General features: G+C 72.4%; 40 protein-coding genes. 31 read left to right on the top strand and 9 right to left on the bottom strand.

The annotated features are described in order from the left end of the window. Window positions 1–634: 634 nt before the first annotated feature. Both AB0K36_RS27995 and AB0K36_RS27990 read right to left on the bottom strand, forming a co-directional pair. The gene (locus tag AB0K36_RS27995; RefSeq protein WP_364599653.1) at window positions 635–1,684 is read right to left on the bottom strand and encodes a lactonase family protein; all 1,050 of its coding nucleotides are present in this window, start codon (window positions 1,682–1,684) and stop codon (window positions 635–637) included. A 130-nt stretch (window positions 1,685–1,814) separates the two neighbouring features. Beyond that, entirely contained in the window at window positions 1,815–3,323 is a 1,509-nt protein-coding gene (locus AB0K36_RS27990) for an FUSC family protein (RefSeq protein WP_364599651.1), read from the bottom strand. Between the two features lie 436 nt (window positions 3,324–3,759). Between AB0K36_RS27990 and AB0K36_RS27985 the strand changes: the two genes are divergently transcribed. From AB0K36_RS27985 to AB0K36_RS27965, 5 genes are all read left to right on the top strand, one after another. Next, window positions 3,760–4,422: a dienelactone hydrolase family protein gene (locus tag AB0K36_RS27985; protein ID WP_364599649.1), complete on the top strand. Its 663-nt coding sequence runs from the start codon at window positions 3,760–3,762 to the stop codon at window positions 4,420–4,422. Window positions 4,423–4,487: 65 nt separating this feature from the next. Beyond that, entirely contained in the window at window positions 4,488–5,912 is a 1,425-nt protein-coding gene (locus tag AB0K36_RS27980; RefSeq protein WP_364599648.1) for an FAD-dependent oxidoreductase, read from the top strand. Between the two features lie 146 nt (window positions 5,913–6,058). Continuing rightward, window positions 6,059–8,779 (top strand): SpoIIE family protein phosphatase, encoded by a 2,721-nt coding sequence (locus tag AB0K36_RS27975; RefSeq protein WP_364599646.1) that lies wholly within the window; start codon window positions 6,059–6,061, stop codon window positions 8,777–8,779. Window positions 8,780–8,872: 93 nt separating this feature from the next. After that, window positions 8,873–9,355 (top strand): Lrp/AsnC family transcriptional regulator, encoded by a 483-nt coding sequence (locus tag AB0K36_RS27970; protein ID WP_037775347.1) that lies wholly within the window; start codon window positions 8,873–8,875, stop codon window positions 9,353–9,355. Window positions 9,356–9,380: 25 nt separating this feature from the next. Continuing rightward, window positions 9,381–10,067, top strand: coding sequence for an HAD family hydrolase (locus AB0K36_RS27965; RefSeq protein WP_364599644.1), 687 nt, complete (start codon window positions 9,381–9,383; stop codon window positions 10,065–10,067). 45 nt (window positions 10,068–10,112) lie between these two features. Here AB0K36_RS27965 and AB0K36_RS27960 read toward each other — a convergent pair whose 3' ends face one another. Both AB0K36_RS27960 and AB0K36_RS27955 read right to left on the bottom strand, forming a co-directional pair. Beyond that, the gene (locus AB0K36_RS27960; RefSeq protein ID WP_364599642.1) at window positions 10,113–11,321 is read right to left on the bottom strand and encodes a PucR-like N-terminal domain-containing protein; all 1,209 of its coding nucleotides are present in this window, start codon (window positions 11,319–11,321) and stop codon (window positions 10,113–10,115) included. Beyond that, on the bottom strand, window positions 11,318–11,470 hold the full coding sequence (locus tag AB0K36_RS27955; protein WP_364599640.1) for a hypothetical protein: 153 nt from the start codon (window positions 11,468–11,470) through the stop codon (window positions 11,318–11,320). The genes AB0K36_RS27960 and AB0K36_RS27955 overlap by 4 nt, the downstream gene beginning before the upstream one ends. A 184-nt stretch (window positions 11,471–11,654) precedes the next feature. Between AB0K36_RS27955 and pgfA the strand changes: the two genes are divergently transcribed. The 17 genes from pgfA to AB0K36_RS27870 all read left to right on the top strand — a co-directional run bounded on the left by pgfA (window position 11,655) and on the right by AB0K36_RS27870 (window position 31,436). Beyond that, entirely contained in the window at window positions 11,655–12,638 is a 984-nt protein-coding gene (gene pgfA / locus AB0K36_RS27950; protein ID WP_364599638.1) for a cell envelope lipid trafficking protein PgfA, read from the top strand. Window positions 12,639–12,801: 163 nt separating this feature from the next. Continuing rightward, the gene (locus AB0K36_RS27945) at window positions 12,802–14,007 is read left to right on the top strand and encodes a glycosyltransferase family 4 protein (protein WP_364599637.1); all 1,206 of its coding nucleotides are present in this window, start codon (window positions 12,802–12,804) and stop codon (window positions 14,005–14,007) included. Beyond that, the gene (locus AB0K36_RS27940) at window positions 14,004–14,723 is read left to right on the top strand and encodes a class I SAM-dependent methyltransferase (RefSeq protein ID WP_364599635.1); all 720 of its coding nucleotides are present in this window, start codon (window positions 14,004–14,006) and stop codon (window positions 14,721–14,723) included. The genes AB0K36_RS27945 and AB0K36_RS27940 overlap by 4 nt, the downstream gene beginning before the upstream one ends. A 146-nt stretch (window positions 14,724–14,869) precedes the next feature. Next, window positions 14,870–18,991 carry an alpha-(1->3)-arabinofuranosyltransferase domain-containing protein gene (locus tag AB0K36_RS27935; RefSeq protein WP_435877947.1) on the top strand — a complete coding sequence of 1,374 codons (4,122 nt, stop codon included), beginning with the start codon at window positions 14,870–14,872 and terminating at the stop codon, window positions 18,989–18,991. Next, the gene (locus AB0K36_RS27930; protein WP_364599633.1) at window positions 18,991–20,292 is read left to right on the top strand and encodes a condensation protein; all 1,302 of its coding nucleotides are present in this window, start codon (window positions 18,991–18,993) and stop codon (window positions 20,290–20,292) included. The genes AB0K36_RS27935 and AB0K36_RS27930 overlap by 1 nt, the downstream gene beginning before the upstream one ends. Next, window positions 20,289–21,008, top strand: coding sequence for a class I SAM-dependent methyltransferase (locus AB0K36_RS27925; RefSeq protein WP_364599631.1), 720 nt, complete (start codon window positions 20,289–20,291; stop codon window positions 21,006–21,008). The genes AB0K36_RS27930 and AB0K36_RS27925 overlap by 4 nt, the downstream gene beginning before the upstream one ends. Window positions 21,009–21,013: 5 nt before the next feature. Next, entirely contained in the window at window positions 21,014–21,922 is a 909-nt protein-coding gene (locus AB0K36_RS27920; RefSeq protein WP_364599629.1) for a DMT family transporter, read from the top strand. Window positions 21,923–22,013: 91 nt separating this feature from the next. Continuing rightward, the gene (locus tag AB0K36_RS27915; protein ID WP_189469862.1) at window positions 22,014–22,223 is read left to right on the top strand and encodes a Trm112 family protein; all 210 of its coding nucleotides are present in this window, start codon (window positions 22,014–22,016) and stop codon (window positions 22,221–22,223) included. After that, window positions 22,220–23,014, top strand: a complete 795-nt coding sequence (locus AB0K36_RS27910; protein WP_364599627.1) for an FkbM family methyltransferase — start codon at window positions 22,220–22,222, stop codon at window positions 23,012–23,014. The genes AB0K36_RS27915 and AB0K36_RS27910 overlap by 4 nt, the downstream gene beginning before the upstream one ends. A 52-nt stretch (window positions 23,015–23,066) precedes the next feature. After that, window positions 23,067–23,876, top strand: a complete 810-nt coding sequence (locus tag AB0K36_RS27905; protein ID WP_364599625.1) for an alpha/beta fold hydrolase — start codon at window positions 23,067–23,069, stop codon at window positions 23,874–23,876. Continuing rightward, window positions 23,873–25,153 (top strand): PP2C family protein-serine/threonine phosphatase, encoded by a 1,281-nt coding sequence (locus AB0K36_RS27900; protein WP_364599623.1) that lies wholly within the window; start codon window positions 23,873–23,875, stop codon window positions 25,151–25,153. Before AB0K36_RS27905 ends, AB0K36_RS27900 begins: the two co-directional genes overlap by 4 nt. 243 nt (window positions 25,154–25,396) lie before the next feature. Continuing rightward, window positions 25,397–25,891, top strand: coding sequence for a DUF2617 family protein (locus AB0K36_RS27895; protein WP_364599621.1), 495 nt, complete (start codon window positions 25,397–25,399; stop codon window positions 25,889–25,891). After that, window positions 25,888–26,289: a DUF4247 domain-containing protein gene (locus AB0K36_RS27890; protein ID WP_189469873.1), complete on the top strand. Its 402-nt coding sequence runs from the start codon at window positions 25,888–25,890 to the stop codon at window positions 26,287–26,289. Before AB0K36_RS27895 ends, AB0K36_RS27890 begins: the two co-directional genes overlap by 4 nt. A 76-nt stretch (window positions 26,290–26,365) precedes the next feature. Next, a complete protein-coding gene (locus AB0K36_RS27885) occupies window positions 26,366–26,803 on the top strand; it encodes a DUF350 domain-containing protein (RefSeq protein WP_005320439.1) in 438 nt (145 codons plus the stop codon). Window positions 26,804–26,811: 8 nt separating this feature from the next. Continuing rightward, window positions 26,812–28,491, top strand: a complete 1,680-nt coding sequence (locus tag AB0K36_RS27880; RefSeq protein ID WP_364599619.1) for a polyamine aminopropyltransferase — start codon at window positions 26,812–26,814, stop codon at window positions 28,489–28,491. A gap of 316 nt (window positions 28,492–28,807) precedes the next feature. After that, window positions 28,808–29,722 (top strand): AurF N-oxygenase family protein, encoded by a 915-nt coding sequence (locus AB0K36_RS27875; RefSeq protein ID WP_364599617.1) that lies wholly within the window; start codon window positions 28,808–28,810, stop codon window positions 29,720–29,722. Between the two features lie 64 nt (window positions 29,723–29,786). Further along, window positions 29,787–31,436 (top strand): FAD-dependent oxidoreductase, encoded by a 1,650-nt coding sequence (locus tag AB0K36_RS27870; protein ID WP_364599615.1) that lies wholly within the window; start codon window positions 29,787–29,789, stop codon window positions 31,434–31,436. A gap of 241 nt (window positions 31,437–31,677) precedes the next feature. Here the strand turns inward: AB0K36_RS27870 and AB0K36_RS27865 are convergent, their stop codons facing one another. After that, entirely contained in the window at window positions 31,678–32,100 is a 423-nt protein-coding gene (locus AB0K36_RS27865; RefSeq protein ID WP_364599613.1) for a YjbQ family protein, read from the bottom strand. A gap of 74 nt (window positions 32,101–32,174) precedes the next feature. On the opposite strand from AB0K36_RS27865, the gene AB0K36_RS27860 reads away from it, so the two are divergent. Then, window positions 32,175–33,257, top strand: a complete 1,083-nt coding sequence (locus AB0K36_RS27860; RefSeq protein ID WP_364599611.1) for an NAD(P)-binding domain-containing protein — start codon at window positions 32,175–32,177, stop codon at window positions 33,255–33,257. Between the two features lie 88 nt (window positions 33,258–33,345). On the opposite strand, the gene mltG is transcribed toward AB0K36_RS27860, so the two are convergent. Both mltG and AB0K36_RS27850 read right to left on the bottom strand, forming a co-directional pair. After that, entirely contained in the window at window positions 33,346–34,215 is an 870-nt protein-coding gene (mltG, locus tag AB0K36_RS27855) for an endolytic transglycosylase MltG (protein ID WP_364599609.1), read from the bottom strand. Window positions 34,216–34,662: 447 nt separating this feature from the next. Further along, window positions 34,663–36,471, bottom strand: a complete 1,809-nt coding sequence (locus AB0K36_RS27850; RefSeq protein ID WP_364599607.1) for an ABC transporter ATP-binding protein — start codon at window positions 36,469–36,471, stop codon at window positions 34,663–34,665. Window positions 36,472–36,559: 88 nt separating this feature from the next. On the opposite strand from AB0K36_RS27850, the gene AB0K36_RS27845 reads away from it, so the two are divergent. From AB0K36_RS27845 to AB0K36_RS27835, 3 genes are all read left to right on the top strand, one after another. Next, the gene (locus AB0K36_RS27845) at window positions 36,560–37,006 is read left to right on the top strand and encodes a MarR family winged helix-turn-helix transcriptional regulator (RefSeq protein ID WP_189469902.1); all 447 of its coding nucleotides are present in this window, start codon (window positions 36,560–36,562) and stop codon (window positions 37,004–37,006) included. Window positions 37,007–37,115: 109 nt separating this feature from the next. Then, window positions 37,116–38,939, top strand: a complete 1,824-nt coding sequence (locus AB0K36_RS27840; RefSeq protein WP_364599605.1) for an ABC transporter transmembrane domain-containing protein — start codon at window positions 37,116–37,118, stop codon at window positions 38,937–38,939. Then, complete coding sequence (locus AB0K36_RS27835; RefSeq protein ID WP_364599603.1) at window positions 38,936–40,717, top strand: ABC transporter ATP-binding protein; 1,782 nt, start codon at window positions 38,936–38,938, stop codon at window positions 40,715–40,717. The genes AB0K36_RS27840 and AB0K36_RS27835 overlap by 4 nt, the downstream gene beginning before the upstream one ends. Window positions 40,718–40,769: 52 nt before the next feature. Here AB0K36_RS27835 and AB0K36_RS27830 read toward each other — a convergent pair whose 3' ends face one another. Then, on the bottom strand, window positions 40,770–41,561 hold the full coding sequence (locus tag AB0K36_RS27830; RefSeq protein WP_364599602.1) for a metal-dependent hydrolase: 792 nt from the start codon (window positions 41,559–41,561) through the stop codon (window positions 40,770–40,772). Between the two features lie 71 nt (window positions 41,562–41,632). Here AB0K36_RS27830 and AB0K36_RS27825 point away from each other — a divergent pair, with 71 nt between their 5' ends. From AB0K36_RS27825 to AB0K36_RS27810, 4 genes are all read left to right on the top strand, one after another. Then, window positions 41,633–44,206 carry a DEAD/DEAH box helicase gene (locus AB0K36_RS27825; RefSeq protein ID WP_364599600.1) on the top strand — a complete coding sequence of 858 codons (2,574 nt, stop codon included), beginning with the start codon at window positions 41,633–41,635 and terminating at the stop codon, window positions 44,204–44,206. Between the two features lie 15 nt (window positions 44,207–44,221). Next, window positions 44,222–45,088 (top strand): acyl-CoA thioesterase, encoded by an 867-nt coding sequence (locus AB0K36_RS27820; protein ID WP_189469912.1) that lies wholly within the window; start codon window positions 44,222–44,224, stop codon window positions 45,086–45,088. A gap of 163 nt (window positions 45,089–45,251) precedes the next feature. After that, window positions 45,252–45,737 (top strand): glutathione peroxidase, encoded by a 486-nt coding sequence (locus tag AB0K36_RS27815; RefSeq protein WP_364599598.1) that lies wholly within the window; start codon window positions 45,252–45,254, stop codon window positions 45,735–45,737. Window positions 45,738–45,785: 48 nt separating this feature from the next. Further along, a complete protein-coding gene (locus AB0K36_RS27810; RefSeq protein ID WP_364599596.1) occupies window positions 45,786–46,052 on the top strand; it encodes a hypothetical protein in 267 nt (88 codons plus the stop codon). Window positions 46,053–46,135: 83 nt separating this feature from the next. Here AB0K36_RS27810 and AB0K36_RS27805 read toward each other — a convergent pair whose 3' ends face one another. Beyond that, window positions 46,136–47,371 (bottom strand): acyl-CoA dehydrogenase family protein, encoded by a 1,236-nt coding sequence (locus AB0K36_RS27805; protein WP_189469918.1) that lies wholly within the window; start codon window positions 47,369–47,371, stop codon window positions 46,136–46,138. A 165-nt stretch (window positions 47,372–47,536) separates the two neighbouring features. Between AB0K36_RS27805 and AB0K36_RS27800 the strand changes: the two genes are divergently transcribed. Further along, window positions 47,537–48,172 (top strand): TetR/AcrR family transcriptional regulator, encoded by a 636-nt coding sequence (locus tag AB0K36_RS27800; RefSeq protein ID WP_189469919.1) that lies wholly within the window; start codon window positions 47,537–47,539, stop codon window positions 48,170–48,172. Window positions 48,173–48,255: the final 83 nt, after the last annotated feature.

The raw sequence follows: 48,255 nt of genomic DNA, 5'->3' as shown, positions 1-48,255 counted from the left end.
CGACGACCCCCGCGTCGCCGAATGCGTCGTCGTCGGCTGGCCCGACGCCGTGCACGGCGCCGTCGTATGGGCCGGCATCGTCCTGGGCGACATGAGTCGCCCGGCACGGGCCCTGTGCGCTGCGACGGGCGAAGCGCGCCGAGGCGTGACCGGTGCGCATGCCACGGGCCCGCACACGGCGGAGTCCGGTTGCGCGGGGCGCCCATCGGCAGGCCGGTGGTACGCCCGCGCTCGAGCCACCGGCATCGGCATCGGCGTGCCGTGCCGCGCGGCTCGGCGCGCCCTTGCCGCGCGGCCTACCAGCAACCCGGTGACGCCCCGTGCAACAGCAACCGGCGTCTGCGTGCCGCGCAGCCCACCGGCAAGCCGGTGACGCCGCCGGCCTCCCGCCCCCTGACATCCGCGTACCCCCGTGCCGCGCACCACCGGCAAGCTTGTGACGTCCTCCTCCGCCCCACCGGGATCCGCGTACCCGCGCCGCACGGCCGGCCGGCAGGCCGGCGGCACGCCCTCCGACCGCCGGTACAGGAGACCCTGGCGCACGCCACGTACGCCGCAGCCGGGCGCTTGCCGGGCCGTCGGCGTCGGCGGCCATGGCGTAGCCTCCGGCGCCGCCCGCGTGCGTCCGGAAGCGTCAGGCGAAGACCACGCAGGACGCCGCCGGAACGGCGAGCGACCCGTTGCGGTGGGGGATGCCGGTCGCCGGGTCGACGGTGAACCAGGTCACGTCGCCCGAGCGCTCGTTCGCCGCGTAGAGCCGGCGGCCCGTCGGGTCGAGTGCCAGGTCCCGTGGCCAGTGCCCGCCGCACGGCACGTTGGTGACGAGCGTCGCCCGCTCCCCCGTCGGGTCGAGAGCGAGCACGGCGACGCTGTCGTGCCCGCGGACCGCGGCCCACAGGTGCCGGCCGTCGTGCGAGACGACGGGCACGGAGGGGTAGGCGGGGCCGGTCGTGCCGTCCGGGACCACCGCTGTCTCGCCGACCGGTTCCAGCAGGCCGGCGGCCGGGTCCCAGCGGCAGAGGGTGACGGTCGGCTCGAGTTCACCGAGTACGTAGGCGTGCCGCCCGTCCGGGTGAAAGGCGAGGTGGCGCGGCCCGGTGCCCGGCCGCAGCGGCGTCTCGCGGTGGGGCGTCAGGGCGCCCGCTGCGGTGTCGAGCGCGCAGATCCGCACGGAATCGGTCCCGAGGTCGACGCTGAGCACCCAGCGCCCGGTCGGGTCCGGCAGCACCTGGTGGGCGTGCGGCTCGCGCTGGCGCTCGGGTACGGGGCCGTGTCCCTCGTGCCGCATGACGCCGCCGAGGGGTCCGGGCGCGCCGTCGGTGCCCACGGGCAGGACGCTGACACTGCCGGAGCCGTAGTTGGCGGTCATCAGGTGCCCCTGCGAGACCGCGATGTGCGTCGGGGCCGCGCCGCCCACCGGCACCTGTCGGCCGATGGGCCGCGGTGCCCCTCCGGTGGCGGCGAAGGCCGCCACCGCCCCGTCCGCCGTCTCGGAGACCGTGTAGAGGACGGTGCCGGCCGGTGTCGTCACGGCGGCGAGGTAGGAGGGGTCGGCGACGGCGTCGCTCGCCCCTGTCCCGGTGAGCGCTCCGGTGTCCGGATCCACGGCCGCGGCGACGATGCCGCGTCCGCCCGCCGAGGTGTACGAGCCGATGAATGCCTGCCCCGCGCTGCTGTCCGCCACTGTGCCGCCCCTCTTCGGCCCGTCGGCCGTCCGTCACGGATCACTGCTGCCGCCAAGAAGGTAGCAGGTTGGTCCAGACCAATCGGGTGATCGGCGTGACGGCCGTGCCGCCGCCCCGCAGGGGACGGATTCAGGCCGCTACGAGCGGCGCGCGCGGCGACGTACGTACGGGAGCGGCCAGCTCCGCGAGCGCGCGCTCCAGGCCGTGCAGATGCGCGAGTGCGCCTTCGGCCTCCAGGTGGTGCCCGGACAGGGGAGCGACCGCCACGGCCGCCGGGGCGGCAGGCGGCGCCACCAGTGCGTGGACCGCCGCCTCCACGCGCGCGCAGGCCGCCGCGAGGCGGGCGTCGTGCGACGCCATGGGGTCCGCCGCGACCGCCGCCAGCCCCCGCACCTCGCGGGCGCAGTCGTCGAGGAGCGCCAGCACCCGGCGGGCGCGCGCCTTGCGGGCGCGAAGCGGCGAAAGGGGATGCGTCAGGGGCGAGAGCGACAGCCGGACCCTGGCGAGCAGCCCTTCCAGCTCGGTGACGTGCGGGGCCGGGTCGGCGTCCACCGCCCCGGCCAGACGTGCGGCGGCCTCCGCGGTGCAGCGGTGCACACTGCGCACGGCCTGCTCGATCCAGGCGTGGGTGGTGGCGTGCGTGGTGACGGGAAGGACGAGCAGCACGGCGAGCATCGCGCCCGCCGCGCCCACGGCCGTCTCCGCGAGGCGGAGCAGCAGCAGGGCCGGCTCGAGGAAGCCGAGGAGCCCGTACAGGAGGCTGACCAGGACCGTCACGGCGAACATCATCCAGCTGTACGAGACGGCGGCGGTGTAGAAGATGCCGAAGACGCACGCCGCGGTCAGCACCGCCGTGGGGACGGTCGCCCCGTGCAGCGGTACGGCGACGAGAGCACCGGCGCCGATCCCGAGGAACGTCCCGAGGACCCGGCGGAAGCCGCGGACCAGGGTCTCCCCGCGCGAGGAGGTGTTGACGAACACCCACCAGGAAGCGCCGACGGCCCAGTACCAGCGCTCGCCGGAGACGAGCTGGCCGACGACGAGCGCGAAGGCACCGCCCGCCACCGCCTGGACGGCCTGCCGTGTGGTGATCCGGGCAAGACCCGAGCCGCCGGGCAGCGCCGGGACGACCGGCACCGGCAGCCGCCGTTCGTAGCACCAGAGCCCGAAGCGGACGGCCGAAGAGGCGAGCACGGCCAGGATCACGGCGGCGTACACCTCGGGCAGCTGCCGGGGCGCGGTGTGCAGGAACTGGGCCACGAAGAACGTCATGAAGGCGAAGGTGCCGAGCGCGTGACCGCGCGGCCCCCACCGCCGGGCGTACACCCCGGCGCCGGCCACGGCGAGGAACGCCAGGTCGCGGGGCACGGCGTGATCGTGGAGGCCGGCGGCGAGAGCCAGTACGGGAAGGCCGACGGCGGGCAGCAGCGCGGTGGTGACGGCCTGGCCGCGGACCGTGCGGTCGGTGACGGTGAACAGGGCGAGGAGCGCGGAGAGCCCGCCGGTGACGACCGCGGGCAGAGCGAGACCGGCGAGAGCGCAGACCGCGACCGCCAGGCTGATGCCGAGCACGGCCCGGACGGCGCTGCGCAGGCGCAGCCGTCCAGGATCCGCGGCGACGAACATCCTCTTCAGCACTGCTTACCGTCCCCTTTTCGTTCGGGCATGAAAAAGGCGCCGCGGATTCCCGCAGCGCCATCGACACACCTATGACACCATCCTCCGGCCCGCTGGCTCAACCCGTCCCGATTCGACTGGGCCATTGGCTCAATCAAGCGCACCTTCGTGGGCCGCCGGGCCGGCCATTGGTCCACGGTCACGGCCCCGGTCGACCGGATCGGGGGCGCAGTGCGCGCACCGCCCGTCCGCAACACTCGCGCGGCCCGCCCCCTCCGTGGCTCGTGCCCCGCCCCTCCGCGGCTTCCCGCCGCCGGCCGCTCACCCGCGGTGGGTCTGGTCTGCGCCGTCCATGGGTACCCGCCGACATCCGGACGGCGGCGGCGGCACGGGCCGAGGCGGCACCGGCAGAAGAGCGGTCGGCGTTCCGGGCGAGAGGCACAGGAGGTGCGGTCCCATGGCAACGGCAACGGAGACGGTCGCCATCGACGCCGGTGACGTCACCCTGACGGGTGATCTGGTGCTGCCGGAGGCGGCTCCCGGCATCGTGTGCTTCGCCCACGGGAGCGGTAGCTCGCGTCACAGTCCGCGCAACCGGCAGGTGGCGGAGACGCTGCAGCGGGCCGGTCTCGGCACGCTGCTCATGGACCTTCTCAGCGAGGAGGAGGAACGTGTGGACCGGGTGACCGCCGAGCTGCGCTTCGACATCCCGCTGCTCGGGCGGCGGGTCACGGCGGCCGTCGACCGGCTCGCCGAACGACCGGACACCGGGTCACTGCCGGTGGGTCTCTTCGGTGCGAGCACGGGTGCCGCCGCCGCACTCGTCGCGGCAGCGGCCAGAGCGGACCGGGTGAGTGCCGTGGTGTCCCGGGGCGGCCGTCCGGATCTGGCAGGCACGGCGCTCGGCCGGGTGCGGGCTCCGGTACTGCTGATCGTGGGCGGGGAGGACCGCGAGGTGCTCGAGCTGAACGAACAGGCCGCCGAGCAGCTGACCGCCGAATACCGGGTCCATGTGATCCCCGGAGCGACCCATCTCTTCGAGGAACCGGGGACGTTGGAGGCGGCGGCGGACGCCGCCCGGGACTGGTTCCTGCGTATGGGCGGCGCCGGAGGGCGGTGAGCCGGGCGCGTCCACCGGGATACTGGTCGTGCTCGATCGACTCGCTGACCACGAGAGGCATACGCATGGTGGACGACGCGCAGGGGAACGGCAGTTGGGGGCGGCGAGGGGCGGGCGGGCGGCACGCTGTCGTCGTCGGCGGGAGCCTCGCCGGGCTGCTGGCCGCGCATGTGCTCGCGGATCACGCCGACACGGTGACGCTCGTCGAGCGGGACCGCCTGCCCGAGGACGCCGCACCGCGCCCCGGTGTTCCGCAGGGACGGCACCCCCATGTGCTCCTGGAGGGCGGTCAGCTCGCGCTGGAGGACCTGCTGCCCGGTTTCATGGCCGAGTTGACGGCGTCGGGTGCACCGCGGATCGGTATGCCGTCGGACATGGTCCAGTGGCAGGGCGGCCGTTGGTTCAGCCGTACGGAGGCCACGACGCACCTCTACACCGGCTCACGTGGCCAGGTGGAGCATCTGGTGCGCGGTCGTGTCCTGGCCCGGCCCACGATCAGGGTCCTCGCCTCGACCGAAGCGGTCGGTCTGCTCGGTGACGCCGCACGCGTACGGGGCGTCCTGGTGCGCGAGCGCGGCGCGGGGTCCGGCCGGGAGCCGCGGCCGCTCGAGGCGCACCTGGTGGTGGACGCGTCGGGACGGGCGTCGCGCGCACCCCAGTGGCTGTCGGCGATCGGGGCGGATCCGGCGCAGGAGGAGACCATCGACACGGGCCTCGCCTACGCCTCCCGCGTCTATCACAACAGGAGCGACAATCTCGGCTCCCGGTCGCTCGGCTACTACGTCCTGCCCGGTCCGGCGCAGGTGCACGGGGGTGGGGTGCTGCCGCTGGAGGACGGCCGCTATCTGGTGACCCTCTCGGGACTGCGGGGTGACGAACCCCCTACGGACGAGGAGGGGTTCACCGCGTACGCGGCCCGCCTCCCGCATCCCTTCATCCACGACTGGTTGCGCGAGGCGGAGCCCGAGGCGCCGGCGTTCGGCTTCCGCGGCACGTCGAACGTGCGCCGCCGCTACGACCGGCCGGGCCGCCGCCCCGCCGGTTTCCTCGCCACGGGCGACGCGCTGTGCACGTTCAACCCCATCTACGGGCAGGGCATGGCAGTGGCCGCGATGAGCGCGGTGGCGCTGCGGGACGCGCTGGCAGATCCCCGCCGTACGCCGACGACGCGCCGGGTCCAGCGTGCGCTGCTGGAGGCTTCACGGCAGGCCTGGGACATCTCGGCGGGGGCGGACAAGAAGATGCCGGGGGCGGTGGGCAGCGCCGTCACCGCCAGGGCGGCCGACCGGGCGGCCGGCTGGTACCTGTCCCGCGTCCAGCACCGCTACCCGGGGGACCCGGTCGTCGGACAGGCGTTCCGCTCCGTGCTGACGCTGACCACTCCGCTCAGCGCCCTGTTCGCGCCGAAGGTGCTCCGGGCGGTGCTCCTCGGCCCGCCGCCCCCCACACCCGCCGAGCCCCCGATGACACGGGAGGCCGCGCTGCGCTGAGCGACGCGCCGCCGACGCCCGGAAAGCGCATCAAGTGTTAGAAAAGAGACATGACCGGGCCGACCGCTCGGTCCGGAGTGCGGTAAGTGGCCTCTCGCCGGTGCGTCAGCCCGGCGTCGGCGCCCATCTCCGGGAAGTGGAGCGCTATGAACGGGCACAGGCCCGACACATCGAGGCGCCCGCTGTGGGGACCGCGGGAGTCCCTGCTGGGCGCGCGCAGCGTCGCCGGGCAGGTACTCCTCCTGCAGATCGCGGTCGCTGTGCTGCTGATCATCGCCGCGCTGGCCGCGCTGGTGCTCCAGGCACGCAACAACGGCGAGCAGGCCGCGGAGAACCGCTCACTGGCGGCGGCCGCGGCCTTCGCCCACGCTCCCGGCACGGCGGCCGCGCTCAGGTCACCGGACCCCACTGCCGCGCTCCAGCCGCTCATCGACGGTGCGAGCCGGGGGGCGGGCGTCGACTTCATCACCGTGATGTCGAAGACCGGGTTCCGGTTCGCCGACACCGACGCCCGCCTGATCGGCGCGCGGAACCTGGGCGTCGAGCGGGCCGCCGCCGGTGAGGCCTTCACCGAGATCTACGAAGGCGCTCCCAGCGACGCGGCACGGGCGGTCGTCCCCGTCGTCGACTCCCAGGGCGACGTCATCGGCCTGGTCGGGGCCGGCGTCCAGATCGAGAACGTGGGCAACGCGGTGGACCGGCAGCTTCCGATGCTGCTGTTCTCCGCGGCCGGGGCGCTGGCGCTGGCCACGGGCAGCGCCCTGCTGGTGAGCCGCCGGCTGCGCCGCCAGACGCACGGCATCGGTCCCGCCGAGATGACCCGGATGTACGAGCACCACGACGCCGTCCTGCACGCCGTGCGCGAAGGCGTCCTGATCGTCGGGGGCGACGGGCGGCTGATGCTGGCCAACGACGAGGCCCGCAGGCTCCTCGAACTGCCGCCGGACGCGGACGGCAGCCTCGTCACCGGTCTGGGCCTCGACACCGGCATCGCCGCTCTGCTGGCCTCCGACCGCACGGTGACCGACGAGGTGCACGCGGCCGGGGACCGGCTGCTCGCGGTGAGCACCCGTCCCACGGCTCCGTTCGGCGGGCACTCCGGCAATGTGGCGACCCTGCGGGACACCACGGAGCTGCGGGCCCTTTCCGGCACGGCCGAGACCGCCCGGCAGCGCCTGAAGATCCTTTACGACGCCGGCGGCCGGATCGGCACGACGCTGGACGTGGTGCGGACCGCGGAGGAGCTGTCCCGGGTGGCGGTCCCGCGGTTCGCGGACTTCGTCACGGTCGAGCTGCTGAACCCGGTGCTGCACGGTGACGAGCCGTCGGGCGCTCCCACGGAGATGCGCCGCGCCGCGCTGACCGGAATCCGCACGGACCACCCGTTCCAGCCGGTGGGTGACGTGATCCGCTTCCTCTCCCCGGCCACGCCGATGGCCGCGGCCCTGTCGGGCGGGCACGCGGTGCTCGAGGCCGATCTGACCGTCGCGGACGGCTGGCGCGCCCAGGACCCGGAAGGAGCGGACAACGCCCTCGCGTACGGCGTCCACTCGCTGATCACGGCTCCGCTGCAGGCCCGTGGCGTGGTGCTGGGCATGGTCAACTTCTGGCGTTCGGAGCGCGCGGAGCGCTTCGGCGAGGAGGATCTGTCCTTCGCCGAGGAACTGGCGACGCGGGCCGCCGTCGCCATCGACAACGCGCGCCGCTTCACGCGCGAGCACACGATGGCCGAGACCCTCCAGCGCAGTCTGCTGCCCCATGGCCTCCCCAGTCAGACCGCCGTCGACATCGCCTACCGGTATCTGCCGGCGCAGGCAAGGGTCGGCGGCGACTGGTTCGACGTCATCCCGCTGCCGGGGGCGCGGGTCGCCCTCGTCGTCGGGGACGTGGTGGGCCACGGACTGCACGCCGCCGCGACGATGGGCCGGCTGCGCACCGCGGTCCACAACTTCTCCACGCTGGATCTGCCGCCGGACGAACTCCTCGCGCGTCTCGACGAATTGGTCGGCCGGATCGACCAGGACGAGCCGGGCGGGGGCACCGAGGGGATCACCGGCGCCACCTGCCTCTACGCCATCTACGACCCGGTCTCCGGTCTGTGCACGCTGGCGACGGCCGGGCATCTGCCCCCCGCGCTCGTGCGTCCGGACGGCAGCGTGGAGTTCGTGCCGCTGCCCGTGTCCCCTCCGCTGGGCCTGGGCGGCATGCCGTTCGAGTCCGCGGAGGTGCGGCTGCCCGAGGGGAGCCGTCTCGTCCTGTACACCGACGGCCTCGTGGAGCATCGCCACCGCGATCTGGACGCCGGCTTCCAGGCGCTGAGCACGGTGCTGGCGGGCGGCGGCGAGCAGACCCCGGAGGAGACCTGCGAAGCCGTGTTCGACGCCATGGTGCCGGCGACCCGGCGGGACGACATCGCCCTGCTGGTGGCCCGCACCCGGCTGATCGACAGGAGCCGGATCGCCACCTGGGACGTCCCGCGCGACCCCGCGGCGGTGGCGCCCGTCCGCAGCGCGTGCAGCCGGAAGCTGGACGAGTGGGGGCTCGAGGAGGCCGGATTCACCACCGAGCTGGTCCTCAGCGAACTGATCACCAACGCCATCCGGTACGGGAGCGAGCCGATCCGCGTGCGGCTGCTCTACGAGCGGACCCTGATCTGCGAGGTGTCCGACGGCAGCAGCACCTCTCCGCACCTGAAGCGGGCGGCCACCACCGACGAGGGCGGCCGCGGCCTGTTCCTGGTGGCCCAGCTGTCCGCGCGGTGGGGAACGAGGTACACGGCGACCGGGAAGGTGATCTGGACGGAACAGCCGCTGACCGACGGGCAGGTGCCGCCCGGCGGCATGCTGCTGGACGACTTCGACTGGTGACCGCCGGGCGCACCGGCCGGGCCCGGGCCGTTCCACTGGGCCATTGGTACGGTGGAAGTCCGGAAAACGCGCCGCGGAAGGGCCCGACGGACCATGGCGGTGGACGAACTCGACACCCGCATCCTGCGTCTGCTGATCGAGCAGCCGCGCACCAGCGTGCGTGAGTACGCCCGCATCCTCGGCATCGCCCGCGGGACGCTGCAGGCCAGGATCGACCGCCTCGAGCGCGACGGCGTGATCACCGGGACGGGCCCTCACCTCTCCCCCGGCGCGCTGGGCCATCCGGTGCTGGCCTTCGTGCACATCGAGGTCACTCAGGGACATCTGGACGAGGTGGGCGACGCCCTCGCGGCCGTGCCGGAGATCATCGAGGCGTTCTCGATCACCGGCGGCGGCGACCTGCTGACCCGGGTCGCCGCACGGGACAACGGGCATCTCGAGGACGTCATCCAGCGGCTGATCAATCTGCCCGGCGTGGTGCGGACCCGTACCGAGATGGCCCTGCGCGAGCGCGTGCCCTACCGGCTGCTGCCGCTGGTCGAGGCCGTCGGCCGGTCGGCCGGTGCGCCGCGCTGAACCGGTGCTTGGCATGCTGGACGGCATGAGCACTGCGCGTACCCCTTCGGTCATCTTCGATCTCGACGGCACACTCGTGGACAGCGAGCCGAACTATTTCGAAGCGGGACGCCGGGTCCTCGCCGCGCACGGAGTGCTCGATTTCGACTGGGAGCAGCACAAGCGGTTCATCGGCATCGGCACGCGGGAGACGCTGGAGATCCTGCGCGCCCGGTACGCCCTCGACGCGCCGCTCGACGAACTACTGGCCGCGAAGAACCGCGCCTACCTGGAGCTGGCGAGCGCCTCGACGGACGTCTTTCCGCAGATGCGCGCGTTCGTGGAGCTCCTGTCGGCCCGGGGCGTGCCGATGGCGGTGGCCTCCGGGTCGTCACGGGCCGCCATCGAGGCCGTGCTCGCCGGCACCGGTCTCGCCGCGCACATCGCCGTGACCGTCTCCGCGGAGGAGGTCGGCCGCGGCAAGCCGGAGCCCGACGTCTTCCTGGAGGCGGCCCGGCGCCTGGCCGCGGCGCCGGGCGACTGCGTGGTCGTGGAGGACGCGCCGCCGGGGGCGGCGGCCGCCCGCGCGGCGGGTATGCGGTGCATCGCCGTGCCGTACGTCGAGGACACGGCCGAGGACACCGCGTTCCTCGCGGCGGACCTGCTGTTCAAGGGCGGGCAGCGGGAGTTCACGGCGGAGGCCGCGTACGGGTGGGTCATGGGCGGGGCGTGACGCGCGTACACGTCGGTCACCCGCGCGTGCGGGCCGGGCGCACGCTCAGACGCCGGCTTCCCCCAGTTGCCCGCGCAGCCGCTGGGCGCGCAGTACGAGGAGCATCTCGAAGCGGCGGTCGGGGTCGTCGATCACGTCGCCCCACAGTTCGCGGATCTGCCGCAGCCGGTAGCGGGCCGTCTGAGGATGGATGCCGAGACGGTGCGCCACCTCGGGTGCTCCGCCCGCGGTCTCCATCCAGGCGAGCAGGGTCTCCGCCAGGCGGCGGGCCTGGGTGGGGGCCGCGTCGCGCAGGGGCGCCAGGCAGCGGCGGGCCGCCGCGTCGATCAGTTCCCCCGAGGGCAGTAACACCAGCTCCTCCGTGCGCTCCGTGCAGTGCAGCACCTCACCCTCCGGCAGCAGCCCGCTCTCGATGAGCCGGACCGCCGTCTCCGCCCAGCGCAGTGACCTGGCGGCCGCCGCGAGCGGCACCGGCGGGCCGATCGCGCCCGACCAGCCGGCCGTGGCGCGGCGCAGGGTCTCCGAGCGGCCGGCGGTACACGGTTCCGGCACGACGATGCGCGGCTGTTCGCTCTCCATGTCGAGGAGGATGCCCTGCTCGACGGCCGGTGCGACGGCCTCCCTGGCGGGGCGCACCAGGACGCCGACGGCGACGGTGGCCGGCAGCTCCCAGCTGATGCGGGCCGCCCGTTCGGCGAGTGTCCCGGCCGGGTCGCCGCGGTGCTCCACGAGCAGCAGGTCGATCAACCGGCGTTGCAGGCGTAGTCGTTCGCCCGCTCGGCGGGCCGCGGCCTCGGCGTAGCCGCGAACCGACTGTTCCACGAGGCCGTCCAGGTACTCGAAGCCCGATTCGGCGAGTTCGTACATGGCGGGCGCGGCGATGTCGACCTGCTGCCCGATCTCGGCGAACCGCCGCCAGGCCAGTCTGACGCCGAGCCGGTAGGTGGCCTGGAGCGAGTCGAGGCTCCGGCCGCCGCGCCCCTCGCCGCGGCCGAACTCCTGGAAGACGTCGGGCGGTACGCGCGGACGCCCGGTCCCGGACGCCAGATTGTGTACGAAGCCCTCGATGGCGCGGCGGATGCCGACGAGCGCCATCGGCTCCCCCGACTCGTCGCCCACGAGCTTCAGTTGGGGGTACTCGCGCCGTATCTCGCCGAGGATCTCCTGGGCCAGCTCCTGCGCACCGGCCAGCGCGATGGCGGCGAAACGGTCGACCTGCGCCTGGGGCACCTCGCTCCACGCGGGGCGGGTCATCGGGCGGGCCGGCCGGTGTCGTAGCTGATCAGCGGGGTGTTCGGCTGTTCCGGGGTGGTCCGCAGCGCGGCTGCGATGCCCAGGGCCGTGCCCACGGCGAGCGCCGTGGCCAACGCTGCGGTGACGGCGGCGGCAAGAAGTCTGCGCATGTCGGGTCAGCTCCTAGCTGGAGGCGATCCCCACCCGTCGGCCGGCCCCCACCGGCTGAACGCACAGTGTTGACAGTACATTGACATTCCGTCAAGTGGCTGCCTACTGTTCTGAGCCCTCGAGGGCTGACCGGCCCGGGGTCCGTGCATCTCCCTGCGAATTCTTTCGATCCAGGAGTGCCGGATGCGCCGTACTGCTTCACCGACCTCGCTTCTGCTCTTCGGGGCAGGGGTCTTCCTGCTCGTGCTGGCTCCCCTTCTCGCCTGGTACGTGGCACCCCAGGCCAAACGCACACCTGTCGACGTCGACACCACGACCGTGTTCACCGGCACCGGCAGCTACTTCGACACCTCCAAGGTGAGAACCGTGCGCGGGCAGCGCATCACGGTGACCCGTCAGGTACGGGGCGACGTGGCCGACAGCGAGAAGAGCGGCAACGCCGTCTGGGACGTCTCCACCTCCGTCGACAGCGACGCCACACTGCCGGCCGCCGACACCCGGGACTCCTTGCAGTGGACACTGGAGCGCTGGGTGACCGACCGTGCCACCAACGAGCCGGTGCACTGCTGCGACGAGTCCCCCGTCTTCGACGGGGAGGCCTACCTGAAGTTCCCCTTCGACGTCGAGAAGCGCTCCTACCGCTGGTGGGACGGCACGCTCGGGGGCGTGATCCGGCTCCGCTACAGCGGCACGGCGAAGGTCCAGGGGTACGAGGGGCTGCGGTTCACCGGCAGCGTGCCGCCGACCAGGACCGGGGTGCGCCAGGTGCCGGGGCGGCTGGTCGGCAGGGCCCGGGCCCCGCAGGTGCTGGCCGAGGAGTGGTACTCCAACAGCGGCGTCGAGCTGGTCGTGGACCGGCGGACAGGGCGGATCGTGCACGCCGCCATCGGTCCCCGTAAGACACTGCGCGCGCCGGGGTCGGACAAGGACGCGGTGGTGCTGCTGGAGAGCGAGCGGCTCGCGTTCACCGCGGAGACTCAGCGGCAGCAGGTCGCGCTGGCCTCGCGCGACAGCGGGAAGCTCGCCGTCATCAGCTCGACCGCTCCCGTGGGCGCGGCGGCACTGGGCGCCCTGCTCGCGGTGATCGGCGCCGTGCTGGTGGCACGCGGTCGCCGTCCGGCTCCGGACCGCGCGAATGCTCACCTGATGACGAGTCCGCCCGCCTGAGAGCGGCAGAAGTTGTCATACCGGTGAGTAGCCGCGCGCCGACGGCGTATCCAAAACTGGCTGTCCCCACCACAGCACGGCCCCCCGGTCACCCCCCACCGTCCCCGACCCGGCACCGCCATCCCCCTTTCCCCTCCGCACCCCGAAACGAGTTGGAGCACCCATGCCCCAGCACGTACCTCCCCCACTGCTCGAGGCGCCGCAGCAGCCGCCGGCCCGCGCGCACCACCGCCAGGCCGTGCTGCCGGAGTTGTCCGACAGCCCCCGGCACATCGTCTTCCTCGCCCACCGTGACCTCGGCAACTCCGCCGCCGGCGGCTCCGAACTCCTCGTCGACCAGCTCGCGCAGGGCCTCACCGCGCGGGGCCACCGGATCACCCTGCTCTGCGGCGGACCCGCCGTGCACCGGTCGTACCGGGTGGTGTCCGCCGGCGGCGCCCTCGGGCACTACGCCGGCGCACGGTCGGCGTTCGCCCAACAGGTCGGCGAGTGCGATCTGCTGGTCGAGGTCTGCAACGGCATGCCCTACCTGACCCCCCTCTGGCACCGCGGGCCCACCGTCTGCCTGGTCAACCACGTCCACACCGAGCTCTGGGACATGCGCTTCCCGCCACCCGTCGCCCGTGCCGGCCGACTGCTCGAACACTGGGCGCTCGCCCGCGCGCACCGCGGCAACCTCATGGTGGCCGTCTCTCCGTCAACGGCCGGCGCCCTGCGCGCGATCGGTGTGCCCGACCGGCAGATCCGCGTGGTCCACAACGGCGTCGACGAACCGGCCGTGCGCAGCCCGCGCTCGCGGACGCCGATGTTCCTGGCGCTGGGCCGGCTGGTCGACTACAAGCGCATCGACCTGCTGCTGCACCTGTGGGAACGGGTCCGGCCGGTCACCGGCGGCCGGCTCGTCATCGTCGGCGACGGGCCCGAGCGGGCCCGTCTGGAGCGACTCGCCGGTGAGGGCGTCGAGTTCACCGGCCATGTGGTGGAGGAGGAGAAGCACCGCCTGCTCTGCGAGTCGTGGCTGCTGCTGCATCCCGCGGCCGTCGAGGGCTGGGGGCTCGTGGTGACGGAGGCGGGGGCACGCGGCACGCCCACGCTGGGCTTCGACGTACCCGGCCTGCGTGATTCCGTCCAGGACGGTGTCACGGGCCTGCTGTGCCGGGGCGAGTCGTCGTTCGCCGCGGCCTGGTGCACGCTGGCGCTCGACTGCGACCGGCGGGAGGACATGGGGAAGGCCGCGGCCGAACGGGCCGCCGCGTTCCGCTGGAGCAGCACGGTGAGGCAGTTCGAGGCCGTGGCCGCGGAAGCGGTGCACCGCTCACGGGCTCCGCAGGGCGGGGCACCCGCCGTCACGAACGGCGCGCGGACGTGAAGGACCCTTCGTTCCGGCGTTCCCTCACCCTCTTCCGGGCGTTCATGCGCGAACAGGCCGACCCCGCCTCCGCGTACGGGCTGCTCGCCCGCGACGCGGCCGACCAGGTGGAGCGCTATGTGAAGCTGGACGGCCGGGTCGTCGTCGACGTCGGCGGCGGCAGCGGTCACTTCACCCGCGAGTTCAGACGGCGCGGCGCCCACAGCTACCTCTTCGAGCCGGACGCCGCCGAACTGGCGGCCGAGCCGGCCGAGGGAACGGTCGTCGCCGACGGATACCTCCTGCCCCTCGCCGAGGGCGCGGCCGACGTCTGTTTCTCGTCGAACGTGCTGGAACACGTCGCCGACCCGCGGACCTTCCTGAGCGAGATGGTCCGCGTCACCCGCCCCGGCGGTCTGATCTACGTCTCGTTCACCAACTGGCTCTCGCCCTGGGGCGGTCACGAGTGGGCGCCCTGGCACTATCTGGGCGCGGAGCGGGCCCGTGCCCGGTTCGAGCGCCGCAGCGGACGTGCCGCGAAGCACCGGCTCGGCGAGAACCTCTTCGAGATCGGTGTCGGCTCGACACTGCGCCATGTCAGGGGCCGCGGCGATGTGGACCTCGTCTGCGCGCGCTCCCGGTACTGGCCGGTCCTGCCGGAGCTCGTTCCGCGCCTGCCGGGCCTGCGTGAGTTCGCCACCTGGAACCTCCTCCTCATCCTCCGGCGGTGTCCATGACCAGCGCTGTCCACACCCGACCGCCCGCCCGTCCCTCGGCCGGAGGCCCGCCCCCCGACCGGTCGCCGGGACCTCGGTCGCGCCGGTGGCTGCTGGGCTTCTGGGCAGCGGTGTTCGTGGCCTTCCTGGCGGTGTCTCCGGGCCGCATGACGTTCGAGACGAAGCTCGGTGTCGTCGCCGATCCGTGGCAGTTCCTCAGCGACCTGAGCGGTCTGTGGCACGACCGGTCCGGCTTCGGCGGCATCGCCGACCAGTACATCGGCTACGTCGTCCCCATGCTGCCGTTCCACGCCCTGGCCGACCTGGTGCAGCTGCCCATCTGGCTCGCGGAGCGGCTGTGGCTCTCGATCGTGGTGACCACGGCCTTCTGGGGCGCCCTGCGGCTGGCCGAACGGCTGGGGGCCGGATCGCCGGGCAGCAGGCTCCTCGGCGCGGCCGTCTACGCCCTGTGGCCCACGTACACGATCGTCGTCGGCTCGACCTCCGCGGCCGCGCTGCCGGGCGCGATGCTGCCGTGGGTGCTGCTGCCGCTGACGAACCCGCACACCCCGCCGCGGATCGCGGCCGCCCGATCCGCGTTGCTGATTCCGCTCATGGGCGGTGTGAACGCCGCGTCGACACTGGCCTCTCTGCTGCCCGTCGGGCTCTATCTGCTGTGCCGGCCCGGCGGGCCGCGCAAGCGGGCGCTCATCGCCTGGTGGACCCCGTCGGTGGTCCTCGCCACCGCCTGGTGGATCGTTCCGCTGCTGCTCCTCGGCACGTACGGCGAGAACTTCATGCCGTACGTGGAGTCCTCGCAGACCACCACCGCCACGATGTCGGCGACCGAGGTGCTGCGCGGCGCGGGCAACTGGGTCGGCTATCTCAACTTCGGCGAGGCGTGGCTCCCGGCCGGCTGGACGGTCGTCACCTCGGCCGTGGCCGTCCTGTGCTCGGCGCTCGCCGCGGCACTGGGGCTCGCCGGTCTCGCGCGGCGTGACGTGCCCGAACGCCGCTGGCTCGTGGTGACGGTGCTGACCGTCTGCCTCGTCACGCTGGCCGGGTACGGCGGGGCGCTCGGCGGCCCCTTCCACGGGGCCGTGCAAGACTGGCTGAACGGCCCGCTGGTGCCGTTCCGCAACGTCTACAAGTTCCAGACGGGAGCCGCGCTGGCACTGGCGCTGGGCCTCATGCACCTGACCGCCGTCGTGTCCCCCGCCCCGCGGGTCCGCGGCCGCGGGCTCGTCCCGGCGGCGGCCTTCCTCGTACTGCCGGGCCTGTGCTGGCCGTACGTCAACGGCTCGGTCCTCCAGCCCGGTTCGTTCCAGCGGCTGCCCGCGTACTGGGAGACGACGGCCGACTGGCTGGCGGACAACGCGGCACAGGACCGGGCCCTCGTCGTGCCGGCGACCGCGCACGGCCTCTACACCTGGGGTTCGCCCATCGACCAGCCGCTGGACGTCCTCGCACGCTCACCGTGGGCGCAGCGGGACTACGTGCCCTTCGGCACACCGGGCAACCGCCGTGCGATGGACGCCGTCGAGCAGGCGCTCACCTCCGGCGGCGAGGTACCGGGCCTGAGCGCCTATCTGCACCGGGCCGGGCTGCACCACGTCGTGGTACGCAACGACCTCGACCCCCGCCAGCTGGGTCACGTCCCGACCACCACGGTGAAACGGACCCTGGAGGCCTCCGGCTACAAGCGCGTGGCCGGATTCGGCCCGGTGCTGACCGGCGGGCGGATCGCCGACGACACACCGGTCCAGGTCGAGGGCCTGTTCCCGCGGCAGCGTGCCGTGGAGATCTACGAACCGCCGACGGGCACCGCGCGCCCCGGCAAGGCCCGGCTGACGCCGGCGTCGGCGGCGGCCGTCGTCAGCGGCGGCCCCGAGTCCCTGCTGCCCCTGTCCGCCGGCGGCCGGCTCGACGGCCGGCCTGCCGTCCTCGCGGGCGACGAACTCCCAGGCGTGGACCGGCCGTCGCTGTACGCGGCGGGGGACGGGATGCGCCGCGCCGACACCCGCTTCGGGCTGGTCAACTCGAACACGTCCCACACCTACACCCGCGAGGAACGCAACGCCTCGGAGGCGGTGCAGGACCCCGGGGCCGAGCCCCGGCAGATCCTGCCCCTGCCGGGCACCGGGCACCAGACGACCGCCGTACTGCGGGGCGCCGCGTCGGTGACCGCCTCGTCGGCCGGGAACTGGCTCTTCCACCTGCCGCAGTACGACCCGGTCAACGCCTTCGACGGCAACCCCGGCACCGGCTGGGCGGAGGGCTCGCCCGGATCACCGGCGGGCGAATGGATCAGGATCGACTTCAACGGCCCGACGGACGTCCCTGCCACACTCCGGCTGACCCCGCTGCCGAGCGGCAGCGTCCGGGCCGCGCCGACCGCCGTCCGCGTCGAGACCGACCTCGGCAGCCGTACGAGCACGCTGCGGCCCGACGGCTCCGTGCAGGACGTCGACGCCCCTGCCGGGGCCGCGAGCTGGCTGAAGGTCACCGTCCTGGAGTCGCAGCAGGGCCGTCCCGGGCTGACCGGCGCCGGGTTCGCCGAGATCGCCGTGCCCGGCGTCCAGGTCACGCGCATGCTCCAGCTTCCCGAGGACGCCCCGAAGGAGACCGGCGACTCCGTCGTCTACTCGCTCCAGCGGGGCAGCGACCCGGGCGGACTGTCCGCGGTGGCCGCCGAGGTGGGGCTGCACCGGCAGTTCACCGCGGCCCGCTCCGGCCCGTACACCGTCCGTGCCACCGCGCTGCCCGTGCCGGGCGAAGCGCTGGACAAGCTGCTGTTCGACCTGACCGGGCAGCGCGACAAGATCGTCGCGAGCGCCGACTCGACGGCGGCCCTGGGGACGAACCTCAGCCCCCGCAACCTCACGGACGGCGACCTCACCACGGCCTGGATCGCCGGTGAACGGCCTGTGCTCCATCTGTCCTGGCCGAAGAAGACCTCGGTCGGCGAGATGGTCTTCGCGGCGGCCGGCGGGCTCTCCACCCGGCCGGAACAGGTGCAGATCAGCTCGCCCGACGGGACCGCCGTCGCCGCGGTGGACGAGAACGGCATGGCCCGGTTCCCGCCCATCAGCACCGACAGGATGGACATCACCGTCTCGCGGACCGCGCCGCTGACCCTGCACAACCCGGTCGCCGACGACCAGTTGCAGCTTCCGGTCGGCCTGAGCGAGATCCACATACCGGCACTGAAGGAGTTCCGCGCACCACAGCCCGATCCGGAGCGGACGTTCACGCTGCCGTGCGGCAAGGGGCCGGTCCTCTCCGTCGACGGGCAGTTCCTGGAGACCCGTGCCGAAGGACGGGTACGGGACCTGACCGGGCGCCGGCCCGTCGAGGTCTCGCTCTGCACGGACGGGAGCCGCGTGGACCTCGACGAGCGCACCCACACGGTCGAGGCCGGAGACGCGGGCCCCCTCGCCGTCACCGGCGTCACGCTCACGACCGGTACGCCGGCGTCCGCCGCGGGCGCGGGGACCGGACGCGCCCTGGAGGTCCGGGAAGGCACGGGCGACCACCGGTCCGTGCGGGTCGGGCCGGGAGATGCCTCGTACCTCCAGCTCCACGAGAACCACAACCCTGGCTGGAAGGCCACCCTGGACGGCGAGGAGCTGACACCCCTGAGGATCGACGGCTGGCAGCAGGCCTGGCTGGTTCCCGCGGGAGAGGGCGGCACGGTGACGCTCGAGTACGAGCCGTCGTGGATGTACCGCGCCGGGCTTGCGGGCGCCGGGCTGCTGCTCTCCGTGCTGGTGTGCCTCGCGCTCCTGGGTCGACGCGGCCGGGCCGCGGACCACATCTCGGCCGCCCCTCCCGCGCCCGGGCCGCTGCTCGGCACCGTGGCCCTGACCCTGGTGGCCGTGGTGGTCGCCGGACCGGTGGCGGTGGTAGTGCCCGTGCTGGCGGTCGTGGCATGGCTGCGACCGGCGTGGCTCGTACCGCTCGCGTTCACGGCGATGGCCGGAGCCGGCGCGGTGGCCGCGCTGGGAGCCGGTGGCGGGCTGTCGCCGGACCGGAGCGCGTTCGGGCCGACGGCTCAACTCCTCGCTCTCACCGCCCTGTTCGCCGCCCTGGTGAGCGTGGGCCGGGAACGCGGCGGCCCCACCGGCGCCCACCGGTCCGGCGGAGGGCCCGCCGCGCCGGACCCCGACGGCCGTCCACCCGGTACCCGCACACCGGAACCGGGTCCGCCCAGGCCGCCCGGTGTGCCCGCGCCGCCGACCACCGGCAGCGGCGGACCGCCGCACCAGTACCCCGGAGGGAGTCTCTGATGGCGACGGTCGAGCGCCCCACGTCCCCCGACGCGGCGGACCGGGACCTGCCGCGGGTGCCGTTCCCCGTCGTCGACGAGGTCGCACGGCACTGCGCGCAGGACACGGAACCCAACACGGTGCACATCGAGATCCATCTCCCCGGCGTCGTCGAACCGGAGCGGCTGCGCACGGCGTTCGACCGGGCCCTGTGCCGGTATCCGCGCGCGCTGATGCGTGAGCGGGCACGCGGCCCGTTCGCGCGCCGCTACGAGTGGGAGCTGACGCGCGGGCCCGACACGGAGGTGGTGACCTTCCCGCCGCGCGCGGCCGGCGCCCTCGGCCGGGCACGGGAACGCGCCCTCGCCGAGGCGCCGCCGCTGACGTCCTCGCCGCCCCTGCGGCTCGAGGTCGTCGAGGAGCCCGGCAGACCCGGCTGTGTGCTGGTGTTCACGCTCAACCACACGGCCCTCGACGGCCCCGCGTGCCTGCGGCTGGCGGCGACGGCCGCGGAGATCTACAGCGGTACGCCCGCCCCTGCCGTACCCCCGCCGGCCCGGCCCGCGCCCGCCGGGCGCCCGCACCGGGCGGGCGGCCCCTCTCTGCCGGGCAGACCCGCACACGTCGCGGCGGGCACCCCGGGACCGGTGCCGGGCAACGCGATGCTCGTCACCGAACTGCCCGTGCCCCGGCGGGAGAAGGGGGCTCCCTACACCGTCAACGACCAGCTGATGGTCGCCACCGCGCTGACCGTCGCCGACTGGAACCGGGCCCATGACGCCCCACGGAGGCCACTGCGCATCACCATGCCCGTGGACGACCGCAGCCGGGGTCCCGAGATGCCCATCGGCAACGGCACCCGGCTGGTCGAGGTCGGCTTCACGGCCGCCGAGACCGAAGGCCTCGACCTTGCGCTGCTGCTGCGCCGCACCGCGGAGCGGACCCGGGCCCTCAAGGCCGCACCCCGCCCTCAACTGGGTCACGGCGCGGCCCTGTTGACGCTCCCCGTGCTGCCGGTCGCGGCGCGGGCGGGGCTCACCCGCGGTCTGCGGCTGCTGGCCGCGCCGTGGACGTCGACGACGCTGCTGAGCAACATCGGCCGCACCCCGTATCCGCTGGACTTCGGAGACGCCGGGCGGGCCTTCGCCGTCTGGTTCTCCGCGCCGGCCAGGATGCCGCGCGGGCTGACCGTGACCACCGCCGCCACGGGAGGCCGGCTCCATCTGGTGCTGCGGTGGTCGCGTTCGCTGCTCTGCGACGAGGACGGCGTACGGCTGCACGAGCTGTTCGCCCACCACCTGAAGGCGACGGAGGCCCTGTGACCAGCACCGGCTCACCGGCCCTGCGGGACTTCTACGAGGATCCCGATGTCCCCGTCGCCTCCGGCGACGCCCGCAGCAGACGCCAGGCACGGCTGCTGGCCGAGGCCCTCGGCACGGCGCCGGGGCAGCTCGTCGTCGACGTCGGATGCGGCGACGGCAGCGCGGCGCGGGCCGCGGCGCCGTTCCTCGGCGGCCATCGGCTCGTCGGTGTCGACTGGTCGCACGACGCGCTGCGCCGCGCCCGGCCGCACCTCGGGAACGTGGTGCGCGGCGAGCTCGACCACGGGCTGCCGTTCGCCGACGGGTGCGCGGACGCGGTGCTGTTCAGCGAGGTCATCGAGCATCTCGTCGACCCGGACCACGCCCTGGACGAACTGCGGCGGATCCTGCGGCCGGCGGGCCATCTGATGCTCTCCACGCCGAACCTCGCGGCCTGGTACAACCGCGCCCTGCTGCTGGCCGGGGTGCAGCCGGTGTTCTCCGAGGTGAGCCTGCGCGGGATCCACGGCCGGCCCGGCTCGCAGGTGGTGGGTCACCTGCGGCTGTACACGGCCCGAGCCCTGCGTTCGTACCTCACGGCCGCCGGATTCCGCGACGTACGGATCACCGGCGCGCCGTTCCACGGGGTGCCGCGCGGGCTGCGGCTGCTGGACCGGGCGGCGTGCGCGGTGCCCGGCGCCGCGTCCATCCTCCTCGCGCACGCCCGGCGGGGGTAGCGGCCGTGTGGTGGGGCGTGGGCGCGGCTCTGGTGGCCAACCTGCTGTACAGCGTGGGATTCGTCCTGGAGAAGAAGGCCCTCGGCCGGCTGCCCGCGCTCTCCGCGGGCAGGCCCGTGCACGTCGTCCTGGTGCTGCTGACCAGTCCGGCGTGGATCGCCGGATCGCTGGCACTGGCCGCAGGGTTCGCGGCCCAGCTGATCGTCTACCGGGCGCTGCCGATCGCGGCCGCCCAGGGAATCTTCGTGTCGGGCCTCGTCCTGCTCCTGCTGCTCTCGTCCGCGGTGCTCGGCGAACAGCCGTCGGGCCGCGAACGCTACGCTCTCGGCGCGGTGCTCGTGGCGCTGCTGATGGTCGTCGCCTCCGTCCGGGAGGGCGAGGACACGGTGAGCGGCGGAGCTCCCTGGACGCTGGTGCTGCTGGTGAGCGTGCCGACCCTCGCCGCGGGCGTGTGGCTGTACGGCCGGGTCGAGCAGCGCTCTCGGCAGCGTCACCGGCTGCCGACCAACGGCATCGGCTACGGCGTGGCCGTGGGCCTGCTGTACGGGGTCAGCTCGCTGGCGATCAAGGGCGCGTCGAGCCGGCTGACCACGGCCGACATCGGCGACGCGGCCCACTCGCTGTTCACCTCGCCCTACCCGTACCTGCTGATGTTCACGGCGGCGGCCGGTCTCGTCATGTCGCAGGCGGCGTTGCAGCGTTGCCGCGCCTCCCTCATCGTTCCCGTCTGCACCACGGTGACCTGTCTGTTCACGGCGGTGCTCGGGACGGTCACGTTCGGGGAGCGGCTGCCGGAGGATCCGCTTCTGCTGACACTGCGCGTGGCCGGCACGGCGCTGGCGCTGTCCGTGCTGCTCGCCCTCTCCCGACACGATCCGGCCCCGCGTACGCAGGGGCCGCCCACGGTCACCTGAACCGACCGACCGACCGACCGAACCGACCGAGCCGACCGAACGACCGAACCGACCGAACCGACCGAACCGCCGGAACCGTAAGGACGTTGCCATGGACGCCGACGACCCGCTGCTGCGCATCCTCGCCTGCCCGCTCGACAAGGGACCCCTGACGCTGCTCTCCGGACAGAACATCCTCTACAACCCGAGGCTGCAGCTGAGTTACCCCATCGTGGACGGCATCCCCCAGCTGCTTCCGTCCTCGGGAAGCAGGGTCACGGAGGACGACCACACCCGGTACCTGCGGGCGGCCGCCGAGTGACCACTGTCGCGGCAGCGGTCGCCTCCCGCCTGCCCACCCGCTGGGTCGGCTCCGCCGCCTGCGCCCTCTACCCGCGCTTCGAACCGGAACTGGGCCGGCTCGCCGACTTCTGCCCGCGAGGAGGCACGGCGATCGACATCGGCGGCTGGTACGGCCCCTGGTCCCGCCGGCTGGCCGCCCGCTGCGACCGGGTCGTGACCATGGAACCCGTGCCCCACCTCGCCCGGCATCTGCGGTCGACGCTGCCTCACAACGCCCGGGTCGTGCAGGCGGCCGCCAGCGACCACGAGAGCACCGCCCGGCTGTGGCTGCCTGCGGGCGACCGCGGGGACCGTGGGGTCTCCTCGCTCGCCCGCCGGGACATCCACTCCTACAGCGTGACCGTGCCGGCGGTCACGGTCGACAGCCTCGGCCTGCACGACGTGCGGTTCGTGAAGGTGGACGTGGACGGCGAGGAACTTCCGGCGCTGCTCGGCGCCGCGGGCGTGCTGCAGCGGGACCGCCCCGTGCTCCTCGTCGAGCTGGAGACCCGTATCCGGCCCATCACCCCCGTGATCGCCCTGCTGACCGGCCAGGGCTACCGGGGCTGGGTGCTGGCCGCCCGCTACTGGATGCCGCTGGCCGACTTCGACCTGGCCGGCCACCAGTCGCGGACCGAGCACCTCGTGCACCGGGGGCTGCTGCGCCGGGCCCTGGTGCCCCGGGAAGGCCGGTACATCAATTCGGTGCTCTTCCTGCCGGCGGGACGCGTCCCCGGGGGTGCGTCGGCCCCCGAGCGACCACCCGGATGACCCATACATGACTAAATGCGGGTGTTTGTCGCGTTGATGCGAAGATGTCCGTATGGATGTACGGAACAGGAACCGCGTCACGGTGAGCGGGAAGGCCGACGGTCCGGTGGTGATGCTGGCGCACGGCTTCGGATGCGACCAGAACATGTGGCGTCTGGTCGTACCGGCGCTGGAACGTGACTTCCGGGTCGTGCTCTTCGACCATGTAGGGGCCGGCCGTTCGGACCTGTCGGCGTGGAACGAGGAGCGGTACACCTCGCTGGGCGGCTACGCCGACGATGTGCTGGAGATCTGCCACGAGCTGGACGTGCGTCCGGTCTTCGTCGGACATTCGGTGAGCGCGACGGTCGGTGTGCTGGCGGCCTCGCGGGAACCGGAGCGCTTCGCGGGGCTGGTCCTGCTCACCCCGTCGCCGTGCTACATCGACGATCCCGCGACCGGGTACCGGGGCGGATTCAGCGCCGAGGACATCGACGAGCTGCTGGAGTCGCTGGAATCGAACTATCTGGGCTGGTCGGCGGCGATGGCGCCGGTCATCATGGGCAATCCGGAGCGTCCCGAACTGGGTGAGGAGCTGACCAACAGCTTCTGCCGCACCGACCCGAAGATCGCCCGCGTCTTCGCCCGCGCGACCTTCCTGTCCGACAACCGGGACGACCTCGCCGGGGTGCGTGTTCCGACGCTGATCGCGCAGTGCTCCCAGGACGCGATCGCCCCGCGCGAGGTGGGGGAGTTCGTCCACGCGCAGATCGACGGGAGCGAGCTGGTCACGCTCACCGCGACCGGGCACTGCCCGCAGCTCAGCGCGCCGGAGGCGACCGCCTCGGCGATCGCTTCCTTCGCCGCCGGAGCGGTCCGGTGACGTCCGGGGACGTCCCCCACCGCACACCCGGCCACCCCGGGGACCACGGTCCGGTCCCCGGCGACGAAGAGGACGTCGGCCAGGTCTCCGCGCTGCTGGAGGACAGCGCCGAGGACCTGTACGAGAACGCGCCGTGCGGCTACCTCTCCACCCTGCTGGACGGGCAGATCGCCAAGATCAACCGCACCCTGCTGGACTGGCTGGGCCACCGGCGCGAGGACCTGGTGGGCCGCAAGCGGTTCGCCGACCTGCTCACTGTCGGCGGGAAGCTCTACCACGAGACCCACTTCGCGCCGCTCCTGCGGCTGCAAGGAGAGGTCAGCGGTATCGCGCTGGAGCTGAAGGCCGCCGACGGCGGCCGGCTGCCGGTCCTGGTGACGTCCGCCCTCAAGAGGGACAGCGACGGCCGGCCCCTGCTGATCCGCACCACCGTCTTCGACGCCCGTGACCGCCGCGCCTACGAGACGGAGCTGCTGCGCGCCCGGCAGGAGGCCGACCGGGAACGCGAACGCCTCCAGCGCCTTGCCACCACACTGCAGAGGACGCTGCTGCCTCCCGCGCTGGAGAACGTTCCCGGCCTGGACGTCGCCGCGCACTACCACATCGCCTCGGCCGACGAGGTCGGCGGCGACTTCTACGACCTCTTTCCCCTGACCGCGGGGACGTGGGGGCTGTTCCTGGGAGATGTGTGCGGCAAGGGTGCCGCCGCCGCGGCCGTCACCTCGCTGGCCCGGTACACACTCCGCGCCGCCGCGGTCTACCACCCCGACCCGGCGGCCGTGCTCGGCAACCTCAACACCGTGCTGAACCACGAGTCCCACGGCGACGACCCCCGTTTCTGCACCGTCCTGTACGGCCTGCTCACCCCCGCCGACCGCGGCGGTTTCCACATCACCCTCGCCGGCGGGGGGCATCCGCCGGCGGTGCTGATACGCGCCGACGGCAGCGCCGACTACGTGCCCACCCCCGGCGGACAGTTGCTCGGTGTCGTGGCCGACGCCGACATCGCCACCGCCACCGTCCACCTGGGGCCCGGCGACACTCTGCTGCTCTACACCGACGGCCTCACCGAGGCCCACACCACCATGGCCGGCGGCCGCTACGGCGACGAGGCGCTCCTGGACTTCGCCCGGTCCATCGCCCCGACCACCGCCCGGGCGGCCATCGCGGCGGTGCGGGAACTGCTCGACTCCTTCGACACGGTGGACGACGACACCGCCCTCCTGGCCATCACCGCTCCCCGCCCCGGCAGTGAGGAGGCTCGGGGAGCCGGCTGACGAGCACGCCGAACCGCGCGTGCCCGAGCCGTGAGGAGCCGGCGTTCCCCCGTGACAGCGGCGTCATGACGCTGTGCCATACTCAGCGCGCTCACTGCCCGTCCCGAAGTCGTGGGGAACACCGTTGAAGCCCGACCTCGCCGCCCTCGGCGCCGGACCCGTCGCCGTCCTCCCCACCCGGGCCGGCGCGCGGACACAGAGCCCCCTCCCGGCGGTCGCCGGCGTCCGTGCGGGCAGCGACACGTGAGCGGTATAGAACTGACGACCCCGTATCTGGACACGGACGCGGACCAGCTCTCCTTCACCCTCGGCCGGCCCGCGCGCGAGGCACTGGCCGTACGCGACCTCACCGTCGGCGGTCTCGACGTCCAGCTCAGGCTCCTCGGCGCGTCCCATCAGGTGTTCGCGGGTCCGGTCCGGGAGACCGTGGCCTGCCTGCCCGGCGTCGCCGGGGGTCTGCCAGGGTCCGCGGTGCACGAGTTCGACGAGTGGCACTACCGATTCACCGCCCGCGTCCGGCACTTCACCGCCGCCGGGTTCAGCGAAGAGGTGCACCGGATCCGCGAGCGGTCCGACGACGCCGCCGAGTCGCTGCACGGCATCTTCCCCGGCTCCCCGGAGGCGGTCACCGCGCTGACCGTCGAGCGGCTCAGCACCGGGCTGGGCTGGCGCACTTGGCACACCTACCCGCAGAGCCGCCAGATCGTGGCGACGTACACCCGGCTGGAGGCCCGATGAAGACAGCCCGACTCATCAGCGTGACGATGCTCGCCACGATCGCGCTCACCGCCTGTTCCAGTGAGCCGGACGACGGCAACGACGTGCCGTCCACCTGGATCCGCCAGCAGTACACCAGCAGCGGCGTGGGCTATGTCGACAGCAGCGACACGACGTCCAAGGTCGCGAAGGAGATCGACGGCCACGCCTCGGCCCGTGACCGTATCGACGACTCCGGCAAGGTCTTCCTGCGCTACCGGGACGACATCGTGTCGATCGTCCCGCACAAGAGCGGCAGCCGGATCGAGATAGACGACTACCGCACCGGCTACCACCGCTGGAAGTCCAACATCCGGTCCGTGTGGCCGGACCCGGACAGCAACGAATTCCGCGGCGGCGGCCCCGGATCCGGCAAGTGACCGCCCGCCGCGCCCAGTAGGGCCTCCGGTCCCGCACCCACCCGCACTCTCGACGACGTCCCCGAAAGGCAACCCCGTGGCAGAGATCTTCGAGTCGGCAGGCGTCGCCCTGCTCTACGGTCTGGTCGGCTTCATCGTCATGGCCGTCGGTTTCATCGCCCTGGACCTGGTGACCCCCGGCAAGCTCGTCCATGTGGTGTGGACCGAGCGCAACCGCGGCGCCGCGGTGCTCCTCGCCGGCCAGACGATCGCCATCGGTCTCGTCATCGACCAGTCCATCCGGGCCAGCGAGTCCGAGCAGGGCCTCGGCCTGGGGCTTCTCAGCACACTGCTGTACGGCCTGTCCGGCGTCGTCGTGATGACGTTCATCGCCGTCGTCGTCGGTCTCCTCACGCCCGGCCGACTGGGTCACGCCGTGCTCGACGACAACGGCGACCGCCCCCACCCCGCCGCCTGGGTCCAGGCCGCCATGTACATCGGCACGGCCTTCATGGTCGGCGCCGCGGTCTCCTGAACCGGACGATGGGCACCACCACTTCGGACGACACGGCCGCGGACGAAGCGGCCTCGGCACCGACCGACGCAGCCACCACCGACGCGGACACCGCCGCCGCGGGCGGCCCCCCTGCCGGGGCCGTCGCGGAGACCCCGCCCACTGCCTACTCGCGGGGGTCGCGCTTCCTGCTGCTGTTCGCGGTGTTCCTCTGCGCGGCCTGCGGCCTGGTGTACGAACTGGCGCTGACGGCGCTGGGCAGTTACCTCATCGGCAACTCGGTGATGCAGACCTCCGTGGTCATCTCCGTCATGGTCTTCGCCATGGGCGTCGGCTCACTGGCGGCCAAGCCGCTGCAACGGCGGGCGGTCGGTGCCTTCGCCCTGGTGGAAGGGCTGCTCGCGCTCGTCGGCGGGCTGTCGGTGCTCGTCCTTTACGTGTCGTTCGCCTGGCTGCGGATCTACATGCCGTCGATGGTGGTGGTCACGTTCGCCGTCGGCCTCCTCATCGGGGCCGAGATCCCGCTGCTGATGACGCTGCTCCAGCGGATCAGGCGACAGGAGGCGGGCAGCGCCGTCGCCGACATGTTCGCCGTCGACTACATCGGAGCGCTGGTCGGTGGGCTGTGCTTCCCGCTGCTGCTGCTTCCCGCGTTCGGGCAGCTCAAGGGCGCGCTGGTGGTGGGCGCCGTCAACGCCGTGGCCGGGGTCGTCGTCGTCCTGTGGATCTTCCGCCGGCAGACCCGCCGTGTCGTACGCGTGTCGCTGCTGACCGGCATGGCGGCCGTCCTCGCCGTGCTCGGCACGGTGTACGCGCTGGCGGACGACATCGAGGTTACCGCCAGGCAGCAGCTGTACCGCGACCCGATCGTGCACGCCGAGACCACGCCGTACCAGGACATCGTCGTCACCCGGTCCACCGCCTTCACCGGGGACCCCGACATGCGGCTGTTCCTCAACGGCGATCTGCAGTTCTCCTCCGTGGACGAGTACCGCTACCACGAGGCCCTCGTCCACCCGGCGCTGTCGGGCAGGCGTTCCTCGGTGCTGATCCTCGGCGGCGGCGACGCGCTCGCCCTGCGCGAGGTCCTGCGCTACGACGACGTCGAGGACGTCACGCTGGTCGACCTCGATCCGGCGATGACCAGACTCGCCCGCACCTTCGAGCCGCTGCGTGAGCTGAACCGGGACGCGCTGCGCGACCGCCGGGTCACCGCCGTCAACGCCGACGCCTTCAACTGGCTGCGGGACGCCACACGGCGGTTCGACACCGTCGTCATCGACTTTCCCGACCCGGACAGCGCGGCGCTCGCCAAGCTGTACTCGGTCGAGTTCTACCACCTGCTCAAGCAGGTCCTGAAGCCGGAGAGCCAGGTCATGGTGCAGGGCGGGTCCCCGTTCTTCGCCCCCAAGTCGTACTGGTCGATAGCCGCGACGATCGGCGAGGCCGGATACCGCACCACCGAGTACCAGGTGGACGTCCCGAGCTTCGGCAACTGGGGCTTCATCCTGGCCACTCCCGGCACCGACGGCCCGCCGCCGGCACTGCGCCTGGCCGAACAGGCGCCGCCCCTGCGGTTCCTGGACGACGCCGTCCTCGAGGCCGCCGCCGTCTTCCCGTTGGACCGGCGCCGCCTGGATGTCCGGGCGAGCACGCTGATGGACCCGGTGGTGCTGGAGTACACGCTCAACGAGTGGCAGAACTACTGAGTCCTGCGGCACGCGGGGCAGAGCGGGGCGGGGCATGACAGCCGTCCCGCTCCCTTTTTTCGCGGCACTTCATCTGATTCCGGGCGCCGGACCGCAGCTCGCGCCGGTGACGTCCGCCCGCACCTCTCACCGATTTCGTACTGAGGGGTAGGCCCGTGCCCGCTCTTGCTATACGGTCCGTCTAACAGCTTGCTAGACGCCGCGTCTAACAAGCTGCGGCGGCATCCCTGCGGCGAGGACGGCCGACGGTGCCTGCCGGCCCGCACCCGACAGCGGAACAAGGACCATCACACCACTCGTTGCGAGGAGCCGCACCATGTCCAGCAGCACCCTCCGGCCCAAGGCGCAGGAACGGCCCCACGAGCAGGACGTCGCCCGGCGGTTGCTCGACTCGGCCGCCGTGCTCGCGTACGACCCCGCCGCGGAGGTGGACTGGGAGACGCCGCTGGACAAGGACTTCCACGGCGCGAGTCCCGAGTGGAGCACCCTCTACGGCACCGCGTACTGGAACGAACTGACGGACGCCCAGCGCAAGGAGCTGACGCGGCAGGAGGCCGCGTCCGTGGCCAGCACCGGCATCTGGTTCGAGATGATCCTTCAGCAGATGGTCCTCCGTGACATCTACGCGAAGGACCCGACCGACGCCAGGTTCCAGTGGGCGCTCACCGAGATCGCCGAGGAGTGCCGGCACTCGATCATGTTCGCCCGCGGCGCCCAGAAGCTCGGTGCCCCCGCGTACCGGCCGCACCGCTTCGCGGTCGAACTCGGCCGGCTCTTCAAGACCGTCGCGTTCGGCGAGGCGGCGTACGCCGCGATCCTCGTCGCCGAGGAGGTCCTCGACGTCATGCAGCGCGACTGGATGCGCGACAAGCGGGTGGTGCCGTTCGTCCGGACCATCAACAACATCCATGTCGTCGAGGAGTCCCGTCACATGAAGTTCGCCCGTGACGAGACGCGCAAGCGCCTCCGCGGAGCCGGCCGACTGCGGCGGCAGATCAACGCCTTCGTCGTCGCCATCGCCTCGTACGTCATCGTCACCAGCATGGTGAACAAGAGCGTCTACGCGAACGCCGGGCTCGACGAGGAGCGCGCCATCGGCGAGGCCAGGGCCAACGAGCATCACAAGTCCATGATGCGGTCGAGCTGTTCGGGCCTCATGGAGTTCCTGGCCTCGGCAGGTCTGCTGACCAGGCCCGCCCTGTTCTTCTACAAGCGCGCCCACCTGATCTGACACCACGAGCGACCCGACCCGACGACCCGACCGAACCTGAGCCGAGCCGAGCCGAGTTGACGACATGACCTATGCCATCACGCAGACCTGCTGCAGCGACGCCACCTGCGTCGCCGTGTGCCCGGTCAACTGCATCCACCCGACCCCGGAGGAACGGGCCTTCGGCAGCACGGAGATGCTGTACATCGACCCGAGATCCTGTATCGACTGCGGCGCCTGCGCGGACGCCTGCCCGGTGGACGCGGTCTTCCCCGTGGACAGCCTGTCCGGGTCGCAGCAGGAGTACGCGGCCGTCAACGCGGCCTACTTCGAGGACGGGACGCCCGAACCGGCGGGCGACAGCCCGAACTTCCACGTCTGGGGCGAGCCGGAGTTCAAGCGCGTCCTGCCTGCCGACTTCGCGCCGATCCGGGTCGCGGTCGTCGGCACCGGCCCGGCCGGCATGTACGCGGCGCAGGATCTGCTGCTGCACACCAGTGCCGAGGTGACGCTGGTCGACCGGCTGCCGGTGGCCGGTGGTCTGGTGCGTTACGGCGTGGCACCGGACCATCCCGCGACCAAGAAGGTCGGTGACACCTTCGGGCGCTTCCACACGCATCCGCGGGTGCGGATGCACCTGGGCGTCGAGGTCGGCAAGGACATCACGGCGGAGGAACTCGCCGCGCACCACGACGCGGTGATCTACGCGGTCGGCGCCTCGACCGACCGCCGGCTCGGGATCGCGGGAGAGGACCTGCCCGGCAGCATCTCCGCGACGGCGTTCGTCGCCTGGTACAACGCCCACCCGGAGGTCGCGGCGGACGCCGTCGACCTGTCGGCCGAGCGCGTCGTCGTGGTCGGCAACGGCAACGTGGCCCTCGACGTCGCCCGGATCCTGGTCAGTGACCCGGAGACGCTGGCCGGCACCGACATCGCCGACCACGCGCTGGCCGCCCTGCGCGCCGGGAAGGTGCGTGAGGTGGTGCTCCTCGGCCGCCGCGGCCCCTCGGACGCTGCGTACACCAGGTCGGAACTGCTCGCTCTCAAGCACCTGCCCGGCGTGGAACTGGTCGTGGACGACCACGATCCCCGGATCGGCGCGGACATCGAGAGCGCCGGGGCCGGGGACAAGGCGGCCGATCTGAAGGGCGTCACCCGCCGCGAGACGGACTGGTCCCTTCCGCCTGCCCCGGGACGGCGGATCGTGTTCCGCTTCCACTCGGCACCGTCGGAGGTGCTCGGCGAGGACACCGTGCGTGCCGTACGCACCACGGGGACGCCGGAAGCGCGGGAGATACCCGCGGGCATGCTGCTGCGGGCCGTCGGCTACCGGGGCGCGCCGATCACCGGCCTGCCCTTCGACGAGGCCACCGGCACCGTGCCGCACGAGAACGGCCGCGTGACGGGGATGCCGGGGACGTACGTCGTGGGCTGGATCAAGCGCGGGCCGTCCGGCGGCATCGGCGCGAACCGTTCGTGCGCCGCCGAGACGGTCGGCACGCTCCTCGCCGACGCCGTCGCCGGCACGCTGCCCGCACCCTCGTCGCCGGCGAAGGCGTTCCAGCGGCTGGTGCGCGGCCGCAACCGCCAGGTCGTCGACGCATCGGGTCTGGCGGCGATCGAGCGGGCCGAGGTCGCCCGAGGCCTGCGGGAGGGCAGACCGCGGGTCAAGCTGACCACGGTCGCCGAGCTGGTGAAGTCGGCGAGGTCCGGCCGCCGGCTGCTGCCACGCTGACGGGGCGCGGCGCCGCCGGCTGCTACCGGGGCGACCCGCGCCTCCCCGGAGGCCGGGCGGCCGGGCGCGCCGATCCCGAGGAGCGGGCCGCGCCCCTCGGGATCGGCCGTGCGCCAGGGTTCCGCGCATCCAGGGGACGGCCGTGCGGCCCCGGGCCGGCGCGACGGCGGACGGCTCCCGGGGCATGCGCTGCGCGACGGGCGGACCGCTCCCCGGGGCGGGCGCCCGGGGCCCGGCCGGGTCAGCCCAGGAAGCTCAGCCTGACCCGGCGGTCCGGGTTGTCCTTGTTGGTGTCGACGAGGCACACGGACTGCCAGGTGCCGAGTTCCAGCCAGCCGCCGACCACGGGAAGCGTCGCGTGCGGCGGGACCAGGGCGGGCAGCACATGGTCCCTGCCGTGGCCGGGGCTGCCGTGCCGGTGCTGCCATCGGTCGTCGGCCGGGAGCAGGGTGTGCAGCGTGGTCAGCAGGTCGTCGTCGCTGCCCGCCCCGGTCTCGATCAGGGCGATACCGGCGGTGGCGTGCGGGACGAAGATGTTGAGCAGGCCGTCGGCACCGTCCGCGTTCTCCCTGAGGAAGCGCTCGCACTCCCCCGTCAGGTCGGTGACCGCCTCGTCGGAGCCGGTGCTGATGGTCACGGTCGTGGTGGTGAAGGTTCCGGGCATGACCCCATCTTCTCGTCCGCCGGCCGGTGGAGCCCTGCGGGAAGATCCGCGCCGTCCGCCCTGTTGGTAGAAACGTGAACGACTTGGTGGCTCGTGAAGTGGACGTGGTGGTCGTCGGGGCGGGGCAGGCGGGCCTGTCCGCCGCGTATCACCTGCGGCGCGCCGGCCTGCTGCCGGACCGCGACTTCGTCGTGCTCGACCACGCTCCGCGCCCCGGTGGCGCCTGGCAGTTCCGCTGGCCCTCACTCACCTACGGCAAGGTGCACGGTATGCACGCGCTGCCGGGCATGGAGCTGACCGGCGCGGACGACGATCGGCCCTCCGCGGAGGTGATCGGCACGTACTTCGCCGACTACGAGCGGCGTTTCGGCCTAGGGGTTCACCGGCCCGTCGCGGTCGCGGCCGTCCGGGAGGGGGACGGCGGACGGCTGTCGGTGGAGACCTCCGAAGGGATCTGGTCGACGCGCGCGCTCATCAACGCGACGGGAACCTGGGACCGCCCGTTCTGGCCGCGCTACCCGGGCCAGGAGACGTTCCGCGGGCGGCAGTTGCACACCGCGGACTACCGCGGCCCCGACGAGTTCGCGGGGAAGCGGGTGATCGTCGTCGGCGGCGGAGCGTCCGGGACCCAGCATCTGATGGAGCTGGCGGAGGTGGCGGCGGGGACGACATGGGTGACACGGCGGCCACCGGTGTTCCGGGACGGCCCGTTCGACGAGGACGCGGGACGGGCGGCCGTCGCGATGGTCGAGGAGCGCGTACGGCGCGGACTGCCGCCGCGGAGTGTCGTCTCCGTCACCGGTCTGCCGCTGACCGACGCGATCCGGCAGGCCCGACGCACCGGGGTGCTCGACCGGTTGCCGATGTTCCAGCGGATCACACCGTCCGGAGTCGCCTGGGACGACGGCCGGAGCGTCGAAGCCGATGTGATCCTCTGGGCCACCGGCTTCCGGGCGGCGATCGACCATCTCGCGCCGCTGCGCCTGCGCGAGCCGGGCGGCGGAATCCGGGTGGAGGGCACCCGCGCGGTGCGCGACGCCCGCGTGCACCTCGTCGGCTACGGCCCCTCCGCCTCCACGATCGGCGCGAACCGCGCCGGGCGGGCCGCCGTACGGGAGATCACCCGGCTGCTGGAGAAGGAACCGGCACCCGTCTGACCGGCGTACGCCCTGATGCGGGACGCACGCCCTGCTGTTCCGGCGCACGCATGACAGCCGCCCTGACGACCGAGGCACGTGTGCCGTCTCAGCCGTCCGTGGCACGCGCCTCCGCCCGTGCGGCGTTGAACTCCGCCACATGCCGCTGATGTTCCTCGTAGCTGCTGGTGAAGCGGGTGTCGCCCGGCTTCACCGTCACGAAGTAGAGCCAGTCACCCGGCGGCGGGGCGACCGCCGCGTGCATCGCCACCTCCCCCGGGTTGCCGATGGGTGAGGGCGGCAGCCCCTGGTTCTCATAGGTGTTGTACGGACTGCGCAGCCGGGTGTCCGCGGTCGTGGTGTCCACGGTGCTGCGGCCCAGCGCGTAGTTGATGGTCGAGTCCATCTGCAGCGGCATGCCCTGGGCGAGCCGGTTGTGGATGACGCGGGCCACCTTGCCCATGTCGTCGGCGGTGTCGGCCTCGGACTGCACGATGCTGGCGATGTTCACCGCCTGATGAAGGGTCAGGCCGTTGCGGCTGACCCCATCGGCGATGCGCCGGCTGCCGAAGCGCTGGTCGGCGGTGTTGACCATGAAGCTGAGCAGGCCCGCCGGGGTGCTGGTGGCGTCGTAGGGATAGGTGGCCGGGAAGAGGTATCCCTCCGGGTTGCCCCGGGCGTCGGCCGGGAGCTTCAGCTTCGCCGTGGCGGCCGCCTTTCCGGTGGTTCCGGGCGCGACCTCGAGGGCCTCGTCGACGGCGGCGTACACCTGGCTGGCACGCCGGCCCTCGGGAATGACGAGCTTGTGCTGCGGAGGCGGCGGCGGGCGGTGCGGCTTCTCCGGCTCCGGGGTGAGCAGCGGCACCAGGACCGCGGCCGCCGACACCGCCACGGCACCCGCCACCAGCACCAGCCGGCCTCGGCGCGTCAGACGTGGCCGGCGCCTGGACCGTCCCCACGGTGAGGGCTCGTTCGTCATACGGGCACGCTAACCCGGTCCACGGATCGATCCCGGGAGCCGGTGTCCGACGACACGGAGGCCCGTCGCCCGCCCGACCGGCACGAACAAACGAACGCTCGCGCGGTTGTTCCCCGGAACGTGTGGTCGCACGGGTTTCGCCGGCCCAACTCCCTTGCGACAGAGGATGCTTACGGTGCGCAAGCGACGGGCTGCAGACCGCGACGACTGCGCAGTCCCATCATCAGCACCATGCACGAGGAGCAAGCATCACCATGAACCTCATCACCAACCTGCTCGCCGGCGTCGTCCACTTCGTGGGTTGGCTCGTCTGAGTTCGTCCGACGGTCGTTCACGACAGGCGCCGCCGCTCCCCGTCCCACGGGAGCGGCGGCGCCGTCGTACGGGCGCGGCGCCGTCGTACGGGCGAAGGGCGAGCACCCAGGCCCTGCCGCCGCGGGACGGTGCCTAGGGCGCGGCCGGGGTCAGCTGGGCGTCCCTGCGGACGAGGGCGGCGTAGCGGCCGTCCCGCTCGAGCAGTTCGCTGTGGCTGCCGCGCTCGGCGATGCGCCCGGCGTCGAGCACGACGATCTCGTCCGCGTCCCTGACGGTGGAGAGCCGGTGGGCGATGGTGATCGTGGTGCGTCCCCGCGAGAGTGACTCGATGGCCTGCTGCACCGCGTGCTCGGTCCGTGTGTCGAGCGCGCTGGTCGCCTCGTCGAGAACCAGGACCGGCGGGTCGCGCAGGATGGTGCGGGCGAGGGCGAGCCGCTGCTTCTCGCCGCCGGAGAAGCGGTAGCCCCGCTCGCCGACCAGGGTGTCGTACCCGTCGGGGAGGGAGGCGATGTGGTCGTGGATCTGCGCGGCGCGGGCGGCGGCCTCGAGTTCCTCGTCCGTGGCGTCCGGCTTGGCGAAGCGCAGATTGTCGGCGACGGAGGCGTGAAAGAGGTACGTCTCCTGGGACACGACTCCCACGGCCTGTGCGAGCGTGTCGAAGGCCAGGTCCCGCACGTCGACACCGTCGATGGTGACCCGGCCGCCGGTGACGTCGTAAAGCCGGGGAACCAGATAGCTGAGCGTGGACTTGCCCGAGCCGGTCGGGCCGACCACCGCGAGCGAGCCGCCGGCGGGGACGGTGAGGTCGATGCCGTCAAGGGTGGGCCGCTCCTGCGCGGGGTCGTAGGAGAAGCCGACCTTCTCGAAGCGCACTTCGCCACGGACCTTGTCGAGCGCGACGGGCTCCGCGGGCTCGGTGATGTCGACGCGCAGGTCGAGGTACTCGAAGATCCGCTGGAACAGGGCGAGCGACGTCTGCATCTGCACCCCGGTGGAGAGCAGGCTCACGGCCGGCCGGAACAGGCCCTGCTGGAGCGAGACGAAGGCGACGAGCGTGCCGATGGAGATCGCGGGCCCGCCGGTCCGCAGTGCGAAGCCCGCGGCCCAGTAGATGAGGGCCGGCATGGCCGCCATGACGATGCCTATGGTCGACATCCGCCAGCGGCCGGCCATGCTCGACCGCACCTCGAGGTCGACCAGGCGCTCCGACTCCTCGGCGAAGGACCTGGTGAGGGAGTCGGCCCTGCCCATGGTGCGGCCGAGCAGAATGCCGCTGACGGACAGTGACTCGGTGACGGTCGCGGCCATCGCGGCCATCTGCTTCTGCCGTTGGGTGGTGATCTTCTTGCGCTCGCGGCCGACCCGGCGGCTGATCCAGACGAACAGCGGCAGCAGGACGAGGGAGACGACGGTGAGCCGCCAGTCCAGGGCCAGCATGGCGACGACGCTGGCGACGACCGCGGTGAGGTTGGAGACCAGGGAGGTGGCCGTCGACGTCACGGTGGCCTGCATGCCGCCGATGTCGTTGGCGATGCGCGACTGGACCTCACCGGTGCGGGTCCTCGTGAAGAAGGCGAGCGGCATCCGCTGCAACTGCGCGTAGACCCCGGTGCGCAGGTCGTGCATCACCTGCTGGCCCACCGTGGTGGAGATCAGCGTCTGGAGCACACCGAAGACGCTGGTCATCACGGCGGTGGCGATCATGCCGAGGGCGAGCAGGCTGAGGAGCCCGGTGCGGCCCTGCGGGATCGCGGTGTCGAGGATCTCGCGCAGCAGGAACGGCGAGGCGACCGAGACCAGCGACGAGGCGCCGACGAGCAGGCCCACGACGACGAGCCGGCCGCGGTAGGGCCGGAAGAGCCGCAGGATCCGCCGCACCTCGGCGGGCGGTTGGTCCGGATCCTTGGGCGGTGGTGTCCAGGAGGTGTGTTCGAGCCGCAATGGTCTCCTCAGGAAGGGATGCGATGTGAGAGCCTAGCCCATTGTTACCTATACTCACAATGAACAAGGTCCTGATATTGTTCCCGGCATGAGCACCCCCGACGCCGACGGCCTGCTCGCCGAGCAGCTGCTCCGGCTCACCCGCCGGCTCCACCGCAGCCAGAAGCGCCAGCTCCAGTCGGCGGACATAGCGATCACCCCGGCCCAGTCCCGACTGCTGCGCACCGTCGCGCATTACGAAGAGCCGCCCCGTATGGCGGATCTGGCGGAGCGTCTCGAGGTGGTCCCCCGTGCCGTCACGAGCCTGGTCGACGGCCTGGAGGCAGGCGGCCGGGTCCGCCGGGTGCCCGACCCGGCCAACCGCCGGGTGACCCGCATCGAGTTGACCGACACGGGCCGCGCCACGCTGCGCGCCCTGCGCGACGCGCGCCGCGCCGCGGCGGAGGACGTGCTCGCCCCCCTCACCACGGAGCAGCGCGAGACCCTCGCCGGCCTGCTGTCCGCCCTGGTCGACAGCCCAGGGCCGCACTGCTGACCGACCAGGACCGGAGCCCGGACCGCCGGGAATAAATCGTTTGCTGCCGCCCGTCCCAGGGCGGGAGGCTGGCAGATCTGTGCCGACCTTCCGAACGATCTGGGACATCATGCAGATTCGCGACCTTCCGTATGTCGATCCTGGTCTCCCGGACGTCCGGTCGGGGCCGGGATTCCTCCTCTGGCTCGGACGCCGGCAACTGCGCGGCCAACTCCGTTCGCTGTCTTGGGGAATGCTGCACTTCGTGTCCGTCATGGCGCTTCCCTACGGGGTCGGCAGGGCTGTCCAGGCGGTCGTGGAGAAGTCCGGCAGTGCCCTCGCCGTGGCGGGCGCGCTGCTCGCCGTCTCCGCCGTCTGCATCGCCGTCGGCGACACCATGCTGCACCGCACGGCCGTCACCAACTGGATCACCGCCGCGGCGCGCGTCCAGCAGCTCCTGATCCGCAAGACCTCCGAACTGGGCTCCGCGCTCACCCGGCGGGTCGCGGCCGGCGAAGTGGTCGCCGTGTCCACCGGCGACGTCGAGAAGATCGGCTGGTTCGTCGAAGCCGTCTCCCGTTTCCTCGCCGCCGCCCTCACCGTCGTGCTGGTCTGTGTCGGCCTGCTGATCTACCAGCCGGCCCTCGGCGTCCTCGTGGCCGTCGGCGTACCGGTGCTCGCCCTCGGCGTCCTGCCGCTGCTCCCCCGGGCCACCCGTCTCGCGGACGTGCAGCGGGAGAAGGCGGGCCGCGCCACGGAGCTCGCCTCCGACACGGTCGCCGGCCTGCGGGTCCTCCGCGGCATCGGCGGCGAGGAGCTCTTCCTGAAGCGCTACCGACACGCCTCCCAGGAGGTCCGCGCCGCCGCCGTCCGCAGCGCCCGGATGTGGTCGGCCATCTCCGCCGTACAGGTGCTGCTTCCGGGCCTGCTGCTGATCTCGGTCGTCTGGTACGGCCTCGGGCTCGTCGGCGACGGACGGATCACCGTGGGCGAACTGGTCACCGTGTACAGCGCGGTGATGCTGCTGAGCTACCCGCTCCGCCACTTCGAGGAGATCGCCATGGCGTACTCCTTCTCCCGCCCCTCCGCGCGCCGCGCGGCCCGGGTGCTGTCACTCGAGCGGAGCGCCCGGCAGGACACCTCCGCGGACGACGCACGCGAGCTGACCGGCGATCTGTACGACCCGGCCACCGGCCTGCTCGCACCGGCCGGAACGCTCACCGCCGTCGTCTGCGGCGATCCGGACGCGGCGGGACAGCTCGCCGAACGGCTCGGCGGCCACCCGGCGGAACCGGACGGCCTGCCCTCCGTGCTCCTCGGCGGCGTCGCGCTGGACGGCCGGCCGCTCGAAGAGGCCCGCGGCGCGGTGCTCGTCCAGGACAAGGACCCGGTGCTGCTCTCCGGCACCCTCACGGAACTGCTCGACGTACCGGCGTCCGGGGAGGTCGCCGCGGAGCGGGCGCTGACCGCGGCGGAGTGCGGTGACGTGCTCGACGCGCTGGCGCAGGCGTCCCTCGACAACGACCCCATGAACGCGCCCATCACCGAACGCGGGCGCTCGCTGTCCGGCGGCCAGCGGCAGCGGCTCGCGCTGGCGCGTTCGCTGGTCACCGACCCCGAGGTGCTGGTGCTCGACGAGCCGACGTCGGCCGTCGACTCGCACACTGAGGCGCGGATCGCGGACGGCGTGCGCAAGCTCCGCGCGGGCCGCACGACGGTCCTGTTCACGTCCTCACCGCTGCTGCTCGACCGCGCCGAGCGGGTCGTCCTGGTCCACGACGGCGAGGTCGTGGCGGTCGGCGCGCACCGCGAACTGCTGCGCACGGAGCCCCGCTACCGCGCGGTCGTGACCCGGGAGACCGACACGGAGCAGCGCCTCGTCGCGGCCCCGCGCGGCCCGGTCGGGGCACAGCTCACCAAGGCCGGCACCGAAGACATCGAGGAGACAGCATGATCGGCCTGGCGCCCCCGGAGTACGATCCGGCGGCCCTCCGCACGGCGACCACCCTGCCGGTGGGCACGCCGGCCACCGTGCGCGCGTACGTGAGCGAGCTGCTGCGGCGGCACCGCGGCGCCTTCGCGCTCCTCGTCACCGTCAACACGGTCGCCGTCGTCGCCTCGATGGCGGGTCCGTGGCTCCTCGGTTCGCTCGTGGAGAAGGCGGCGGACGGGGCACGCGACCTGCACCTGGAACGCACGGCCGCCCTGTTCGCGGCCGCCCTCGTCGTCCAGGCGGTCTTCGTGCGGCTGGTGCGGCTGCGCGGGGCGATGCTGGGCGAGCGGATGCTCGCCGACCTGCGCGAGGACTTCCTCGTCCGCTCGGTCGGGCTCCCCCCGGGCGTGCTCGAACGCGCCGGGACGGGCGACCTGCTGTCCCGTATCACCACGGACGTCGACCGTCTGGCCAACGCCATGCGTGAGGCCGTGCCGCAGCTGACGATCGGCGTCTTCTGGATCGTGCTGCTCCTCGGCGGGCTCACCGTGACCGCTCCGCCGCTCGCGCCCGCCGTGCTGGTGGCGGTGCCGTTGCTGGTCGTCGGCTGCCGCTGGTACTTCAGGCGCGCGCCGTCGGCGTACCGCTCGGAGGCCGCCGGATACGCGGCCGTGGCGGCCGTGCTGGCGGAGACCGTCGACGCCGGCCGCACCGTGGAGTCGCACCGGCTCGGGGCGCGCCGGGTGGCGCTCTCCGACCGGCGGATCAAGGAGTGGACGTCCTGGGAGCGGTACACCCTCTACCTGCGGTCCGTCCTCTTCCCCGTCATCAACCTCACCCACGCGACCGTGCTCACCTCCGTGCTGATGATCGGCGGTGTGTTCGTACTGCAGGGGTGGATCGGGATCGGCCAGCTGACCACCGGCGCGCTGATCGCCCAGATGATGGTCGACCCGGTGAACCTGATCCTGCGCTGGTACGACGAGCTCCAGGTGGCGCAGGTGTCCTTGGCGCGGCTGGTGGGCGTGCGGGAGATCGAACCGGAGGCGGGCGACGACCGGTTGCGGCCCGACGGCCGGGACGTGCGCGCCGACAGGGTGCATTTCGGTTACCGCGAGGGCGTCGACGTGCTGCACAAGGTCTCGATGGAGGTGCCGCCCGGCACCCGGATGGCGCTGGTCGGCCCGTCCGGCGCCGGCAAGTCGACCCTGGGCCGGCTGCTCGCGGGCATCTACGCACCGCGCAGCGGCCATGTCACGCTCGGCGCGGCCGAGTTGTCCGGCATGCCGGCCGAGCGGGTGCGGGAGCACGTGGCGCTCGTCAACCAGGAGCACCACGTCTTCGTCGGCTCGTTGCGGGACAACCTGCTCCTCGCCCGCTCGTCCGCCGGGGACGCGGAGCTGTGGGCCGCGCTGGGCGCGGTGGACGCGGACGGCTGGGCGCGGGCGCTGGACGACGGTCTGGACACCGAGGTGGGTTCCGGCGGACTCTCGCTGACCCCGGCACAGGCGCAGCAGATCGCGCTGGCCCGCCTTGTCCTCGCGGACCCGCACACGCTGGTGCTGGACGAGGCCACCTCGCTGCTGGACCCGCGGGCGGCCCGCCACCTGGAGCGCTCGCTGTCACGTGTCCTGGACGGCCGCACGGTCGTCGCCATCGCGCACCGGCTGCACACCGCGCACGACGCGGACGTGATCGCGGTGGTCGAGGAGGGCCGGATCAGCGAGCTCGGCAGTCACGACGAGCTCGTGTCGGCGAACGGCGCGTACGCGGCGCTCTGGCGCTCCTGGCACGGGTAGCCCCGGTCCCGGCCCCCGCCCGTCACCGCGCGGGGGCCGGCCGACGAGCCTGTCAGATGAAGTTCAGCGCGGCCGCCCCGCCGACTCCGCCCAGCAGCATGAACGCCGGCATCAGCACCTTCAGCTCGACCCAGCTCCCGGCACGGAAGCGCATCGGCTTCGGTGGGCCCACCGCGTACCAGCGCTTGTTGCCGACCGGGATCGGCCACAGGATCGGGCAGCCGGAGACGGTGAGGGCGTCACCGATGTCGTGGACGAGGGCGCCGAGGACGATCGGCAGGCCCAGCCACAGGTACTCCTGGCCGGGTGCGGTGAACAGCCAGTCCGCGCCGTTGCCGGGCTTGTCCAGGACGCCCGCGAGGATCCAGGCGCTGGTGGCGCCCAGCAGCCAGACCAGGATGTCGCTGGAGACCCGGGCGGCCCGCCACAGCAGGCCCTCCACGGCCAGCACCATGTGGACGAACAAGATCGCGAGGACGGCCCACCGGCCGCCGAAGATCGCCAGCGCGGAGGCACCCGCGCCGATGAGGACCGCCCACAGCCAGGTATGCGTCAGCGTCCGGTGCCCGCCGGTCCTGCGCTTGTCACCCTGCTTCCGTGTCGCCTTGTAGACGGCGTACGACAGCTTGTCGACGATCTCGCACAGCCCGCGTGACACGGGCCCGAAGGCCCGCGAGATCGTCGCCGCCTTGTGATCCAGATCGGGCGCCAGCGCCGCGCCCGCGCAGATCAGCGCTCCGACGACGAGGACGGGCCACGGCATCGGGTGGCCCGCGGCGGCCGTCGCCGCTCCCACCCCCAGCCAGGCGGCCGCCCCGGACAGAGAGTGCGCCGGTCCCATCATGTGCGTTCCCGCCCCATCGTCGCCCCATCGCTCTTGTGCGTGACCCCAGTTGACAGGGCAGCGTATCGGTCATGATCTTGCCGCTCACGGCCGGTTCCCTGATCCGGCTCGGGGACAGGCAAGATGGGGGTGTGACCCTTATCGATCAGCTGCCTTCAGACGCCGACCCCGATGCCCTGTACGAAGCCTTCTCCTCCTGGGCGGAGGGCCAGGGCATCACGCTCTATCCGGCTCAGGAGGAGGCGCTGATCGAGGTGGTCTCCGGGGCGAACGTGATCCTTTCGACCCCTACCGGCTCCGGGAAGAGCCTGGTCGCGGCGGCCGCGCACTTCGCGGCACTGGCGAACGACCAGGTCACTTTCTACACGGCGCCGATCAAGGCCCTCGTCTCGGAGAAGTTCTTCGACCTGTGCAAGCTGTTCGGCACGGAGAACGTGGGCATGCTGACCGGCGACGCGTCCGTGAACGCCGACGCGCCGGTCATCTGCTGCACGGCGGAGGTGCTGGCCTCGATCGCCCTGCGCGACGGAAAGCACGCCGACGTCGGCCAGGTCGTGATGGACGAGTTCCATTTCTATGCCGAGCCGGACCGCGGCTGGGCCTGGCAGATCCCGATCCTGGAGCTGCCGCAGGCCCAGTTCGTCCTGATGTCGGCGACCCTCGGTGACGTCTCGATGTTCGAGAAGGACCTGACCCGCCGCACCGGCCGCCCCACCACCGTCGTCCGGTCGGCGACCCGGCCGGTGCCGCTCTCGTACGAGTACCGGCTGACGCCGATCACGGAGACGCTGACCGAGCTGCTCGAGACGAAGCAGGCACCCGTCTACATCGTGCACTTCACCCAGGCGCAGGCCGTGGAGCGCGCCCAGTCGCTGATGAGCATCAACATGTGCTCGCGCGAGGAGAAGGACAAGATCGCCGACCTGATCGGCAGTTTCCGGTTCACCACCAAGTTCGGAAAGAACCTGTCCCGTTATGTCCGGCACGGCATCGGTGTGCATCACGCGGGCATGCTGCCCAAGTACCGGCGGCTGGTGGAGAAGCTGGCCCAGGCCGGCCTGCTGAAGGTCATCTGCGGCACCGACACGCTCGGCGTCGGCGTCAACGTCCCCATCCGCACGGTGCTGTTCACGGCGCTCACCAAGTACGACGGCAGCCGGGTGCGGACACTGCGGGCGCGTGAGTTCCACCAGATCGCCGGGCGAGCGGGCCGGGCCGGCTTCGACACCGCGGGCCTGGTCGTCGCGCAGGCGCCCGAGCACGTCATCGAGAACGAGAAGGCGCTCGCGAAGGCCGGCGACGACCCCAAGAAGCGCCGCAAGGTCGTCAGGAAGAAGGCTCCGGAGGGCTTCGTCGCCTGGTCGGACAGCACGTTCGAGAAGCTGATCGCGTCCGAGCCCGAGCCGCTGACCTCCCGCTTCCGCGTCACCAACATCATGCTCCTCTCGGTGATCGCCCGGCCGGGCAACGCGTTCGAGGCCATGCGCCGGCTGCTCGAGGACAACCACGAGCCCCGCAAGGCCCAGTTGCGTCACATCCGCAGGGCCATCGCCATCTACCGTTCGCTGCTCGACGGCGGAGTGGTGGAACAGCTGGACACCCCCGACGCGGAGGGCCGCACCGTCCGGCTCACCGTCGACCTCCAGCAGGACTTCGCGCTCAACCAGCCGCTGTCGACGTTCGCCCTCGCCGCCTTCGACCTGCTCGACCCCCAGTCCCCTTCCTACGCGCTGGACATGGTCTCCGTCGTCGAGTCGACGCTGGACGATCCGCGTCAGATCCTCGCCGCCATGCAGAACAAGGCGCGCGGTGAGGCCGTCGGCAAGATGAAGGCGGACGGCATCGAGTACGAGGAGCGCATGGAGCGGCTCCAGGAGATCTCGTACCCGAAGCCGCTGGAGGAGCTCCTGTGGCACGCCTACAACGTCTACAAGAAGTCGCACCCGTGGGTCGGCGACCACCCGGTGTCGCCGAAGTCCGTCATCCGTGACATGTACGAACGGGCGCTGACGTTCACCGAGTTCACCTCCTGGTACGAGCTGGCCCGCACCGAGGGCATCGTGCTGCGCTATCTGGCGAGCGCGTACAAGGCGCTCGACCACACCATCCCGGACGATCTGAAGACGGAGGACCTCGAGGACCTCATCGCCTGGCTCGGCGAGATGGTCCGCCAGGTCGACTCCAGCCTGCTCGACGAGTGGGAGCAGCTGGCGAATCCCGAGGTGGAGACCGCCGAGGAGGCGCAGGAGAAGGCCGACCAGGTCAAGCCGGTCACGGCCAACGCCCGCGCGTTCCGGGTGCTCGTGCGCAACGCGATGTTCCGCCGGGTGGAACTGGCCGCCCTGGACCGGGTCGGTGAACTGGGCGAGATGGACGCCGAGTCGGGCTGGGACGCGGACGCCTGGGGCGAGGCGATGGACGGGTACTGGGACGAGTACGACGATCTGGGCACCGGCCCCGACGCACGCGGTCCGAAGCTCCTGGCCATCGAGGAGGACGCGGCGCACGGCCTGTGGCGCGTACGGCAGACCTTCGCCGACCCGAACGGCGACCATGACTGGGGTATCAGCGCGGAGGTCGATCTGGCGGCCTCCGACGAAGAGGGCCGGGCGGTCGTGCGGGTCACGTCCGTCGGCCGGCTCTGACAGGGAGAACTGAGGATGACGAATCCGGCCGAGCGTCTGGTCGATCTGCTCGATCTGGAACGGATCGAGGTCAACATCTTCCGGGGACTCAGCCCGAACGAGTCCCTGCAGCGCGTCTTCGGCGGTCAGGTGGCCGGTCAGGCCCTGGTCGCCGCGGGCAGGACCACGGACGGCGAGCGTCCGGTCCATTCGCTGCACGCCTACTTCCTGCGGCCGGGGCGCCCCGGGGTGCCGATCGTGTACCAGGTCGAACGGGTCCGGGACGGCCGCTCGTTCACCACCCGCCGGGTCACGGCCGTGCAGGAGGGGCGCACCATCTTCAACCTGACGGCGTCCTTCCACCGCCCCGAGCCGGGCAGCATCGAGCACCAGCTGCCGCCGCGTCTCGACTTCCCGGATCCCGAGTCGCTGCCGACGGTGACGACCGAGATCCGGGAGCATCTGGGCGAGCTGCCGGAGGCGCTGGAGCGGATGGCCAGGCGCCAGCCGTTCGACATCCGCTATGTCGACCGGCTGCGCTGGACGGCGGACGAGATCAAGGACGCCGACCCGCGCAGCGCGGTCTGGATGCGCGCGGTGGGCCCTCTGGGCGACGATCCGCTGGTGCACACCTGCGCGCTGACGTACGCGAGCGACATGACGCTGCTGGACGCGGTGCGGATCCCGGTGGAGCCGCTGTGGGGCCCCCGCGGCTTCGACATGGCGTCGCTGGACCACGCGATGTGGTTCCACCGTCCGTTCCGCGCGGACGAGTGGTTCCTCTACGACCAGGAGTCGCCGATCTCGACGGGCGGCCGCGGGCTCGCCCGTGGCCGGATCTACGACCGCGAGGGCCGGCTGCTGGTGTCGGTGGTGCAGGAGGGGCTGTTCCGGCCGGTGTAGCCGGCCGCCCGGCGGCGCTCCTCCGGGTACGGGGAAGATCGCCGTACCCGGCGGCGTTGCCCATGTGACGCCCGTGCTCCGTCACGGGCGCACCCGTGTTTTCATCGGTCGTCCACCGGTGCGGCCGTCCGGCCGCCCGCCGGCGACCCTGTGAGGAGCTTCGATGACTCTGTACGACATCCCGCTGCGCACCCTGTCCGGCGAGGCGACCTCGCTCGGCGACTACCGGGACCAGGCCGTCCTGGTGGTCAATGTGGCCTCCAAGTGCGGGCTGACCCCGCAGTACGCGGGCCTGGAGCGGCTGCAGAAGGAATACGGCGACCGGGGCTTCACGGTGCTGGGCGTGCCGTGCAACCAGTTCGGCGGCCAGGAGCCGGGCAGCCCGGAGGAGATCGCCACGTTCTGTTCGGCGACGTACGGCGTGTCCTTCCCCATGCTGGAGAAGACGGAGGTGAACGGCGAGGGCCGTCACCCCCTGTACGCGGAGCTGACGCAGGTCGCGGACGCCGACGGCGAGGCCGGCGACGTCCAGTGGAACTTCGAGAAGTTCCTGATCTCCCCGAAGGGCGAGGTCACCCGTTTCCGTCCCGGCACCGAGCCGGAGTCCCCCGAGGTGCTGGCGGCCGTCGAGGCAGTACTGTCTGCCTGACGTCGCGGGGTGCGACGTTTCCAACTGCCTTTCCCGGGGGGGGATCCGGTGGGGAACAAACGCGGGGACGACGATGCCACGTGGCCGATCGGCGTCGGCTTCGTCGGCGGGGTGCTCGGTCTGGCGCTGGGCGTCTGGGCCGCCTATGAGGCGTTCGTGGGCGGCACGCTGCCGCTGATCGGCTATGAGATGCCGCACGAGTCCTTCGTGCTCGGGATCGTCCTGGGGGTGGTGGTCTCGCCCGTGCTGTTCAAGCTCGGTTTCGTGGTGCTGCTGCTGCCCTCGCTGCTGATCGAGAAGCTCACACGGCGCTGAAGGCGGCAGACACACAGAAACCCGGCACGCGGAAGGCTCCGGCGCCCCGTAGGGGAGCCGGAGCCTTCGTCGTGTGCGCCGGGTCAGCGGATCGGCATGCCCGACAGGGTGCGGGCGATCACCAGTCGCTGTATCTCGCTGGTGCCCTCGAAGATCGTGTAGATCGCCGCGTCGCGGTGCATGCGCTCCACCGGGTACTCGCGGGTGAAGCCGTTGCCGCCGAGGATCTGGATCGCCTGGGCGGTGACCTTCTTGGCGGTCTCGCTGGCGAACAGCTTCGACATGGAGCCCTCCGCCGAGGTGAACGGCTTGCCGGTGGTCGCCATCCACGAGGCACGCCACACGAGCAGGCGGGCGGCGTCGATCCGGGTGCGCATGTCGGCCAGTTGGAAGGCGATGCCCTGGTTGTCGATGATCGGGCGGCCGAACTGCTCGCGGGTCTTCGCGTAGTCGAGCGCGACCTCGTACGCGGCGCGGGCGGTGCCGACGGCCATGGCCCCGACCGCGGGACGGGAGGCCTCGAAGGTGGCCATCGCCGCGTTCTTCACCCGCTCGCCGGCGCCGCCTGCCGTGCGGGCCTTCTCCCGGGCCCGGGCGAGCCGCTCGTCCAGCTTCTCCTTGCCGCCGAGCAGGCAGCCACCGGGAACGCGGACGTCCTCGAGGACGACCTCCGCCGTGTGCGAGGCGCGGATGCCGTGCTTCTTGAACTTCTGCCCCTGGGACAGGCCGGGAGTGTTCGGCGGCACGATGAACGAGGCGTGGCCCTTCGAGCCGAGCTCGGGATCGACGACGGCGACGACGACATGGACGTTGGCGATACCGCCGTTGGTCGCCCAGGTCTTGGTGCCGTTGAGCACCCACTCGTCCTTCGCCTCGTCGTACACGGCGCGGGTGCGCATGGAGGCGACGTCGGAGCCGGCGTCCGGCTCCGAGGAGCAGAAGGCGGCGACCTTCACATCGTTCGCGTCGCCGTACATCTGCGGGATCCAGGTGCCGATCTGCTCCTCCGTACCGTTGGCGAGGACGCCCACGGCGGCGAGCCCGGTGCCGACGATGGAGAGCGCGATACCCGCGTCGCCCCAGAACAGCTCCTCCATCGCCATCGGGATGCCGAGTCCGGTGGGGTCGAAGAACTGCTGGGCGTAGAAGTCGAGGGAGTAGATTCCGAGCTTGGCCGCCTCCTGGATGACGGGCCAGGGGGTCTCCTCACGCTCGTCCCACTCGGCGGCGGCGGGTCGCATGACGTCCTTGGCGAAACCGTTGAGCCAGTCTCGGACCTGCTTCTGATCCTCGTTGAGGTCGAGCGTGAACTCGGTCATGTCCCCTCCAGAACACTTACGACAACCCGCATGTTACCAGCGGTAACGGCAGTCTGTTACCGACGGGTAGCCCCTGTCAACCAGCCATGGCCCGATCATGTGACCATTGCGGCAGGGTGTTACTTTGCGCAAGCGTCACGCAATCGTCCGGGCGGGGAGAAACACATGGAGACCACACAACACCAGCGGTCGGCCGACCAGCGGCGCCGCGAACTCCTCGAGGCCGCCGACCGGGTGGTGCTCCGGGACGGGCCCCACGCCTCCATGAACGCCATCGCCGCCGAGGCGGGCATCACCAAGCCCATCCTCTACCGGCACTTCGGCGACAAGGGCGGCCTCTACCGGGCGCTGGCCAAGCGCCACACCGACGCGCTGCTGAGAGCGCTTCAGGTGGCCGTGGACGCGGACGTCGACCGCAGGGAGCGGGTCGCCGGCACGCTCGACACGTATCTCGCCGCCATCGAGGCCCGGCCCCAGGTGTACCGCTTCCTGATGCACCCGGCGGAGGACAGCCAGCCCTCGGAAGCCGGCTTCGACGTGGGCCGCCACTCGGCGCCGCTGCTGCGACGCCTCGGCGAGGAGCTCGGCACGGTCATCGCCGACCGCGTCGACCTGGGCCCCGGCGGAGACCTGGTGGCCCGCGTGTGGGGCCACGGCATCGTCGGCATGATGCACGCGGCGGGCGACTGGTGGCTCGGCGAACGGCCGTGCTCGCGGGCGGAGTTGGTCGCCAGCCTGACGGACCTTCTGTGCGGCCGCCTCTTCCAGGTCCAGGACCGCGCGGACGGCCCGGGCTTCTGACCGACCGCTGCGGGGGCGCTACCGGGGGCTCCGCCCCCGGACCCCCGCGCCTCAAACTCCCCCTACGGCCTGGCGGCCGTGGG

This window comes from Streptomyces kurssanovii (assembly GCF_040677245.1).
In the GTDB taxonomy this organism is placed as follows: domain Bacteria; phylum Actinomycetota; class Actinomycetes; order Streptomycetales; family Streptomycetaceae; genus Streptomyces; species Streptomyces kurssanovii.
This window is presented reverse-complemented; position numbering and strand designations above follow the sequence as displayed.

Bases quoted from the DNA above. Each gene is read 5' to 3' on its own strand.
- AB0K36_RS27945 (WP_364599637.1), top strand. From the start codon at position 12,802: ATGCCCCAGCACGTACCTCCCCCACTGCTCGAGGCGCCGCAGCAGCCG.
- AB0K36_RS27975 (WP_364599646.1), top strand. From the start codon at position 6,059: ATGAACGGGCACAGGCCCGACACATCGAGGCGCCCGCTGTGGGGACCG.
- AB0K36_RS27830 (WP_364599602.1), bottom strand. From the start codon at position 41,561: ATGATGGGACCGGCGCACTCTCTGTCCGGGGCGGCCGCCTGGCTGGGG.
- AB0K36_RS27870 (WP_364599615.1), top strand. From the start codon at position 29,787: ATGACCTATGCCATCACGCAGACCTGCTGCAGCGACGCCACCTGCGTC.
- AB0K36_RS27880 (WP_364599619.1), top strand. From the start codon at position 26,812: ATGGGCACCACCACTTCGGACGACACGGCCGCGGACGAAGCGGCCTCG.
- AB0K36_RS27965 (WP_364599644.1), top strand. From the start codon at position 9,381: ATGAGCACTGCGCGTACCCCTTCGGTCATCTTCGATCTCGACGGCACA.
- AB0K36_RS27825 (WP_364599600.1), top strand. From the start codon at position 41,633: ATGATCTTGCCGCTCACGGCCGGTTCCCTGATCCGGCTCGGGGACAGG.
- AB0K36_RS27875 (WP_364599617.1), top strand. From the start codon at position 28,808: ATGTCCAGCAGCACCCTCCGGCCCAAGGCGCAGGAACGGCCCCACGAG.
- AB0K36_RS27835 (WP_364599603.1), top strand. From the start codon at position 38,936: ATGATCGGCCTGGCGCCCCCGGAGTACGATCCGGCGGCCCTCCGCACG.
- AB0K36_RS27955 (WP_364599640.1), bottom strand. From the start codon at position 11,470: ATGCGCAGACTTCTTGCCGCCGCCGTCACCGCAGCGTTGGCCACGGCG.
- AB0K36_RS27800 (WP_189469919.1), top strand. From the start codon at position 47,537: ATGGAGACCACACAACACCAGCGGTCGGCCGACCAGCGGCGCCGCGAA.
- pgfA (WP_364599638.1), top strand. From the start codon at position 11,655: ATGCGCCGTACTGCTTCACCGACCTCGCTTCTGCTCTTCGGGGCAGGG.
- AB0K36_RS27970 (WP_037775347.1), top strand. From the start codon at position 8,873: ATGGCGGTGGACGAACTCGACACCCGCATCCTGCGTCTGCTGATCGAG.
- AB0K36_RS27840 (WP_364599605.1), top strand. From the start codon at position 37,116: ATGCAGATTCGCGACCTTCCGTATGTCGATCCTGGTCTCCCGGACGTC.
- AB0K36_RS27815 (WP_364599598.1), top strand. From the start codon at position 45,252: ATGACTCTGTACGACATCCCGCTGCGCACCCTGTCCGGCGAGGCGACC.
- AB0K36_RS27930 (WP_364599633.1), top strand. From the start codon at position 18,991: ATGGCGACGGTCGAGCGCCCCACGTCCCCCGACGCGGCGGACCGGGAC.
- AB0K36_RS27805 (WP_189469918.1), bottom strand. From the start codon at position 47,371: ATGACCGAGTTCACGCTCGACCTCAACGAGGATCAGAAGCAGGTCCGA.
- AB0K36_RS27820 (WP_189469912.1), top strand. From the start codon at position 44,222: ATGACGAATCCGGCCGAGCGTCTGGTCGATCTGCTCGATCTGGAACGG.
- AB0K36_RS27935 (WP_435877947.1), top strand. From the start codon at position 14,870: ATGACGTTCGAGACGAAGCTCGGTGTCGTCGCCGATCCGTGGCAGTTC.
- AB0K36_RS27890 (WP_189469873.1), top strand. From the start codon at position 25,888: ATGAAGACAGCCCGACTCATCAGCGTGACGATGCTCGCCACGATCGCG.
- AB0K36_RS27905 (WP_364599625.1), top strand. From the start codon at position 23,067: ATGGATGTACGGAACAGGAACCGCGTCACGGTGAGCGGGAAGGCCGAC.
- AB0K36_RS27980 (WP_364599648.1), top strand. From the start codon at position 4,488: ATGGTGGACGACGCGCAGGGGAACGGCAGTTGGGGGCGGCGAGGGGCG.
- AB0K36_RS27845 (WP_189469902.1), top strand. From the start codon at position 36,560: ATGAGCACCCCCGACGCCGACGGCCTGCTCGCCGAGCAGCTGCTCCGG.
- AB0K36_RS27865 (WP_364599613.1), bottom strand. From the start codon at position 32,100: ATGCCCGGAACCTTCACCACCACGACCGTGACCATCAGCACCGGCTCC.
- mltG (WP_364599609.1), bottom strand. From the start codon at position 34,215: ATGACGAACGAGCCCTCACCGTGGGGACGGTCCAGGCGCCGGCCACGT.
- AB0K36_RS27960 (WP_364599642.1), bottom strand. From the start codon at position 11,321: ATGACCCGCCCCGCGTGGAGCGAGGTGCCCCAGGCGCAGGTCGACCGT.
- AB0K36_RS27985 (WP_364599649.1), top strand. From the start codon at position 3,760: ATGGCAACGGCAACGGAGACGGTCGCCATCGACGCCGGTGACGTCACC.
- AB0K36_RS27915 (WP_189469862.1), top strand. From the start codon at position 22,014: ATGGACGCCGACGACCCGCTGCTGCGCATCCTCGCCTGCCCGCTCGAC.